This window comes from Pseudomonas sp. S60, from assembly GCF_016647865.1.
GTDB lineage: Bacteria > Pseudomonadota > Gammaproteobacteria > Pseudomonadales > Pseudomonadaceae > Aquipseudomonas > Aquipseudomonas parafulva.
Map to the genome: position 1 here is coordinate 1 of NZ_JACVVH010000012.1, position 57,671 is coordinate 57,671.

The following is a 57,671-nucleotide window of genomic DNA, read 5'->3' on the forward strand; positions in this document are numbered from 1 at the left end:
CGTACGGTGGTGTGAGAGGACGGCGGGTGTGAGCCCGCCTCCTACTCGATTATCTGGCATGTAGGCCCTGGCGGTGTCGCGAGCTCGACTCTCAGGTGCCCGCCTTGAGCCTTGCAGCGCCCTTGAGATCGAGCGCTGCAGCACCCGGCAACCCCAACCCCATCCCCCACGCAATAAAAAGCCCCTGCATTGCAGGGGCCAAAGACCTCGCTACCTACTACACCGTTGAAGGCGTACCGGCCTGTGCTGCCGTGCGACTCGCCGTGGTCGACGGCGCGGACGCCGACGGCCCGCTGGCGGCAGGGCGCTTGAGCAGGAAGCAGGACAGCGCCGGGATGAGGATCAGCGCACCAAGCATGTTCCAGATGAACATGAAGGCCAGCAGTATGCCCATGTCGGCCTGGAACTTGATCGGCGACCAGGCCCAGGTGATCACCCCGGCGGCCATGGTCAGGCCGACCAGCGCGACCACCTTGCCGGTGAACTGCAGGGACGCCTGGTAGGCTTCCTTCAGGCTGGCGCCGCCGCGCTGCACCACTAGCTGCACCGACAGCAGGTAGAGCGCGTAGTCGACCCCGACGCCGACGCCCAGGGCAATCACCGGCAGGGTCGCGACCTTGACCCCGATGCCGAGCCAGACCATCAGTGCCTCGCACAGCAAGGAGGTGATCAGCAGCGGGATGACCGCCACGATCACCGCGCGCCAGCTGCGGAAGGTGATGAAGCAGAGCAGCACGACGCCGACGTAGAGCAGGGCGTGCATCTTGTAGAACGAGGTTTTCACCACGATGTTGGTGACCGCCTCGATGCCCGCGCTGCCGGCTGCCGGCAGGAATTGCACCTCATCGCTGTCGTGCTGCGCGGCGAAGGCCTCGACCCGCTCCAGCACCGCCGACAGGGTATCGGCCTTGTGGTCTTCCAGGTAGGCGATCACCGGGAATACCGAGCAGGCGGGGTTGAGCGAGTCCGGGTTGTTGATCAGCACCCGGGAGGCGGCGAAGCCCAGGGATTGCGGCTCGCGGATGATGCTGTTCCATTTGTAGTAGCCCTCGTAGGTGCCACTGACCCCCTGGCGGGTGAGGGTGGCGAAGGACTCGGTGAACTGCACCCCCGGCACGTGGCTGAGTTCCCAGCCCAGGCGGTCCGCCTCGACCAGGTTGCTGAAGCGGTCGCAGACGTTCGGCGCGGTCTTGACGATCACCGCGAACTGGTCGGTCGACAGCCCGTAGTGGGCCGTCAGGTAGGCGACGTCGCGGTTGTAGCGCGAATCGGCGCGCAGTTCCGGGGCACCGGCGCTGAGGTCGCCGATCTGCAGGTCATGGCGCACCAGCAGCGAGACCAGGGTCAGGCCGGCAGCACAGAGCAGCGCACCCACCGCCCATTTGCGCTCGGTGAAACGGCTGAGGAACGTCCAGACCGGGGTGCTCGGCCCCGACGCGCCTTCCTGCTCGCGCAACGAGCGCTCGGCGGCCTTGGCGCTGACGCCGGTGTAGGACAGCAGGACCGGGATCAGGATGAGCTTGGTGAAGATCAGCACCGAGACGCCGATGCTGGTGGTCAGCGCCAGGTCGCGGATCACCGGGATGTCGACGATGACCAGTACCGCGAAGCCCACGACGTTGGCCAGCAGGGCGGTGAGCCCGGCCATGAACAGGCGCCGGAAGGTGTAGCGCGCGGCCACGTAGCGGTGCGTGCCGCGGCCGATGTCCTGCATGATGCCGTTCATCTTCTGCGCCCCGTGGGACAGGCCGATGGCGAAGATGAGGAAGGGCACGAGCACCGTGTAGGGGTCGAGCTCGAAGCCGGCCAGGTGCATCAGCCCGAGCAGCCAGGCCACCCCCAGGATCGACACCACCACCAGCATCAGGGTGCTGCGCAGGCAGCGCGTGTAGGCGAGGACGAACACCGTGGCGATCAGCGCCGAGATCCCGAAGAAGGCGACGATCCGCCCCAGTCCGTCGATCATGTCGCCGACCAGCTTGCCGAAGCCGACGATGTGGATGCGGATGCCTTCGCGTTCCTGGCTGCGGATCTTTTCCTCGAGGCTCTGCGACAGTGCCTTGTAGTCGATCGGCAGGCCGCTGTCGGCGTAGCGGTCGAGCAGCGGCGCGACCACCAGGCTCGACTTGTAGTCGTTGGCCACCACCCGCCCGACCGCGCCCGAGCGATTCAGGTTCATGCGCAACTCGTCGAGTTTCGCCGCGGAGCCGTCGAACTGGTCGGGCATCACCGGACCACCGCGCATGCCTTCCTCGGTGACCTCGGTCCAGCGCAGGAGCGGGGTCCACAGCGACTTCATCCACGGCCGGTCGAAGCCCGGGATGAGGAACAGCGCATCGTTGACCTCGCGCAGGGTCTGCAGGTACGCGGGGTCGAAGATATCGCCCTGGGTGTTTTCCACCACGATGCGCAGGCTGTTGCCCAGCCCGCCGAGTTCGTCGCGGTTGTCGAAGAAGTTCTGGATGTAGGGGTGCGAGCTGGGGATCATCCGGTCGAAGTTGGCGTTGACCACCAGCCGGGTCGCCTGCCAGCCCAGCAGCGCCGAGACCAGGGTGATCAGGACGATGATCAGCAGCCGGTGATTGAAGATCAGCCGTTCGACAGGGTTGCCGGTGGCTTCGTCGAAGTCCTCGCGTCGCGTGATGACGGGGTATCGGTTGTTATGTTGGTCGTGGTTCATGGCCATCGGGCGGTCTCTCGGTTTGAAGGCAGGTACGTACGCTGACAGTGGCCAGCTGCTACAGCGGCGCGTGCTCCAGCGACAGGCGCTTCACTCCGTCCGGGCCGACGGTGAGCAGGCCGCTGGGGGTCGGCGACAGCCCGTAGACCGGCGTGGCCGGCGAGCGGGGTTGCAACTGCAGCGACCCGCCTTGGAGGTCTCCCACCAGCAGTTCGCCGGCGGACGTCGCCAGGGCCAGTCGCCCATCGGCCAGCAGGGTCCCGGCGTTGATGGCGTTGGCGGTGTGGGTCTGCAGTTGGCGCCAGGTGCTGCCCTGGTCGTTGCTGGCCCAGGCATTGCCGCGCAGGCCGTAGACCACCAGGCTGGCCTGGTCGCCGGTGATGCCGAAGAAGGAGCCGGTGTAGGGCGTCTGCAGCTTGACGAAGCGCTGGCTGTCGCGCTCCAGGCGCAGCAGCAGGCCGAACTCGCCGGCCACGTAGATCTGCCCCGCGATGTTGCGGATGGCGTGCAGCGAATACTCGTCCGGGTTCTCGGTGCGCTCCATCCATGGCACCCAGTGCTGGCCGCCGTCCTCGGTGTGCAGGATCAGGTTGTAGGCGCCCACGGCCCAGCCGTGGGTCGCGTCTTCGAAATAGATGTCGAAAAGCGGCTTGGTCGGCCCGTCCGCCGCGAGCGCGGCAGCGTATTCCCTGGCGCGGTCCAGGCCGGGCGTCGTGGCGGGCAGGCGGGCGTAGTGCTCGACCGCCAGCGGGCCCAGCTGGCGGCCATCGAGCTGGCGTTTCCAGGTACTGCCGCCATCCGTGCTGTGCAGGATGACGCCGTCGTGGCCGACCGCCCAGGCCAGTGTTCCGTTCACCAGGCAGACGCTGACCAGGTCGCTGCTCAGCGGCACTTCACTTTGCAGGAAGTGGTCCCCGCCGTCGTCGGAATGGAGGATATGGCCGCGCGGGCCCACGGCCACGACGTGCGTGCTGGCGGATGCCGCCAGCCCGTAGAGAGGAGAGCGAACGGCGCGCTCGGAGAGGCGCGCCGGCTGGTCTAGCGGATCGGTGAATGCCATGGCATCGAGCGTTGCGCAGAGGGCGACGCTCAGAGCCAGCCCCCGAGTCAGTGATTTCATAACGTTCTTCCAGGGTGGCGAGGGGGCCTGCCTGGCGCAGGCCCCTGTGCATCAGCGTTGGGATTGACGCGCGAGCGATTCGGGGGTGAAGAACGAATCGGGCTGGAGCTTCTCGCTGACGCGAAGCCCCTTGGCGGCACCCACGATGGAGGAGTGGTAGTAGACGCCGGTGGCGAAGTCGTACATCCAGAACGACGAAGCATGCGGGACCTGGTGGTCATACAGCTGGTAGGACGGGGTGTAGATCGCCTTGGCCAGCTTGCCCGAGGAGTCCCAGGCGTCGGACATGCCGGCGGCGAGGATGTCTTCGTCGTAGTACAGGCGACGCTTGGGCTGGACGTGGCGCATGCCGGGCTTGAGGGTCGCCTCGACCACGTGCACGCGGTGCAGCTCCCAGCGCATCACGTCCGGGTTGGGGTGGTTGGGGGCCAGCAGCTGGTCCGGGGTCGATTTCATCCAGTCGTAGTTGTTGTACGGGATGATCATTTCCTTGGTGCCCAGGTACTTGAAGTCGTAGCGGTCCTGCTTGCCGGAGAACATGTAGATCTCGTCGTAGAGCATGGCGCCGCCGGACGTGGCGACCGGGAAGTCGTACTCGGCATCGGGGGAGCGGCGTACCCGGCGCTGGCCTGGCGAGTAGCTCCAGGAGGCGTTCGGGTTCTTCACCGGGTCGACGTAGTACTTCTGCAGGTTGCCTTCACCGACGTTGCGCGCCGGGGCGTTGTAGATGTTCAGCTGGGTCAGGTACAGGCCGTTGGCGGCGAAGGTCGCGGGGTCGAGGGCCTTGTTGTAGTACTGCGATTCACCGCGGTTCTGCACGCCGGCGGTGAGCACCTTGCTGCCCTTGGCATCCACGTACCAGCCCTGGCCGCTGGTCAGCAGGGACTCGCCCTTGTAATGCAGCTGGGCGTTCCACACCACCTCGTTGCCGTTCTTCGGCAGGGGGAAGGGGATGCCGCCGAAGCACCCTTCCACCGATACGCCGTCATTGGTGGTCTTGCAGCGGGTGGCGTTGGCGAGGCTGTTCTGGTTGACCCAGTCGGGGTAGTTGGCGCTGCGCCGGCTGGGATAGACGGTGACCTTGTAGGTGTCGGGGAAGCGCTTGAGCAGCGCCTTGGTGCCTTCGGACAACTGCTCGGCATACTGGTCGACGTTCTTGCCGGTGATGACGTACAGCGGCTTGTCGTCGGCATAGGGGTTGGCCCAGAAGCCCGAGTCCGCCTCGAAGCCGGCGGGGCGGGTCGAGGTGGGCAGGCCACCGGTGTAGGCCGGGATGGTGCCCGCGGCATTGCCGGCGACGGTCGCGCCCCAGGGCGTCAGGCTCTTGCCCAGGTCGGCGACATCGGCCGCCTGGACGGCATGAACCGCACCGACGCCGAGGACGGTGGCGGTCAACACTGCATTTCGGAAATTCATGTTCAAGCTCCCATCAGAACGCGGTTTGATAAGTGAGGATCAAGGTGTCGCGGTCGTGCAGGAAGGCCAGGCCGCTGAATTGCTCGGCGCCGCCGATCCGTCCGGTACGGCCGTCGCGGTGGGTGTAGGCCAGGTCGAACTGATGCTTCATCGCGCCGGAGAAGTATTCGAGGCGAGGCCCGAGCCTCACCAGGTAGGAGTCCTCGGGCGGGATGCCGGCGTTGCTGGCCGCCGGGTTGCCGTACAGGCCGTAGGTCAGGAACAGCGGGAAGGACACATCGACGCTGGGCAGCACCTGCTGCCAGGTCGGGGTGAAGGAGACGCTGAAGGCCGCGGCATTGCGCGTCGAGCAGCCACGCAGCAGTTCCTTGTCGGCGCAACGGCCGGCGACGGACCCGCCTTCGCTCTCGCTGGCGTTGAACATGCCCTTGTTGTCGGTGACTTTCACCAGGTGCGTGTAGTCGAGCTGCGCGGCAATCGAGCCACTGTCGAACAGCGGGTTCTTGTTGATGGTCACCGCGCCGCTGAGCAACGCATGCACGGTGTCGCCACGGGCGCCTTCGAGGTCGGGCTCGGGCTGGCCGATGGCGACGAAGGCACCGGTGGAGCTGAGCGGCATGTTGGTGCGGTAGTTGACCTCGGCGCCCAGGCCGACGGACTTGTACACGCCGTTCCAGGTCAGGCCGTACAGCTCGATGTCCTTGGCATGCACGGCGCGTGCGTAGCGGTCGGTGGCGGAGGCGACGACCACCTGGTTGGACCAGCTCGCGAACTTGTCGTCGAACTTGCGGTACCAGAGCCCGAAGCTGGAGTCGCTGGCCCATTCCGGCGACCAGCGCAGGCCCACGGCGATGTCGCCGTTGTCGCCTTCGATCGCATCGCGACGGGCCACGCCCGGCGCCAGGAAGTCGGGGCCGCGCAGCGCGCCATCGCTGACGGCGAAGTAGGTGCCCCCTTCGGAGACCCGCGACGGCTCGAACTCGTAGGTGTACTGGAACATCACCGACAGCTCGGGCAGCAGTTGCCAGGTCGCCGCGACCTGGCCGATCGGCAGGGCGGTTTCCTTGGCCGAGGCGCCCGGGCTCAGGTCGCTGAGCAGGCCGTCGTTGGGCGACATCGAGTACGACAGGCTGCTGCCGTTGCCGAACAGGAACTCGCCCGGTAGCCACGCCAGGCGACCGGCCTTGAGGTTGAGGTCGGTGGAGCCGATGTTGAAGTTGCCCCAGACGAAGTAGTCGCGGAACTCGGCGGACGGGCCGGCGTAGTAGCGCCGCACGGTGCCGGAGTACTTGTTGTTGCGGTAGTTGGCCTGGGCCTGCAGGCCCGGGGCGCTTTCGCTTTCGTCGGGGAAGTTGTGGTCGTACCAGCCGGCACCGCTGACCCGCAGGCCGTACTTGTCCTGCCAGTTCAGGTCGAATTCGGTGAACAGGTCCAGGCGCGAAAGAATGACGTCGCCTTTATCGAACAGGTAGTTGCCTTCGTCGAAGCTGACGTTGTTGGCGATCGCCTTGTCGCGCCCGGAAACCCGCCATCCCTGGTTGTAGCGCACGGTGGTGTCGAGGCTCATGCTCAGGTCGGGATTGCCGGTGTCGATGCTGAACGCGCTCGCCTGGCTGGCCCACAGGACGGAAAAGCCGAAGAGGGCGGCCGAGAGGGGCGCGGCCGTCGAGGCGAGGGCGATTGGTCTGCACTTGCGCTGCATTGGGTGTCCTCATTTCTTGTAGTTGTGATCACGCGAAGCGGTGCCCATCTGCTGTTACGGGTAGAGCAAAATCATGAACTGCGTTCAGATAGGTGTACGTCGAGTATATATAAATAAACCCGTCGCAGCACAAGCGAGCGCTGCGGATGCGCCGGCATTTATTTCATACGCGCGTTTCATACAGGCATGCGCAGGCCCTGTCGCAGAGGCCTGAACGCTGGTGGGAAGGGAGGATAAAAACCAATGAATTCAAATGGATGAGCCAGGCCTGTGGCCTGGGTCAAGCGCTGCGGGAAGGGCGGGAAGGGCGTCAATCCACGGTGGCGGATTTGTTATCAAACATGTCGCCGGGGTGCGCTCAGGTGGGCTCCGGCATGCTCTCCAGGAGGAATCGCACCGATTCGTCCAGCTGGCCCTGCTGGTCGCTGGACAGCCGATGGAACGCAGCGTAATTGCACCCGAACTGCTCCTGGCTGATGGCCTGGAACACCTCCCGCCCGCTGGCGGTCAGGCGTACCCGCACGGAGCGCCGATCACGCGCATCGACGAGCCGCTCCACCAGGCCGAGCGCTTCCAGGTGATTGAGCCGCTTGGCGATGCCGGGCAGTGAAATCAGCGACAGTTCGCCCAACTGGGTGGGGGTGCAGGCGGTCTCGCTGCCGAGTCGCTTCAAGGTCCCCAGCATCATCGCCTCGCCCACGTTCAGGCGGTGTTTCGCGGCGGTCTGGACGAACAGCCTTTGCATGCGCTCGCCGAGAATGTACACCCGTGCCACCAGCCCCACGGCCCGGGGCTCGACCTCGTCGCTGAGGGCGCCCCAGCTCACGTCATCCGCGGCTGCAGCGGCATGGCCTGGCGTTTCCGTGGCGGGTGCGGGGGGCGCGGCGTGGGTCGATGCGCTCGCCTGGTTGCCGAGGTCCAGGGCATAGCCGCTCAGTTGCAGCAGCAAGGCCCGGGCGTTGGCGCTGACAGCGTAGATGTGCTGCTGGCCCTTGCGGGTCTCCTGCACCAGCGCGGCGTCCTTGAGTACCTTCAGGTGCTGGGAAACGGCCGAGCGCGAAACCGTCGTCCGCTGCGTCAGTTCGCCCACGGAGCACGGCCCCTTGGCGAGCCATTCGAACAGGCCGCGCCGCGTTGCGTCAGCCAGGGCGCCCAGCAAACCGGCAAGCTGTCGGGATTGGTTAGTGGTTGCTGACATATCTTCGCTCGCTTGTGCAGGGTTCGATCAGTGAAAGGCTCGGGGCTCACACCGGTGCTCCCGAATGTATTACATGAGACGGCATTTCATGAAACCCTTTCCCGGGCGTTGACGTAGCAGCGCAATAGGTCTATTAATTTCTCGCGGAAAACAAAACGATGTTCACATATAAGAATAATGCGGAGAAAACTAGCAATGACCTCCCTACGCAAGCAACTGCTGGCCCAGATTCTCGACCCCGATGTCGCGTTCGACCAGCCCGCCGACCAGGTGCATGAACTTCAGGTCCGGGCCGCCCAGGAACTCTTCGAAGAACGCCTCCAGCAGATTCCCCTGCTGCGCCACCGCGCCGAGGAAGCCGGTATCAGCCGGATCGAGCGGCTCGAGGACCTGGTGCCGCTGCTGTTCGCCCACACCGTCTACAAGTCCTATCCGCAATCCTTCATCGACAACAACCGCTGGGACCGCCTGCTGCAATGGATGCAAACGCTGTCGGTCGCCGACCTCGGCAACGTCGATGTCAGCGGCGTGCGCAACATCGACGAATGGCTCGACCGGCTTTATGCCGCCGGTCATCGTCCGCTGGCCACCAGCGGCTCCAGCGGCAAATGTTCGTTTCTCAACCAGACCCTGGGCGACCAGCAGAACAAGACCCTTCACTTCAAGCACGCCACCGGTTGGCCCCATGTGCGTTCCGAGCCCAATCGGCCGCTGTTCTGGCTGGGTCCGATCAAGGGCTACAACAGCGCGATCGAGTCCGCGCAGATCGGGCGGATCAACTGGGGCAAGCCAGGCGCCATGCATGCCCTGACCGAAGAGCCCTTGCTCATCTCCGAGGTCAGTCGCGGCGCCGCGATGCGCAAGGCGATCGCCGAGGGCAGCGCCTTGCCCGAGGACATCAAGGCATTCGAGGAACACGCCAAGGCCCAGGCGCTCAAGGGCGCGGCGGACATGCGCAAGCTCGCCGAGCTCATCCTCGATCACCGCCACGAGCCGATCATGATTACCGGGCTGTGGTCCCAGCACATGATGATCATCCAGTGCGCCCGCGAACGTGGCATCGGCGACGGCGAGTTCCACCCGCAGACCATCGTCCAGGCCGGTGGCGGGATCAAGGGCGTGCCGCTGCCCGAGGACTACAAGGAGCAGGTGGCGCGTTTCTATGGCAACGTTATCCGCCCGGCGGCCTACGGCATGACCGAGCTCGCCCAGTTGATGCCGCGCTGCGAGGCGGGGCGCTATCACCGTGCGCCCGGGTTGATCTGGCTGGTCACCGACGAGGCGGGCGAGCGCCTGCTCGGGCCGGCGGATGCCGATGCCGAAGGCCAGGCCATCGGTCGCTTCGCCTTCCTCGACCTGCTCTTCGAAGGGCGTTGGGGCGGGGTGATCACCGGTGACAAGGTCACCCTCGACTTTTCCGAAACCTGCCCCTGTGGCCGCCATGGCCCGACCCTGCTGGACAACATCAGCCGTTTCGCCCAGATCGGCCAGGACGATCACATCGGCTGTGCCGGAACCCTCGACGCCTATATCCGTGGAGCGCTTGCAGAATGACCACTTCCCTTGCCAACCAGGCTGTTCCGACCCCGGTCCACCACGTCATCAAGGGCGAGGCGATCGCCGGTGGCGAATGCGAGTACGGTCCGAGCGCAGCGCGCTTCGCCACCCCTCGCCTGGAACTCGACAAGCTGGTGTGGACCCGTGACAAGCCCGGGCCTGCGTTCGATACCCCGGTCAGCGAAATCATCGACGTGCTGGAGCAGACCGGGCAATGGCTCAAGGCCGACCCCCAGGGGCTGGTGGCCGAGGCACTGGAACACTCGCTGAAGACGGGGACCTTGCCGCGCAACATCATGGAGTTCTCCTACGAAAACATCGGCGCGCCGTTCAACCGTGCCGGGCTGGAGTTCCAGTTGCGCACGGAGCTGGGCGGAGCGGACGTGATCGATGGCTGGCGCCTGGTGGATGACGCCCCCAGTGGCCGCCCGACCCGCGTCCGGGCGTTCCCGCCACGGCTGATCCATATCGTCGCCGGCAATGCGCCGGGGGTGTCCGCCCTGACCGTGGTGCGCGGCGCGCTGACCAAGGGCGTGCACCTGCTCAAGCTGCCCTCCAACGACCTGTTCACCGCACCCGCCATCCTGCGCGGGATGGCCAGCGTAGCGCCGGGCCACCCCTTGACCCGCTCGTTCTCGGCGGCGTATTGGCGCGGTGGCGACGAGCAGGTCGAGAGTGCCCTGTTCCGCCCGCAGTACTTCGACAAGGTGGTGGCCTGGGGCGGCGACAGCGCCATCCGCAGCGTCAGCAAGTACATCGGCCCGGGCTTCGAACTGGTGTCATTCGATCCGAAAACCTCGGTGTCCTTCATCGGTCGCGAAGTGTTCGCCTCCCAGCAGGTACTGGAAAGCGTCGCCGACCGTGCGGCGTTCGACGCCACCCTGATGAACCAGCAGGCCTGTGCCTCCAGTCGCTTCCAGTTCATCGAGGGCACGACCGAGCAGGTCGACCGCTACTGCGCCTTGCTGCAGCAGCGCATGAATGTCGAGCGGCCCACGGCATCGGCCATCGGCCCCAGGGTGCCCGGCGGGTTGCGCGACGAGATCGATGGCTTGCGCATGCTGGCGCCGGCTTATCGCGTGTGGGGCGGCTATGGCGGGGAAGGGCTGGTGATCCGCTCCGAGGACCCGGTGGACTTCCATCCGGACGGCAAGATCGTCAACGTGGTGCAGGTCAACGACCTGCGCGACGCCATCCGCCATGTGAACATCGCCACCCAGACCGTGGGCGTCTACCCGCCGGAGCGCAAGGCGCTGCTGCGCGATGCCCTGGCCTCGGCGGGCGTGCAGCGGGTGGTGAACATCGGTGGTTCGGCGGGCATCGAGGCCGGCCTGCCGCACGATGGCTTCAATCCGCTGCAGCGCTTCGTGCGCTGGATCAATGATGAGGGGTGAGTCGGTGACTTAGCTTGTCCAGCCTTGGTGCCTTTTTCGTTGGGATGAGGCACGAGGCTGAGTATCCTTGACATGTTGGATCAATCAAATTGAAACATTTACTAGCTGTACGTTGATCGACGCCGCGTTGCTATCCCATCCGGATAAGTACACAATTGAGGCCAGTCCCGAATCTGGGATTTATGAAAAACCTTATTTTTCAATGGGTAGGACGCCAGATACGAGTCTCGTTTCCCGCTCAGCATTCATCGCCCGCAGACGATTCTTGCCGGGCATGCGGGCATTTCGCCTAATCCGTATGCGCTAACAGCGCAGCATTTTTGCGTAGTTGATCCAAGTAATTTGCCCATTGTTGTGCCGCCTCGCGGCGCTGTGGCAGCAGTTGGGCGCGCGCGTAAACCGCGCCCAGCGCGCCCGGCATGCGGTGAGACAAAGACAACTCCAATACAATCGGATCGACGCCCAAATGCTCGTGGGCGATAGTGCGGTAGGTGGCGCGGAATCCGTGCGCGGTGATGGGGTAGTCCGGCCATATCCGCTGATAGGCTTTGGCCAAGGACGTGGCGTCAATTGGGTAGCCCGGATAGACCGGTGAGACAAAGACCCAGCCATTGCCCGCCTCATCCACCACTCGCCGTTCATGGAGCTCACGCAACAGCACAAGGGCCTGCTCCGGCAGTGGCACGATGTGTTTGCTCTTGTCCAGATGGCGGGTCTTCCCAACAATATAACGCCAATCGGCGCTGACCAGATCGACGTCTTCCCAGCGCATTTTTACCAGCTCGCCAGGGCGAACGGGCAGCATGACTAGCATGCGCATCGCTGTGCTCACACTGCTTGGGTTTAGTTGATCCAGACGCAGCAGAAAGTGACCCAAATCGGCTGGTCGTTCGATCGCTGGATTGCTGATCACCACATGGCGAACCTTAAGCTCTTCGGTGTTGCTCAGGGCCACGTTGCGCTCCACCCAGCCACGGCCCTCGGCAAAGCCGAGGACGGCGCGGATGATGGTACGCACGCGCTTTGCCATGGCCAGTGTGCGTGCGCGGCGCAGGGTAGCGATGATCTCGATGATGTGGTCCAGCTTGATCTCGCTGACGGGGATGCTGCCGATCGTGGGCAGGATGTGATTGTTCAACGCGCCGCGGAAGCCCGCGAGGGATTTGCTCACGAGGTCGTGCGATTTGAAGGCCAGCCACTGTTCGGCTACGTAACTGAAGGTGCGTTCCTCATTGAGTAACTGCTCGGCGATTTTCTTGCGTTTGGCCTTCAGCGGGGCGACGTGATGGGCTACGTTCTGGCGCGCGGCTCGGGCCAAGTCGCGGGCGTCTTTCAAGCCAATGTCGGGATAGCGGCCGATTGCGTACACGTTCTCCTTACCATGTAGGCGATACCTCATCCGCCAATATTTAGCAGCAGACTTGTTCGACTTCTGCGAGGCCTGGACATGAAGGTACAGACCGGGCACCTCGCCGTCAGCGTACTTGCCGGGCTCGGCAATGGCGCGCAGGAAAGCATCGCTGAGTTTTCGCCGCAGTCCAGGCGTAGGGAGGGAAGTCGTCATGTGCGGGTACTTTTTTTCGAAAACAGAAAAAGTACCCAAAAATATACCCGCAGAAGCGTTGGAAATGGGCGGAATACGACGGACGGCATTGGGCTTGAGTTGAAGTTAAGATGCTGAATTTATTGGAATTTCTGGATCTCAGTGGAAGTCAGTCACAAGCTATCGGGATCCCCGTTGATAGCCTGAGTCTCATGATCGATTCTGCCCTCGCAGGCATAGGTGTGGCCTGGGTTCCCGAAAGCCACGTAGAGGAGCACCTGGAATCGGGACGTTTGGTGCATCTTCTGCCTGACTGGTCACCTGCCCACACAGGGGCTTCCCTTTTTTACCCCGCAAACTGTCAACCATCACCAGCGTTGGCATTGTTCGTTGCTGCAGTGAGAGCTTGGGCCCGCAACCAGTTTTGAAAATCGATCAAGTCTTTCTCTTTCAATCCTAGGTTCAATTGCTGCGCATCTGAGCGAACATTTCCTGGCTTTGCCAGTGCGAGGCTGTTCATACAGATTCGACTTTGGCCTAAGTGCTCTGGCATAACTCACCACGCAGCAGCTGAACAGATTTACCAGATCACACCATCGAGCATCAGGCCTCAGCTTAGGTAAGAAGCCTAGGCCTGCTTATGTGTTGTTACCCTTGGTATTCTGAGTAGACTTGAATTGAGTTCGATAAGCTTTAGGCGTGATTCCTAGATGTCGCTGGAAAACCTTCCTCATGTGATCCTCTGACCCAAATCCGCACGCGCCTGCGATTCGTTTCATTGGCGTTTCCCCATCGCAAAGCATCCTCCGTGCACTCTCGAGTCTTGCACGTTCAATGAATTGAGAAGGAGAGCTATCCGTCTGGCGCTGAAAGACACGTCGGAGATTTCGAGCACTCATATTGATTTGGGTTGCGAGTACGTCAAGGCAGAGGTTTTGATTAAGATTTTGGAGTATCCATTCCTGGAGTGCCCTGATTCCAGAATGCGCGGTCATCTGACTATCTAGGTGCTGGCTGAACTGCGACTGCCCCCCTGGTCGCTTCAGAAAAACAACCAGTTCTCGGGCAATGGTCAGTGCTAAATCATGACCAAGGTCTTGCTCGACGAGCGCTAAGCTCAGATCCAGAGCAGCCGAAACGCCAGCGCATGTCCAGATATGATCATTCCGGATGAAAATCGCATCGGCATCGACCTCAATCCCAGGGTAATCGGAAGCAAGGCGCTTAGCTAAGCTCCAATGTGTAGTAGCACGCAGCCCATCCAGGATGCCAGCTTGAGCTAGGAAAAAGGCGCCCGAGCACACTCCCACCAGACGTTCTAGATTTTTCGCTGAGCGCCTGCACCATTCAACGATCTCCCCGTGCTCATCCACTGCCGTACGGATATCACGCGCGCCTACGATCAGCGCAGTGTGTGGTTTTTGTGCGCTGCTCATTGCTTCGGCGTCCAGCTTGATAAGCGTATCCGAACACACTGGGCCGGCTTCTAGCGCGACTAGATGAAGCTGGTAATAGGGGAGGGCTCCGTTCGCTTTCAGGTGAGCATTGGCGTAGTCAAATACGGTAAGGGCGCCGATGGCTTCAAAAGATTTGAATCCTGGGTAGATCACGATATGTACGGTATGCGGCGTGGGTACATCGGTGAGCCTCATGGAGCAGGTTCCTTGGTGGTGGCTATCGGACAGAGTGCAGGCGAATGTGGCCAACCTGAGGTGGGTGGCCTAGCAGAACCCTCCACATATTGTATGTTGTGCAACGTTATAACGTAACGAGTTTGACTATGAAAACACGTGCCGCAATCGCCTGGGGGCCGAACCAACCCCTCGAGTTCGAAGAGATTGATCTAGAGGGGCCAAAGGATGGGGAGGTGCTTGTCCGAATTGTGACGACGAGCCTTTGCCACACGGATGTCTTCACACTTTCTGGGCGCGATCCGGAGGGGAAGTTTCCATGCATCCTTGGCCATGAAGGTGTAGGGATTGTCGAAGATGTCGGCAGGGGCGTTACCTCTGTTAAACCTGGTGACCATGTAATCCCCCTTTACACACCCGAAGATCCTAACTGCCCGTTCATCCAATCAGGCAAAACCAACCTGTGCCAAACGATTCGTAAGACCCAGGGTGAGGGTCTAATGCCGGACGGTACAAGTCGATTCTCATACAAAGGCCAGACGATCTTCCACTACATGGGTACCTCTACGTTTAGTGAGTACACTGTGTTACCTGAGATCGCGGTGGCAAAGATCGACCAGGCTGCTCCTCTGGCTAAAGCGTCGATCATGGGGTGTGCGATTCCCACTGGGATCGGCGCTGTACGGAACACAGCAAAAGTGCGGCCTGGTGATACCGTTGCGGTCTTCGGTCTGGGTGCTGTAGGGATGGCAGTCATCCAAGGCGCGGTACTGCAAGGAGCCGGGCGGATCATCGGGATTGATGTAAACCCCAGTAAGTTTCCTCTGGCTATGTCACTCGGGGCGACTGAGTGCGTAAATCCCAGGGATTATCGAGAGCCGTTGCAAAATGTGATCATCGACATGACGAATGGAGGAGTAGATTTTTCATTCGAATGTGTCGGTAATGTTGAGCTGATGCGAGCGGCTCTCGAGTGCTGCCACAAGGGCTGGGGGGAGAGCATCATCATCGGCGTGGCAGGAGCTGGGGAGGAAATCGCCACTCGACCTTTCCAGCTCGTCACTGGACGCGTTTGGAAAGGCAGTGCGTTTGGTGGTGTGCTAGGGCGCTCAGAGCTTCCCGGCATGGTTGACGAGTGGCTCCGCGGTGAGATCAATGTCGACCCCTACATTACTCATAACATGGATCACGAGAGCTTGAATCACGCATTCGACTTGCTCAAGCGAGGAGAGTCTATTCGCTCGGTCATTCACTATCGAGAGAGCGAAACATTAAAACATGACCTTCCCGGGGTAATCCTTGATCGGAATGGTAGGGTCATTCCGAGCCCAGAGCAAAATCGGGCACCTGTATAAGCGTTAGCTGGCCTCACAACTGTGAAGGCCAGCGTTCGATCGTGAATTACAATGCGTGCGATCTAATTGTGTTTGACTTGACCCCTATAATTTTCTGTGAGCGTAAGGCCGTGAATGTTACTCATAAGCAAACAAAGACAAAACTTAGACGTATGGGAAACAACGCGTCGCTTCTGTTAGGGGTCGGTATATTTGCTCTAGGGTGGTGGCTAATACTCTCAGAGGTCGTTGATTGTTGCATTGCTTGATGTGGAGTATTGGATCGCCTGCCTCACGTGTGCTTGCTTGTGATCTGTAATTTAACTTTGCTGATGTAAAGCCATGCAAGGGTTAGCGAAATAGATGTTCCAGCAACTGCTTTGAGTCCCAGGATTAGGTCGTCACTGCCAATGGTATTCAGCATCAGCCCAAAAACTGCAACTCCTGTGACTCCGCCAGCTTGACGGGCGAAAGCAAATATAGCAGAGGCAGATCCGGCATCTTGATGACCAGCCTCAGACAAAATTAGATTTGTCATGGCTGGTGCGGCAATGGAGGTGCCTGAGCCAAGTACCATCATCGGAATGAAGAATTGCCAAACAGTCCAATTTGCATTTATGAAGAGCAGGAGTGTAAAGCCTGTAAGGCTAATGATTGAGCCTGCGATTGCTAATGTTTTACTGCTAAAGCGTTTTGCTAGCCTGGTGGAGTTAAAAACAACCAGGGTGGTGCAAATCATCATTGGCAAGAAAGAAAGTCCCGCCTCGAACGACGAAAGTCTAAGTTTTGTTTGAAAAAATATACTCATAATGAATACCGCGCCATAAAACATTAGGCTGCATATGGAGCCGATTATGAGTGCGCTAACAATGGTTCTGTTTTTCATAACCGAGGGCGCAAGCACTGGCGCGGAACTACGTTTCTCACTGGCTACGAAAATACCGAGCATGAGAATGCCGACTGCTATGGAGATAAGTGGGGTGCTGTTGCGCAGACCGTTCCCTGCTTCAGTCAGACCGAACGCGAGCAAGCCCAGCGTTGATACAATCAATGTTTGTCCAGGAATATTCAGCCGCTGCTGGATACCTTTTCCAGACGGGGCATAGCGTAGGGCAAATACAATACACATCAGCCCTAGCGGTATATTAACTAAAAAAATACTCTGCCAACCAAACAGGCCAATAAGCGCCCCCCCAATGACTGGGCCGGCAGCTAGTGCTAAACCGCCTGACGTTGCCCAAAGCCCTACAGCTAAACCTCGGCGCGCATTGTCTGAATAATATTTTCTGATGAGCGTTAAGGAGCTCGGTACTAACAGTGCTCCGCCCAACCCCTGAATACCACGTGATATGTCAAGCCAAAGAATGGAGGGCGCCAAGGCACAACCCAGGGAGGCGATGGTGAAGATGGTCACACCGCTGATGAAAATATTTCTAACGCCGAAACGCTCGCCAAGCTGGCCAGAACTGAGCAGTAGTGCAGCAAACACTAGCGAGTATGAATTAATTACCCATTCAAGGTCGGCGATACTGGCGTTGTAACTTTGCCTAAGCGCTTCGAGGCCAACATTGACAATGCTGACATCCAGCTGGACGATGACGAATCCAAGGCAGACCGCTGCGTTGAAAAGTAAATCGCGGCCACTTAGTTTAGTGCTCATAAACAATCATTTCCTCGAGCAGCTCTACTCAATTACACTATTGTGCAAGCTTGTAGACCTGATTGACAGCAGGGCTGGCCTGTACAGTGGCACCGACCAAGATGGCTGAAATGATACGTTTTTTTGGCTATTTTATAGATAAGCAGGAGTCTACACTTGTTTACTGAGAGTCTACACATGCCGATTTTTGCCCGCCAGAAGTGGCAGGGGGCGTCAGGCTGCTGATGATTTTGCTCTGGTGTTCGTCCCGATAGCTGCTAGGTGGTAGCCCGTAAATCCTTCGAAAAGCAGTGCTGAAGCTACTCTCTGAACCATAGCCCAAGCGGAAAGCCATACTCTTGATGGGTTCATTGGAAAGTCGCAATGCTTTCGACGCCATGTGCATGCGCCAAGCTGCCAAATAGCGCACTGGCGTAGTGCCCGTGGTATCACCGAAGCGTCGAGCAAATCCTGCTCGTGACATGCCTGCTACGTTCGCCAGTTCGGTCAATTGCCAGTTTCTCTCTGGTTCTGAGTGCATTGCCGACAATGCTCGAGATATGCGCGGGTCGCGCAATGCACTCAACCATCCGTCGATCCGGGACTCTTCTGAGAGTATCCAGCTGCGAATGCCCTCAATCATGACCAGTTGCATTAGATGATCCCCTGCTAAGGAAGAGCCAAGACGCATTGACTGGCTTTCTTCATGCAATCGAGACATGAGCCAGTGCAGAACGGAGGACGTTCCACTTCCGGTAGCCACAGGGATTATTTCTGGAAGCAGCTGAAAGAGGGTGTGTCCTGCCTCCTGGTCTATTTCCATTTTTCCGGCCAGAAAAAGGGTTTCTCCGCCGCCATAGTCTGCGATTCCGTGCCTTTTTATATAAGGAACAGTGCCAAGTTCAAGAGGCTTCAGAGTAATATCTGTAGTGAGGATAAAGGGGGCTTCGCGGGTGATAATGACGCCATCTCCCGGATTTAGTTTGTGCCAACTGCTGCTGTGCTCAAGGCGAAACCAAATAACACCCTTGCGTACCGCGATGAATTTCATTCCTGCGAAGCCCGGATAACGCAATGACCAGGTTTTACCCGAAGACTGCCCACTTGTCAGGTAGCTTCGGGCGGATACCAGCTGGAGCACTGACGATAGGGGATCCATACAGCTCTCTTCATAACGTTGGGACAGAATATTCTCATCATTCTATCCTAGATTTTTCAGTCTGGCTGAAAAGCATTCGCGTAATGGCCAGAATGACGACAAGGAGTCGTGTTCAAATTTTCATGGTGCACGCTGAGAAAAGTCTACTGCCGTGGAGAACTAAGTGCGGGCTAGTGTGATGAGTCCGTGCAAGGCGAGTGAGAGTTTTATGCTCGCATGCACGGAAAGGTGAGTCTTGGTCACATCGTCTATACGGCTGGGGATGCCTTAACCAGATAAACGACGACCACAGCGGTAATCGCTACCAACACCGCCCCGTGGAATACGATGAGGGTTTTGGAGAAGGTTGCTTTAAGCCAGTTTTTCGAACCTTGTCCTTTATCGATCACCATAAGGAAATCGATTTTGTCTTTATCTGTTCCCCGAACTTTGTCATACAGTTTCCGGTAGCACCTTTCGAGCGCTAAGAAGTACCCATCCAGCCCCCAGAACGCGATGCCTGGGATATAGGCCAGCAGAGCAAAGCCTTTGTCAGCATCCTTAGCGGACAAGGCGAATAGTGCCGAAATCAGGATGATCGACCAGCCTTTAAGCAGGAACGAATTGGTGGACAGGCGGTTGACTACACCCTGAACGAATTCGAGGTGTTTGAGCTTGGCATCCATGGAGAGTTTCCGTCAAAAATTACTGTATAAAAGATCGATTGCTTTTGAGCCTCTAAGAGTGGACGCCTGCTGCATCCACTTTCGAAATTCCTCTTCTGCAATAGAGGTGAGGTGGCCGGTAGGGGCATCATGTGCGACGTTAAATTCCTCGTTAGAAACTACTGCATCCATCGCACGCTTGCTCTCCATCGCCATACTGTAACGCCAACGGCGTCGTACCAGCGTACTGAAATTGAGCTCCATATGTATCCAGGGAGACAAGGTCTTTTGCTCTTCATTTACCGAGTGCTTAAGCGAGATCGACTGCTCCGTGTTCATAAAGATGATCGTATCTGTCTGATCAATCATACGCTGCAGGGCGGTAGTCAGGATCATATGCACGTGAGCCGTGGTACGATTGCGGTCATCATAGTCGTAATTGATTTGGCCTTCGCGGCGACAGTACTTATTGTCGATGGCTTTCAGCAAGTCGTAGATCGAACCCCAGATGCAGGAGTCAATAAATACATTCAGGCCGCATTTTTCCTGAAGCTCCAGTGCGATTTGGATGGCCTCGTTTGCATCTTTGGAGGAGTGAGACAGGAAGATGTCTGCTTTTACAGCAGGGAAGAGTGATTTCAGAATGAGCGATGCATCGAACGTGTCCTCATCGATCATCAACTGAGCGAGGTCGTCAACGCGTTTTTTATTTGCATCTTTATAAGCATTGACTTTCGTGAAGTCGACGAAGTATGGGGCGGTGTTAATGCTCAGGTTGAAGCCGCGATCCATTAAACTTTTCCTTAGTTACTAAAAATCCGTTCGCTATTCGTATCGATGCCCAGGATGCTGTTGAACAGCGAGAAATAGTCCCCAGACTCTTCAAGCGCCTGGATGGCGGGGTCTGATTGCGTACAGGGAAGGGTCGCCGTAGCTCCGCCGCCGGCTCGGACTGCGATCACTTTGGCGTCAGGGGACTTTTTTCTGAACATTTCATATTCATCGATAATGCCCTTCATGCCGCCTATGAAAATACCGACCTCAAATTCGTTATCCTCAAGCATCCGCCGGCGCATAGATAAGATACTGTCTTTGAGCTCTTCTTCTTTGGCGACTATCCGGATGTCAGCAAAACCCTGATTCTCGAGAGGGAACTTGTCTTGAAAAAATGCGGATTGGTAAATGGTCACGCATTCGATGGTATTGAGTCCAAAGCTCCTGCCCGCGGCATAGACCATGGGGGTGATTGAAGGATGCCCGCCAAATACCAAGCGTTGTCGGCCCAGTGCCAGGAGCAACAGTGACCTGACCGCTATTTGTGTTTGATAGGGGTGGCAAGAATCAAAAAATTCTCTGCCATAGGTTGGCACGCTGGCGGATAGAAATATTGATTTCTTCACTTTCGCCAGTCCATGAATCGCCAGCCCGAATTGTAGGGTTCGACTAACCGCACATCCTTTTCTAGGTAGTTGCTGATCCATTCCATATGTGTCTGCCACCTACGTTCTTCAATACCTGCGTTATCATATACTACGGCTACAGGCGCAGGGTGATTGTCAAGGGTGGCATCGTGCAGGGTATAGGTCGTCGGCACGCCGAGTGCTGGATAGACGTAAATTGGCTCTCCACGTTTTGGCTTGACGGTGAGGCTGCGTCGGAGTGAATAGCCCTCGATTGTCGCTTGGGCGCGCTCCAAGGAGGTACCGAATGCGTTCATCAGCAGGCGATAGCGGGTAGCGACGCCTTCTGCGCGCAGATCCTCAGCCGATCGGCAGATGCGTGCGAGGCATTGATTGGTGAGCGACACGCCATCCGACAAGAAATCGTCTTCGAACAGGCGCAAATCCAACGTAACTTGGCTTCGGTCATCGAGATTCACCTCTGGCCAGCCAGCCCTGAGAATGGGAATACCCCGGAATACGGCGCGCCCAAACTCTGCTGTTGTCCAACGGCTGTCGAAGTAGGACGGGGTATCCAGGTAGATCATGACATCGCTGTCGCACAGCTTCTGCCACAGCACCTCCTGAAAGTGCTCCCCTGGCAAGATCTCATGCGTGTCGAGGAAAACGTCAAACAACCGTTCTGAAAGCGCCGCATAGAGCTGTAGCGCTGCGGTGGTTGATTCCGTTCGTCTGTAGCTCAGGAAAACGCGTCGTTGCCGAGGCAAGAGCGAGGCGCATTCCAGCAAGCAATTTACGATGGTTGGGATGTCCGATGAGTCCAGTCCCAGCCCATTGAGGATCGATACTGACGGAGGAAACTCCGCGGCCAGATGCCCGAGTTTCGACGCGACAGGGATGACAGGGACACCATCCTTCATCAATTTCGTGATGTGAACATCTTGCCCATCAGGGAGAGGGAAGCACAGCGCGGCGGTGCATTTTCCATTGGCGACGCGGTACACGTCGGGCATACCTGTATACCAATCGACCTCAACGCCGAGGTTGAGTGACAGCACCGCGAGCTTCCCTTTCAAGGCTTCGTGAAATTCATCCACGAATCCTGCTGGAGGCGATCCAAAAATAGCCAGGTAGTAAGAGGCGTCCTGCATGGTATTTCTCATTGGCAGAGTCGTGAGGGGGCGGTTAGTAGCGCTTTCGGATCGCTATCGCTTCTTCGACCCACTTGCCAAGATTTTGGGAGATGTTTGCGTACCGGGTCGCGCTGTCATGGCCCGGAGGATCGTAAGTGCGAACGATGTTGGAAAGAGGGACATTGTTCACATCGAAGCCGTTGAACGGATTTGAACCGACTCTGGACGTCTGGTTGATGCGATCAGTTATGCCGTGAATGTAGACCCCGACCAGGCCCATGCCTTTGTTCCAGGCTTGCTCAATCTCGTAGTTGATCCATTTGCGTCCCGCAGTTTGTGCGCCGATTAGCACAATCGCGCAGGAGCAGCCGTTCACTTCGGCGGCAATCCAGTTTCTGATTGCCTGGTCGCTGCCATCTTTCACAGCTTCCCAGCCATTGTCATAGGCCTCGCGAGCGCCATGGATAGCCCCGATCGAGCGAATCTTAGCTGCTCGCCAGTTGTCGGCCTCGTAGTGAAAGCTGTAGAAGCAATGGCGCATGATTCCGTCTCCGCGCAGGTAATGCAGCACCGATTGCTTGGTGCTGCGAGGGCGTTGATATCATAGGGCCGCCACTCTCGGGGCGCTACATCGCGCTTGCAAATAGGCTGCGCACACTCAAGCACATGCGCTGGACGCGCGTGGTTGAGGGTGCGCAGTTCAAGTTACGCCGGTTGCTTGGCCTTACTGGCTTCCAAGCGCAATTGAGCCTCCCTGGAAATTACACGGCGCTCCAAAGCGTCTGGAGTTTCAACTGCTGCAAGCAGCCAAGCTATGGCTTGGGTCAGATCCATCACGCCCAGATCCTCGCCGTCTCGGCTACGAATCGCGATGGTTCCTTCTTCCTGTTCCTTAGTGCCAGCAACAAGGAGGTAGGGGATGCGTTGTAATGTCTGTTCGCGGATCTTGTAGCCGATCTTTTCGTTCCGGGTATCAGTCTCAACCCGCAGGCCGTTGCAGCGTAGTAATGTGGCGATGTCTCGAACATAATCTGCATGCTGCTGCGAAATAGAGCAGACGACCACCTGAATCGGTGAGAGCCAAGCTGGGAGTTTGCCAGAGTGATGCTCCAGCATGATTCCAGTGAAACGCTCCAGAGAGCCGAAGAGTGCACGGTGCAGCATGACAGGGCGCTTGCGAAGGCCATCTTCGTCGACGTACTCAATGCCGAACCGCTCAGGCAGGTTCATATCAACTTGAAGCGTGCCGCATTGCCAATCCCGGCCAATCGCGTCGCGCAAAACGAACTCAAGCTTGGGCCCGTAGAACGCCCCTTCACCTGGATTGACCTGGTAGTCGAGGCCCATTTCTCCTAAGGAGTGGATCAGCGCCCCCTCGAGTTGATCCCAGGTTGCGTCACTGCCGATTCGGTTGGCAGGTCGAGTAGACAGCTTGATGCGCACGTCCTCGAAGCCAAACTGGCGATAGATGTCCAGTACTAGACCCACGACGGATCGGCATTCATCGTTCATCTGTTCGGGGGTGCAGAAGATGTGCGCGTCGTCTTGGGTGAAGTGACGCACCCGAAGCAACCCATGGAGAGAACCGGAGGGCTCATACCGATGGACTTTACCGAATTCGCCCATGCGAATCGGCAAGTCGCGGTAACTCTTGAGGCCGTGTCGATAGAGGAGGGTGCCGCCTGGGCAATTCATCGGCTTGAGAGCCAGGGCGCGACCATCCTCGGTTTCGGTCGTGAACATGTGATCACGATAGTTATGCCAGTGCCCGGACGTTTCCCAAAGGCTGCGATCCATGACGTCTGGCGTGTTCACTTCGACATAGCCCGCGTCATTCTGCCGGCGTCGCATGTAGGCGATGAGAGACTGAAACACCGTCCACCCCCGTGGGTGCCAGAAAACTGATCCTGGGGCGTCATCCTCGAAATGGAAAAGGTCGAGTTCTCTTCCGATCTTGCGATGGTCACGCTTCTCGGCTTCCTCAAGTCGAACGAGGTGAGCTGACAGCTGCTTTGCATCGGCCCAAGCCGTTCCGTAGATGCGCTGCAGTTGCTCGTTTTTTGCATCACCGCGCCAATACGCGCCCGCTAGTTTGGTCAGCTTGAAGGCCTTCAAGAAGCGGGTATTGGGTACGTGAGGGCCGCGGCACATGTCCACGTATTCTTCGTGGAAGTAGAGCCCCATCTCCTGGGTATCTGGCATGTCTTCGATCAGCCGAAGTTTGTAGTCTTCGTGTCGTGACCTGAAGATCTGGATGGCCTCATCGCGCGGCGTCATGCGCTTGACGACATCGTACTCTTTGGCGATCAGCTCGCGCATGCGAGCTTCGATGGCTTCGAGGTCTGCCGGGGTGAAAGGCCTTTCAAACGCTACATCGTAGTAAAAGCCCTCATTGATCACCGGGCCAATGACCATCTTGGCAGTCGGGTACAGCTGTTTGAGTGCATGGCCAACAAGGTGGGCGCATGAGTGACGGATGATGTCCAAGCCCTCATCATCTCTAGGGGTGATTACCTGCAATTTAGCATCGCGGTCAATCACCTCGCAGGCGTCCACCAAGCGGCCATCAACCCTTCCTGCCACTGTGCTACGTGCCAAACCGGCGCCGATGGATGCTGCTACGTCATGGACAGTGACGGGATTATCGTAGGTACGAATTGATCCATCTGGCAGCGTGATGGAAACAGGTGAGGGGTATGCGTTATCTGACATCGTCACAGGCTTCTCGATCTTAAAATACTGTGGGCCGTCCGCTGGCGGAGGCCCTGGTCATAAATTGGGTGGGCAGCGAGTTCTAGCTGCGAGCACGGTTACTCGCGCAGGGCATCAGCTACACAAACCTTCCAGCTCGGTCTGGATCATGGTGGGCTTCGACTTCAGCCGTGCGTACAGCTTGGGGTCAGACCATTGGGCGGTAATCGCGGGAGAGAACTCGATGAGGTCGAGGTCAATCAAGCCCATACGGGGGTTCACAACATCCTCGCGGAAGCACTGTGCATACCCGGTTTCGGTTTCGTGCACGATCACAGAGTGGAGCTGAACGCCGGATTCACCGTTCTTCATTTCGGTATTTTCCAAGGCGGCTTCCACCAGGCGGAAGATCAATCTGGAGAACTGTTCAGCACTTGGTGACACAGGGATAAGTACCCAGCGCTCTGAATGCCTGCGAATGGACGCAATGTAATCAGGATCATCCTGTGACCAGATCGCGACGGCGTGATCGAAGGCGTCGATCAATTCACGAACGTCCCCTTTAAGCAGCCCAAAGTCGTACACCATCTGCCCGTGATCCAAGGCGTCAGCATGCAAGAGCACCTCCACTTTGTAGGAGTGCCCATGAATCGAGTGCGAGCAGCGGCGGGTGCTACAGCCTCGCACGATGTGCGCGTTTTCGAATTTGAATAGCTTACGGATCAGCATAAACCACCTTTTTCTTTGCTGCCTTTCGACGGTACAGGGTCAAATCCACCGGGATGCAGTGGGTGGCAACGTAAGAGCCGGCGCAGCGTCAACCAGCTGCCCATCAGCGCGCCATGAGTGCGCAGTGCTTCGATCGAGTACTGGGAACATGAAGGATGAAATCGGCATCGATTGCCTAAGGCTGGACTGATGAACAGTTGGTAGCCGCGCACCAATCCAATCAAGATCGCGTTCGGCCATCGCTTCATATCACGCTCCTTGCTGCCGGGCGTAGCGTGGAGCCATCTGGGCTGTCCTCGATGCTGAAGCCAGCTTCTAGCAACTCGTCACGCAGGGCGTCCGCTCTGGCGAAGTCGCGCTCACTACGTGCTTTGTTTCTTGCTTCCAGCAATGATGCAAGATGCTGTCGATGACTCAGCGGTTGTTCAAACGGCGCTACTGGGAGGTTCAAGGCAGCGAGGGCGGCGTGAGGCTCTTGCTGCAGTAGGCCGAGCAGTCCAGCAGATTTGAGCAACCGTGCTTTACTGAGCGACCGCATTTCATCTGTGCCCGCCCGATCAAGCTCCGACCTGATTACATGCAGCCGGGCCAGTGCGTCGGTCACGCCCAAGTCATTCTTCAGCGAATTCAGCACTTGGTCGTCCGGCGCCACATCAGCAGGGACGGCCAGCGAACTGACCTTCGACAGGGAGGTATAGAACCGAATCAGGGTTTGGACAGCCGACTGCAGGCGCTGCGTATTCCAGTCCATCGGACGGCGGTAGTGGGTAGACAGCAGCGCGAATCGAATCGCTTCACCCGGTGCCTGAGTAAGCAGGTCTCGGACTAGCAATACGTTGCCCAGTGACTTGGACATCTTCTGCCCATCAACGGTAACGAAGCTGTTGTGCACCCACGTGCGGCAGTAGAGTGTGCCGTTCGCACAAGCGCCCTGAGCAATCTCATTCTCGTGGTGAGGGAAAATAAGGTCTTGGCCTCCACCATGAATGTCGATGGTATGGCCCAGGTGTCGACCAATCATGGCAGAGCACTCTACATGCCATCCTGGCCTACCTCGTCCCCAAGGGCTGCTCCAGCCGGGCATTTCAGGGGTCGAAGGTTTCCAGAGAACGAAGTCCAGAGGGCTGCGCTTATAGGGTGCGACCTCGACCCTTGCACCCGCTAACATGTCTTTAGGTGAGCGTCCCGATAGGTGGCCGTATGCGGGGTACGAGGGGACATGGAAGAGCACATGCTCTTGCTCGACGTAGGCATGGCCGCGATCAATGAGTCGTTTGATCAGAGCGATGATCTCTGGAATATGATCGGTAACACGTGGTTCCAGGTCGGGTGAGGCGACTCCAAGGGCTGCCATGTCTTCGTGGTAGGCATCGATGAAGCGGCTAGTGATGTCCGCTATAGGAGAGCCTGACGCTATTGCTGCTGCATTGATCTTGTCGTCCACGTCCGTGAAATTTCGTGCGTAAACAACCTCGTTAAACTCATGGCGCAGGACTCTGGCAAGGATGTCAAAGACTACAGCAGGTCTGGCATTGCCGATGTGAGCGTAGTTGTAGACGGTTGGGCCGCATACATACATGGTCACCCGATCAGGCTGCTCTGTGCGCAACGCTTCTTTCTGACGGGTGAGGGTGTTGTGAAGGTGGATGCTCGATCTCATACGCTGATGCCTTCGATATGGCCTGCCTTGTCTTTAAAGGCTCTGAACGTCGCCTCGATCATCTCTCGTGTCACGTCTTGAGTGATGAAGACCAAACGGGAGCGCCGGTCGTCACTCGGCCAGGCGGGTAGCGGCGCGGACGGATGGAAGATGTGCTGCACGCCATGCAGGGCGATGGGCGTGTCTAGTCCCTCAATGTTGAGGATGCCTTTAACCCGGAGGATGTTGCTCCCCAGCAGGGTCATTACCACCTCGAGCCAGCATTCCAAAGCAAGCTCACTGATGGGGTTGTCGATGGTGAAGCAAAACGCACGAATTCGGTCGCAGTGGCGGTTTACGTCCTGTTGAGGTGCTTGCAAGTCCGCAGAGAAAAGTCCTCGATTCATACTGTTCGCAGGCCGAGATGCGACTTGGAATTTAGGGGCAGCGCTGGCCCTATACGCGTGCTCCTTTAACCAGCCTTCAACATCGGGCGACTTACCCTCATGGGTGAACAGGCCCAAATCGAGAATCTTCTCAGCCAGCAGCTCGCCGTTCTGGATTTCCCACCGAGGTGCTGCCGGGTTGATGTCGGCGAGCCGTTCAAGCAGATCGGCCCTGTGTTCTGGACTCACGAGGTCACCCTTGGTGAGCAGTAGCACGTCAGCCATGGCTGCTTGCTTGACTGCCTCCTGATGACCATCAAGCGTTGCCATTCCGATGGCCAGGTCTACAGTCGCGACTACACCATCAAGTCGATACTTTGGCGCAATTTGAGCATGCGTCATGAGCGTGTGGATGATCGGCGCAGGATCAGCCAAACCGGTCGTTTCGATCAGTACGCGGTCGAACTGGCGGCTTCCCTCCCGTGAGAAACGCCACGTGATGTCCCGTAACGTCTGGACAAGGTCTCCGCGAATGGTGCAGCAGACGCAGCCGCTGCCCATTTCCATGACGATGTTCTCGTTACTGTGGGTAACCAGAAGATGATCGAGAGCCATCTCACCAAATTCGTTGATGATGATCAGCGTGTTGGCAAATGCCGGCTGCCTCACCAACTGGTTGAGCAATGTCGTTTTGCCGCTGCCCAGGAAGCCGGTCAGCAATGTGACGGGGATCAACGAGCGATGCGATTCATTTCCCATAATCAGGCTCACGTCGGTGAGGAGCAGACCACGCAGCAGCGTCATGAGGATGCAGGCTTTCCAAGTGCCTGACGTGGACGCTTGGGGATCGGTAGTTCGAGAGCGCTGCACGAATCCGCCGTGCGGCATCTTCTACGAACATGAGGTTCTGTCCGTTCAGTGCTGCGAAGGCTTGTTCGTCGGCACGTTTCACCGCGGTCTGTAACGGCGTACCCAGCGCAGCCTCTACCGAGCTGATCAAGGAAAGAAGACCTAAATTGGCAGCTTGCTGGTCAATCGAGACAGAGACGCGCGCCTCGCTCCGTTGGCTATGTGGAGTTGCTAAGGATGCGTTTGCACGCAGCCACTGCGCCACGATCGCGGGTTCAACTGCGGACTGATTTGAGAACGCTTTCAGGAAGCCCTCTTCGACTAGCTGGCGCGACAATGCCGCTGAACAGGGGCACGTTGACGAGTAGCCAATCGTGGTTTCAACACGTAGGGAAAAGGCGCCCTCTACCAAAAATGCATTCACGCTCACTGGATACGATTTCCAGCCAGACAAGCCCTCGGTGATGAGTGCCGGTCGGCGCACGAGGAGATCAAAGTCCAGCTGAAGGCGAGCGCTTCGGCTATCACAATCGTGATGGCTCTCGATCATGCTGCTGAGCAACTCGCGAACATGCGTTGGTGAGATATAGCGATCCTGTCCCCAACTGTCCAGCAGGCGATAGAGCCGGGACATGTGGATGCCCTTGACTTGGGGCGCAGGTAGATCGACTTGTACGTCCGCTCTGGCATGAAGCTCGCGGTGATAGCCCGCTTCGTCAATCGTCACCGGTATGTCGATTCCTTGCATGCCAACCCATTCCAGGGGGCCAAGAGTCGGGGCAAGATCGGTGACGGAAACGTCGGGTAGTTGTTCACTCATTTGGTATGTCCGCAGGTGTCTGGCCCTCCGATGACAGGAGGGCTCTTTCAAGTCAGTTCCAGCCTGGAAGTGGGTTGGCCAGTTTCATCCAGCCCTTCGGGCCTAACGCCATTTCTTCATCAGTGAGCAAGCAGGCATCGAAGCTTGCGCGCAGTGCGGGCTCATCCATGTCCATGCCGATGAGTACGAGTTCTTGTCGTGCATCGCCCACGTCCTTGTCCCACTTGGCGCGAATGTTCTCGACGGACTCGGTATCCGTCGGCCAGCGGTCTTGTGGGATGGCTACCCACCAGTAGCCTGCTGGGCCATGTCGGGCCACTGCGCCTGCTTGCGACCAGTTGCCCGCCATTGCCGGCTCGCTGGCGAGCCAGAAGTAGCCTTTTGAACGCACGACGCCTGGCCATTCACGCTCAACCAGCTCATGGAATCGCTCGGGATGGAACGGTCGACGGGCGCGATAGACGAAGCTGCGGATCCCATACTCTTCCGTTTCAGGTGTGTGGGTGCCGCGCATTTCCTGCAGCCAACCCGGGGCTCGCGAGGCCTCGTCGAAGTCGAACAAGCCAGTGTTGAGCACACGATCCAGAGGGACTTTGCCAAATTCTGAGATTTCGATCTTGGCCCGTGGATTCAGGCTATTGAGGATCGCGATGAGTTGTTGCCGCTCGTCCTCGCTGACCAGATCAACTTTGTTGAGAACGATCACATCGCAGAATTCGATCTGCTCGATCAGCAGATCCACTACGGTGCGAACATCTTCTTCTCCAAGTGATTCGCCGCGTGCCTGCAAGCTGTCGCGCGAACTGTAGTCGCGGAGGAAGTTGAACGAATCCACGACGGTGACCATGGTGTCGAGCCGAGCTACCTCACCGAGGCTGCGACCATCTTCACCTTCAAAGGTAAAGGTCTCCGCCACGGGCAGAGGTTCAGAAATGCCAGTCGACTCGATGACTAGCTGATCGAATCGACCTTCTTTGGCGAGGCGATCTACCTCAAGCAGCAAGTCTTCGCGCAAGGTGCAACAGATGCAGCCGTTGCTCATTTCAACCAGTTTCTCATCGGTACGTGAGAGCTCTGCGCCGCCCTCACGAACCAACGCAGCATCAATGTTCACGTCACTCATGTCATTGACAATGACCGCGACCCGCCGGCCTTCACGGTTATTCAGAATGTGGTTGAGTAGCGTGGTTTTGCCGGCTCCTAGAAAGCCAGAAAGGACTGTCACAGGAAGCTTTGTCGCTTCAGTTGAATGTTGGGCTGTCATCAGAAGGCCTCACGGAAAAGGGTGACGAAAAATTGGCACTCGTCGGTGCTAACTGTCGGAGGTGGGATCGAGCTTGCTACAAGTCGCACATTTCCCATGGAGCTCTATGGTTGAGCTGCCCAGGGAAAACACGTTCTGCTTCATCCAGGTGCCGAGGTACCGGTTGAGCGATGGGACGATGAACTCATCGACATGGCCGCATGAGTCACAGATTGCAAACGCCTTTACACCCTCCTCGGTGGAGGGGGGAGCACATCTCACATAGGCATTCAAAGATTCCAGGCGATGTACCAATCCACGTTCGGCGAGGCAGGCGAGCGCTCGGTAGATCTGCGTAGGGGCGTTGAAGCCCTCGCTCTTCAAGTGTTCAAGAATCTTGTATGCGCTCAGCGGCCTGCTCGACTGCTGAAGGGTTGCCAGCACCCGTTGCTGATTAGTGGTCAATTGCATGCGACCCCCTGTCGAACGTGAAACTTGAGTCTGAACATCCATATTTGTCATGTTATAACGTAACATTGTTGGGGCGCCACAAAAAAAGTCGCGATGGCGTGTCGGGGTTCCGGGCGGTTGAAGGCGCATGAGGTGCCGAGAGTCAGTCTGGCCGGCGGAAATTTTTGAAAGTGCGGAAGGTGTATGGACAGACGTAGCTTGTTGAAATTTATCTTGGCGGGCCTAGCGCTGCCGACCTCGTTCGCTGCGCAGGCGTCTCAGGCAGTTCGGCGGGTTAGCGTCGTTCGTTCGGGGGCTGCTACAAAACTTCTGCTTGACCTGAGCGGCCCGGTGCTTGCGAACAGCTTCAGCTTGGAGTCTCCGCCGCGCTTGGTACTTGATCTTGAGCAAGCTGCACTCGATACGACGTTGGAGGGGCTCTTGCTCGACGGTACACCGATCCGCGCTATACGTAGCGGGAGAACGCCCGCGGGCGATCTGAGAATTGTCTTGGATCTGGCTAGGCAGGGTATGCAAGGAGAGCTTCGGCCTATCTCAGGCGACGGGCATAAGTTGGAGCTGCTTCTTCCTGACCTGCCTGTCAGGGGAGGCGTCGTCGCAGCTGCTACTCAGCAGTTGCCTGCACAAGCAAAGGGGAAGGGCAACCGAGACCTCCTGGTGGTCATTGATGCGGGGCATGGCGGCAAAGACCCGGGTGCAGTGGGGGCAAAAGGGGAGCAGGAGAAGATTGTTGCTCTCCAGATCGCGACGCTGCTTGCTAAACGAATTGATGCCCAGAAGGGTTACAAAGCTCGGCTCGTGCGCTCAGACGACATCTTCATTCCACTACGTAAGAGAGCTGAGGTGGCACAGCGTCTGAATGCTGACCTATTCGTTTCTGTTCATGCTGATGCAGCTCCAAGACTGACCGCTTCAGGGGCATCAGTCTTTGCGCTGTCGCAGAATGGCGCCAGTTCTTCGATGGCGCGCTGGATGGCTCAGCGAGAGAACGGGGCTGATTCTGTCGGTGGCGGCTTGGCCGTGAAGCTAAAGAAAGAAGATCCGATGGTTGCTGGTGTGCTGCTCGACATGTCGATGAATGCCACCATTTCAACCAGTTTGGATCTCGGGCACCAGGTGCTTTCGCAGTTGGGACAGGTCTCGGGACTGCATCAGTCGAAGGTTGAGCAGGCTGGGTTCGCGGTGCTCAAGTCTGCCGCCATACCATCAATTCTGGTCGAAACAGGTTTTATCTCCAACGTGGGGGACTGTCGACGGCTGCACGATACACGTCACCAGCGCAAAATTGCCGATGCAATTTTCGCGGGGGTGGATAGCTACTTCCGGCAGCAGCCACCACCAGGCAGTCTGATCGCCTCTCAGGTCAGAGCCGGAACAGCCTGAGTGATAGCGCACTCTCGCGACGCTGCAATCTGGTCAACGTCGCGAGGTCTTGGTATCAGCCGCGGGTCAATCGCTGAGCGGCCTCGATGGCAAAGTAGGTTAGAACGCCATTGCAGCCGGCTCGTTTAAACGCCATCAAGGACTCCAGGATGACCTGGTCTGGATCCAGCCATCCATGATCAATGGCGCCCTTGATCATCGAATACTCACCGCTTACCTGATACGCAAAAGTCGGAACGGCGAATGTCGATTTGACGCGCTGAATGATGTCCAGATAAGGCATGCCTGGTTTGACCATGACCATGTCCGCACCTTCTTGAAGATCCAGAGCTACCTCGCGCAAGGCCTCGTCGCTGTTCGCAGGATCCATCTGGTAAGTGCGCTTATCGCCTTTCAGCGCTCCAGAGGAGCCGAGGGCATCTCTGAATGGCCCGTAAAAGCCAGAGGCATACTTGGCCGCATAAGACATGAGTCGTACGTTCTTGAGATCTGCTGCATCTAGTGCTGATCTCAATGCGCCGATCCGGCCATCCATCATGTCCGAAGGCGCGAGCGTGTCGATACCGGCCTGCGCTTGGGCAATGGCCTGTCGCGCCAGAAGCTCAAGGGTTTCATCATTTGCGACCAAACCCTCTCGCAGCACACCGTCGTGGCCGTGGTCGGTGTAGGGATCCAAGGCTACGTCGCCAATGAGACCGAGAGTAGGGAAGGTCGACTTAAGTAATCTGGCTGCCTTGCAGGCCAGGTTGTCCGGGTTAAACGCTTCGCTGCCTTCGCTATCTTTTCGCTCTGGTGATGTGGCTGGGAACAGGGCGATAGCGGGAATGCCGAGCTCCACGGCTCGCCCAACATGGTCGACGAGTTCGTTGAGGCTCACCCGCAGTTGGCCAGGCATTGAGCTCACGGGTTCATTTTGACCTGCTCCCTCTTTCAGGAAGATGGGCCATATCAGATCGTTTACGGACAGCGTGTTTTCAGCTACCAGCCGACGTGTCCAATCGTCAGCACGGTTACGACGAAGGCGTACGGCAGGATAGTTTCCTAGTGCTGGAAAGTGATTCATGAGTCAGTCTGTATCAGCGAGCAATCAGAAGGGCAGGCTAATCCGTATAGGGATAAGCCTAAGTTGGATCAAGCCTCAATCGATGAGTGATGGCCAGTGATCAGCCACTCCTCGTTGATGCGCTCAAACGTGAAAAGGAATCGCGCTGGTACGACGCGTTGCTCGCCGCCATCACGGTAGACAAAGGTGTAGAGCCCTCCGACAACCACGGTGCCCAGCTTTTGGCTCACACGTTTTTTGAAGACCTGGATGTCACAGACAAGGCCATCGTTGGCAAGGAAGTTCTCGAAGTAATTCCGGCGACTGTCATCGCAATCACGCACTTGGTTGGACAGGGTAGGAACCAGGATGGCATCAGCGGCGTAGAGCTCAAGAATCTTATCGACATCGCGAGTTGCGACGGTTGCCGCCCACCGATAGAGGGCGGCTTTTGCTCCCGCGAGGCAGGCGAGCTCGGTGTCCGCGTACGTTTCTGTGCTGACGGAGAGGATAGGGGCTTCGCTCATAAATGCTTTCCTAATGGGCCGGAATTGGGAGGTGAAATGCTCATGCTATGGGAATTTTATGATACGTTATAACATAACTATTTTGATTTGGGTCTCGGATCATGTTTCTCAAGCTCGAACAGGCGGAGGCGGGAACCCGCTTCGCTTTAAGTGACGTGCTCAGCCAATTGCCTTGGAGCTCCCAGGGACTCGTCGCTGCGATTGCGCAACAGCATGACAGCGGTGAGGTGCTGATGCTCGCTTGGATGAATGAAGAAGCGCTTAGAGAAACCTTGGAAACCCGTCGAGCTTGTTACTGGTCGCGTTCTCGGCAATGCCTCTGGCGCAAGGGTGAGACATCTGGGCATGTACAGCACGTTAAGGAGGTTCGCTTGGATTGTGATGGAGACGCGTTGCTACTGCTGGTAGACCAGGTCGGAGCAGCATGCCACACGGGGCGTCGCAGCTGTTTCTACAACGTGATCGATGGCGATGAGGTGGTGGTGACTGGAAATCCAGGGGAGGCTCTAGTATGAGCCGCATTCTTATCAGAAATGCTCGCCTGGTGAATGAGGGTGAAGTCTTCGATGCCGACGTTCTTATCGCCTACGGTCGGATTGAGAAGATCGCCGGAAGCATCGGTGGCGAGAACGTATCCGTCGAAATCGATGCGCAAGGTTCCTGGCTTGTGCCCGGGATGATCGACGATCAAGTGCATTTTCGAGAGCCAGGCGCCCCGCATAAAGCGACCATGGCAAGTGAGTCTCGAGCCGCTGTTGCCGGTGGCATCACTAGTTTCATGGACATGCCGAACACCAATCCTGCAACACTTTCTGTCGAAGCCCTAGACAACAAAAAGGCACGGGCCGCGGCGTCTTCAGTAGCCAACTACGGCTTTCATTTTGGCGTGAGCAAAGACAATCTGGATATCGTTGCCGGTCTCGACCCTCGTCGCGTGGCTGGGGTAAAGGTGTTTATGGGGGCGTCTACGGGGGACATGCTCGTTGATGATCCTAAGGTGCTTGAGCGCCTCTTTGACTGCGTGCCCACGATCCTGCTGGCGCACTGCGAGCACACGCCTTCAATCCTGGCTAATGAGGTGCGTTATCGGGAGCAATTTGGTGATTTCATACCGCCGGAGATGCATCCGAAAATTCGTGATGCGCAGGCGTGCTTCCGTTCCTCTAGTTTGGCGGTGGAGCTGGCTAACAAATTCGGTACAAGGTTGCATGTGCTGCATCTGACTACGGCCAAAGAGCTGGGATTGTTCGAGCCTGGGCCGCTGGCAAACAAGCTGATCACCGCTGAGGTTTGCGCGCACCATCTGCTGTTCGATGATCGTGACTATGCAAGCCTTGGAAACCTCATCAAGTGCAATCCCTCCATCAAAACTCGTGAGGATCGAGATGCTCTGCGACGAGCATTGCTCTGTGACCGCATCGATGTGATCGGTACTGATCATGCACCTCACACCCTGGCGGAGAAGCAGCGGCCATATGCATCGGCACCTTCAGGTCTACCGCTGGTGCAGCATGCTTTTCCGGCTCTTTTCGAACTGGTCGAGGAGGGCGTTCTGCCGATTACTCAGCTGGTGCGCAAAACGAGCCATGCGGTCGCCGATTTGTTTGCAATTCATGAGCGTGGGTACTTGCGCGAGGGTTACTGGGCTGATGTGGCATTGATTGAACGCCTAGAAAGGCCGCGACCAGTCAGCCTTGACCCCATCCTTGCTCATTGCCAGTGGACGCCTTTCCAAAATCATCAGCTACGCCATCGTGTGAGCACCACGATCGTATCCGGACAGGTCGCATGGCACGAGGGGAAGGTGAACGATGGATGCCAAGGGTTGCCACTTGCCTTCAGTCCGCAGCGATCCTGACCAACATAAACAATGATGTGGGGTAATTGCCATGACTGAACAAGAGCTGCTTTCTCTGCCCGATGAGGCATATATGGATACTGAACAGCAGGAGTTTTTTCGCGAGCTGTTGCTGGCCCAGCGGGCGGAGCTTCAGGAACGGATCTCCGGAGAATTCCAGGTGATGCGTGAGTTTGAGCCCAGCAGCGATCCTTCCGATCTGGGAACTGTTGAAGAACAGAGGCAGTGGCAACTCCGCATTCTGGAGCGCGAGAAAAAGCTCTTGGACAAGATCGATGAAGCTTTGGAGCGAATTTCACGCGGTGAATATGGATGGTGCAAGGAGACCGGCGAGCCCATTGGCTTGAGGCGCTTGCTCTTACGGCCCACAGCGACGCTGAGCATCGAGGCAAAAGAGCGACAGGAGCGTCAAGAGCGGCATATGCGTGAAAGCTGATTCATACAGTATCCCGTGCAGCATGATCGTCAGCATGGAGAAACCTGATAGGAGAACCTCGGCGCCGCTTGTGATCGAGAATGATACTCGTTATTGTGATGTTATCACATAACTGGAGGTGCGCTATGCAGGTTCTTTCGTCGCTCAAGCAAGCTAAACATCGTCACCGGGACTGCCAAGTCGTTAAGCGCCGGGGCAGGCTTTACGTGATCTGTAAATCGAACCCCAGGTTCAAAGCCAGGCAGGGTGGTGTGAAGAAGAAGTAAGCAGTGTCCGCGCTGCAGCGATCAATACTGAGCGCGGTTTGGTAGGCTGCGGGGTGCTCCCTGGGGCTTTGGCATCAAGCCCGAGCCCTGGAGTGCTCCATCAGTGCTGGTGGGGCTCGCCGACAAAACTCAACGAGGTGAACAAGCTCCTCTCCGAGCTCGGCTCTCCGTCCACGGCAACCCTGGCTTGCGCTGCAATGATGTTGAGACCGCTGTTTCGAACAATTACGGTCGCCAGCCCGTTTGGGTCAGTCGTGACACTATTGCTCTCCGGCAAGCCTCGATAATCCTCAAACAAAGGAATGTTCGCCGCAGGTTTGCCATCAATCGTTACCTCCACTGGTAACGGCTTCCCGACACCCACTTCAAGCGGGTCTTTGAGTGGGCGAATGATCATCGCAAGCTTGAGGCGATCAGGCACGCGAGCATGGGGTTTCAGAATGGTCAGGCGGTCTTTGGCAGTGGGACCTCAAACGTCGCAGCCAGCGTACTCGGCTTCAATGGTCTCGGTTCGGGTTACTTAAAAATCACTACATACCCCACACATTGCACACATACCCGGAGAAACGCCTCGCGTCACCTACCCGGAGCAGGAGCCACACGTTCTGGTTTCTGTGCGGGGAGAGGAGGTAGCTGTCATCCCTACGGCATCCGTTTCAATCTCGCACGCTAGGGAGAATAAATAAGCCTCTCCCCCAAAGCATTGGTGAGATTGCTTGGCTACAACTCGTGTTCTCCACTGCACTCACGGCCATGCTATCTATCAGCCCCTAATCAGCAGAGTGATTCGGAGTGCTTGCATTCGGTATCGTTATTTACCAAAGACCTCAGCATATCCAAGTTGAATACGACGTTTGGCATGCATTGCGTACTCCTTGCGATCCAGCGGTGTCAGTCCTAAACCTTGCACCAGACGCTGCATCAGTGCCGCTCGGCCAGTTACGGCAATGGCATGATGAATCGCGTTATCATCCCAGCCCGCATCAACCACTTCGTCTATATCGGTTTGATTCATATGATGGGGTGTAAGGGCGAGTTTGCGAACATAGCCGAGCAACACTCTGAACGGCGCGTCAACCTTTGGGGTATTTGGATCTTCTAAGAGCCACTCAACGGTACCCTGAGGAACGCCTCAAGCATACGCCACTTCCGAATGAGCAATGCAGACAAATTCACAGCCGCATACGCCCGCGGCATACGCCAGGATGACTTCTCTCTGCCCTTGGCTCAGTGCCGACGCGCCTTTCATCAAGGCCTCACTCATCTGCGACCAAGGTTCGTAGATGTCGGGATAGCGTTTGAACCGCGTCAGGTCGCAGAGATTTTTTAAAAATGCCATGATTCACCTTTCCTCGATAAGTGCGAAAACTCTAGCAAATTGTTTACCCTGACAGGACCGGATATTCAGTGCGTGCCACAGCTTGTTAGCTGTGGAAAAAGATAGACGGTTGTCCACGCCGTGTGCGCGCTAGATACAGCTGTGCTCGGCGACTACATCAAGTGATCGCACGCAGCGATAGCAAGACAACTGCGATTCCCCGCTGAGTCTCCGCAATCAGCGCCGACACACCTGGCATCCTATTCGAAAGCGGCAGCTCCAGCACAATAGGTTCGATGCCCAAATGCTCATGAGACATCTAGCTTGACGAGCTGGGCATCAACGTTCAGTTTCACATCCTCGGCTCATTTCTTTCCTAGACCAGGATTGTTTCTAGTCTGTCTCCAAGAAGGCGCCATGCTTCAGTTTTTTCCTTGGCATAATCATGGTGGAGGTAGTGCCTGCGTACCTTGGAGCCTCCCAGCAAGTGATTCTGGCAACGATCAATGATTTCGAGTGTTACTCCTAGCTCCTGCATCATGGTCGCGCCTGTGCGACGCAAATCATGCGGAGTCCATTCGCCTTTGTTACCTTGGTTTAGAACCAGTGAGTCGTCGTGATGACGGCCAGACAAAGGTTTGCTGCGATTTTTGAAGCAGCATTGCCGATCTCCGATCAGCTTGCTGACAGTCTTAGTATCCACATGAGTGCTTTCATCTTTGCTGGGAAAGCAGAAGGGAGTGTGGCCAGTTTCTTCTCTAAGACGTTTGAACTGGTTCAGCGCGAATTTTGAAAGGAATACATGGTGATCCTGCCGTTTACCCTTATGGCCTTTAGTAGTTTCTGCCGGGACGAACCACATACCTTTCTCCAGATCGACGTGCCGCCACTCGGATTTCAGGAGTTCGCCAATGCGACAGAGTGTGCTCAGGCAGATCCAGACTGCGCATTGCACCCGGGAGTTTACAGGTCGGATGCCCGAATATTTTTGGCCAGCGGGAAGGGCGTCATAATCTTTTGCGAGGCGAGAAAAAATCTGATGCAGTTCTTTGATTTCACCACTGGATAGAAGTCGATCGCGCTGCTCCTGATAGTCATGATCGAGGAGCCTGTTGACGTCAACCAGGTCGGAGGGGTTCCCGTCGACCATCAAGGTACGCCACGGTTTACGTTTCTCGGCCCATCGCAGCATCTGACCTATATCCTTGCTGCGTATCACTACGGTACGGTTTAGCCCGCGGGCTTTGATTGAGCGCAGTAGAGTGAGCAGATCCTTTTCAGTTAGGGTCCGGAGTAGTTTATCGCCAATAGCGGGTAGCACGTCTTTGGAGAAGCTGCGGCGAAGTTCTGCGTTGCCGTCCTGGCGAGAAACCCCGTCGCGCACCCACTCTTCAAAAAGGTCGCTGACAGTCTTGTTCTCCGCAGCTTGACGTTCGGCTTCGGCAATGGTTGCTGCGATCGCAGCTTGAGCCTCAATCTTAGCGGCCTTTCGGGCAGCGGCGGGTTCTATGCCTTTAGTAACGCTTGCTCTCACCTCATCTCGCTCAGCTCGAATCTGCGCTAGCGATTTTTTTGGCCAACTGCCCAAACGCTGATCGCGTTTGGCTCCCCGCATTTTGAACTCATAGCGGAACAGCACTGTAACGCCGCGCACGCCAGCACGAACTTTAGCGGTTAGGCCACCTTCTTCTCGAAGCGTTTTGCCATCGTCGTCGGGGGTAAGTGCTTCGAGTTCCTTCACTGTGATCTTCGCCAATGTCTACCCCTAGCCAAGGTCAACCACCTTGGAATTTTGCCCCACTTTTGCCCCACCGAATCGCTTAGCTATAGGTGGATGCTGGTGGACCTTAATAGATCAAAATATAGCCTGCCTGCCTCGTATTTACTAGGCTGTAGGTTATCTTTGACGAGCTATAGCATTCCATAGAAATACAGTGAATAAGCGCATGGGGTGCAAGGGGTCGAGTGTTCGAATCACTCCGTCCCGACCATTATTGAAAACGAGAAAGCCACCTTCGGGTGGCTTTTTTTGTTGGTTGGGTTTTGAAAAAGGACGGCTTGGGGAAGATTAGCTTCGCGTGGTGGATCGTTCGGGCGGTTCCGCATCGCCGGGGTAATTTGAATTGGCTTCCTATCCTTCGAAAACCGCTAGAAAAAGTCCGGTTTGAGATTTTTGTGGGATACCATTTGGAATACCGCGTCCGTCTTTTCAGCCCAGGATGGCGCTGTGTACTAGCGATTGCGCAAATTGCCTTACTGGACTATGGGGGATTGAGGATGCCGTTCACCTCCAACGAAAGTCCACTGCAAATGGGCTCCTATGGCAAGCGTGAGATATCCTGCATGTCAGGCTGTCTGGCTAAATGCTAGTATCCGCATCGAGATGTAGCCGGAGGAACAGGGATAGTGTCGAGTAAGCAGCGGGCCTTGATTTGCTGGGTGGGCGGCAACGATCTGAAAGCAGTAGGCGGTGGCGAAGTTGGACCGATCATGTCGACGTTAACGGCAGAAAAGTTCGATCGAGTTGATCTGCTTTGTTCGTATCCACCGGATCGTGTCGAGCCGTATCTTGCGTGGCTCCGCAAGCGTGTTGATCTTCCCGTCCAGGCATACCACGAGACTCTGAGTTCTCCAGTTCATTTTGGAGACATCTATCAGTCCGCGAGCAAGCATTTGCAGCGTCTGTCTGCTGCTCGCATGGATCTGTCAATTTTGCTCAGCCCAGGCACACCTGCCATGCAGGCAGTGTGGATACTGCTGGGCAAAACCAGCTATCCCGCCACCTTTTACCAATCCTCGCTTGAGCAAGGTGTGCAGCAGGTAGATGTGCCGTTTGAAATCGCGGCCGAGTACTTGCCTGCCGCCAGCGGCATGACGAGTAATAAGCTGCTGCGACTGGCAGACCACGGTGCCCCAGGCAACGCGGCGTTCGATAGCATTGTCACGCAAAGTGCGCGAATGATGATGCTCAAGGCGCAAGCGAATGTGCTTGCGCAAAAGCAGGTCCCAGTCCTGATCTACGGTGAAACTGGAACGGGTAAGGAGTTGTTTGCCAGAGCCATCCACAATGCCGGCCCCCGTTCCGCTGCACCTTTCATCGCCGTTAACTGCGGAGCAATAGTCCCCGAACTCATCGACGCTACCTTGTTTGGTCATCGCAAAGGGGCGTTCACTGGCGCGGTCGAGAGCCGAGACGGCGTGTTCCAGCAGGCACACGGTGGCACATTGTTCTTGGACGAGTTCGGTGAGCTGAAACCAGATGTGCAAGTTCGGCTGCTACGGGTGCTGCAGAGCGGGACCTTTGTTCCGGTTGGCGCAAGCCAGGAGCAGAAGGTGGATGTGCGATTGATCACGGCGACTCATCGAAACCTCATGCAGGAAGTGGCGCATGGGCGATTCCGTGAGGATCTGTTCTACCGGATAGCCGTTGGGGTTATTCACTTGCCGCCGCTGAGAGAGCGGGAAGGAGATCTGTTCCTGTTGGCCGACACGCTGCTTGCCAGCTTGGCCGAGCAAGACTTCTCGATGGCAGGTAAGAAAATTTCCGCTGAAGCAAAGAAACTTATCTTGAGCCACCCTTGGCGTGGCAACGTTCGCGAGCTTCAATCTGTGCTGCTTCGCGCCGCCTTGTGGAGTCAGGGCGATGTCATTGATGGGGCGGATATCGACCACGCGCTGTTCCAGTTCCCCCAGGATCATGTGGACATTTGTTCCCGTGATGTTTCTCAAGGTATTGATTTGCAAGGGATAATTTCTGAACTTGCCAATGGCTACCTGCGCAAGGCGCTGGCGCTGACGGGTCGTAACAAGACGCGAGCCGCCAGTTTGCTGGGCTTGAAAAGCCAGCAGACACTCAGTAATTGGATGGAAAAGTACGACGTCGAATAAACATTGGCATGGTCTTCGCTATAAGACCGACATGGATAAGATCGCTTATATGAAATCAGTCAATTTCGAATTCCTCCGACCTGACAACGAGTTGCTGGCAAATCTCGCTGGCTTGGCGGAGGCCGTACTTCACGTCGACCCGGGCAGTGCGCTCACGCGACTTCGTAGCTTTGCCGAAGAGATGACCAAGGCTATCTATAAGCATGAAACACTGCCCCGTGTGCCGCAGGCCACCTTTTACGAGCTGGTTAAGGATCCGGTCTTTGTCGACTGTGTAAGCAAACCGTTGGTTTACCAGCTCAATTTCCTGCGTATTCAGGGGAACGACACCGCGCATGGAGGCGAAGGTGACCTGCGTAATGCGCAACAGGCCCTGAAGACGGCTTACCAACTGGCCATGTATATGGCCATGAAATATCAGGGCAACACTCAGGCAGACATTCCTGAGTTTGCTGAGGTGCAGGACCCGACGGCGACTTTGGCTACGTTGCAAAAGACCGTCGCCACCTATCAAAAAGAGCTGAATCAGCAGCAGGAAGAGCTCCAGCGCGTGATGGACAAGCTGGAGCAAGAGCGAACCCGTAACATCGACAAGCTGGAGCGCCCAGCAGATGCCGAGCTGCACGTGCGTCAGCAGCAGAGCCAGCAGGTTGCCGACAGCCTGCAATGGGACGAGGCGAAGACGCGGGCTTTGCTCATTGACGCCATGTTGCTTCAGGCTGGCTGGGACATCAGTAACCCTGAGCAGGTCGGCCGAGAGGTGGAGCTCGACTTCCCAGGTAATATCTCTGGGAAGGGACGTGCCGATTACGTGCTTTGGGGTGACGACGGTCAGCCGTTGGCGGTAATCGAAGCCAAGCGGTCTGGCAACGTCAGCCTGCAGGCAGGGCGTGAGCAAGCACGCATGTATGCCGACGGATTCGTGAACAAGGGCATGCGGCGCCCGGTAATCTTCTACAGCAACGGCTACGAGACTTTCGTCTGGGACGACAAGCAGTACAACACCTATCGCCCGGTGTATGGTTTCTACAGCAAGAGTAGCCTCGAATACTTGGCCTACCAACGCCAGTACCGTATTGCCGAGCTTGAACAGCATAACCCTGAATTGAAAATTGCCGACCGCCCCTACCAGATTGAGGCGATCAAGACCGTTGCTGCGAATTTTCAGAAGCAACGTCGCAAGGCTCTGATCATTCAAGCTACCGGTACAGGCAAGACTCGTGTTGCCATTGCCCTGGCTGAACTGCTGCTACGTACCAGTTGGGCTAAGCGTGTGCTGTTTCTCTGTGACCGCAAGGAACTGCGAGTTCAGGCTGACGACGCGTTCAAGCAGAATTTGCCCAGCGAACCGCGCTGCGTCATTGGCGAAACCAACAAAGTGGATCAGACTGCGCGCATCTACATCGCTACCTATCCGGGGATGATGAACCGCTTTTCCCAACTCGATGTAGGTTTTTTCGACCTGATCATCGCCGATGAGAGTCACCGCAGTATTTACAACAAGTACCGTGATCTATTCGATTACTTTGATGCTCTACAGGTTGGCCTCACCGCTACGCCAGTGAAGTTCATCAGCCGTAATACCTTTGACATCTTCGACTGCGAGACCACCGACCCTACCTTCGAATTCGGGCTGGACGCAGCCATCAACAACGATCCACCTTATCTGGTGCCGTTTCGCGTCAAGGATCTAACCACTGATTTTCTACGTGATGGCATCCATTACAGGGATCTGAGTGACGAGCAGAAGCGCCAGCTAGAAGAGGACCTTGGCGAAGAGGAAGCTAAGCGCACTACCGTTGCCGGTAAGGATATTGGTCGCAAGATTTTCAGTGAGGATACTGATCGAATCATTCTGGAAAACCTGATCAACAACGGCATCAAGGATGAAACTGGCTCTCTGGTCGGCAAGACCATCGTCTTCGCCCAGCGGCAGGACCACGCCGAGCACCTGGAGAAGCTCTTCTGTAAGCTCTACCCGCAATATGGTGCTAAGGTTTGCAAGGTCATCCACAATGGCATTGCCCATGTGGACACTCTGATCAAGGAATTCAAGAAACCGGACAACGACTTCCGAATTGCCATTTCGGTAGACATGCTGGACACAGGTATCGACGTGCCAGAAGTGGTAAATCTCGTTTTCGCCAAGCCGGTAAAGTCTTGGGTGAAGTTTTGGCAGATGATTGGCCGAGGCACACGACTGCGACCTGACCTGTTCGGCCGTGGTAAGGACAAGGAAGAGTTCCTGATCTTCGATCACTACGGAAACTTCGACTTCTTCGAGCAGGAGTACCAGGAGCCGGAAGACACAGGTGGAAAGTCCCTTCTGCAGACCACCTTCGAGGCTCGCCTTGAATTGGCTCAGGTCGCGCTCAGGCTCAATCATGCTGCAGCTTTCGATACCGCCATTGAGTTGCTGCGTGCGGATATCAACGATCTGCCAGAGACCAGCGTGGCAGTAAGGCGTGAGTTGCGCAATGTTCACCAATTGCAGCAGACCGACCTGCTGCAGCGTTTCGACGCTAAAACCCAGCACCTGCTCAGTGACACTATTGCGCCGTTGATGGCCGCTCGAGTGCTGAGTGACAAGCACGCCACTGCGCTGGACAAGCTTGTTGCTGGTATTCAGCGTTGCCTAGTAGAGCAGGCCAGTTGCTTCGAGGACGGAAAAATTGTGCTGCTGGCTGAGCTGGATAAGCTGGCTGTGAACATCCAAGCGGTGCGCCAGAAGGATGCGATTCTTGCGGAAGTGCGCAGTGCCAATTTTTGGCAACAGCCGAGTATCGATAAGCTGGAGCACGCCCGTAAGGAGCTGCGCGGCATTATGAAGTATCGGCAGACGGGAAGCTCTGCAAGCTACGGAACCGCGATTACCAAGGCTAAGGACGACAACGTACTGGCTGAAGAGCGTCGGGTTTACATCACTGGTGCCAATGACGCCATGCTTTATCGTCGCCGGCTCAAGGGCATTCTTGACGGCATGCTCGCAGCTAACCCTATTTTGCAGAAAATTCATAAAGGTGAGCCGATTGCCGAGGCGGACCTGAAGACCCTGACCTCGACCATTCTGACCAGTCATCCGGGTGTAAGTCTGGATTTATTGAATGAGTTCTACGGCCGTACTGCAGCACAACTGCACGTGACCGTGCGCGAGATCATAGGTCTGGATTCTCAGGCTATTGAAGAGCATTTCAAAAGCTTCCTGCACGCCCATCCAACCCTCACAGCTCAGCAGGTGCGCTTCATGAACCTGTTGAAGAATTACATCGCCCAACACGGCAGCATTGTGATCGAAACACTGTACGACGCACCGTTCAACAGCATTTCCCATGACGGAATCGACGGTGTGTTCAAGCCGACAGATGTTGATCAGTTGGTCGCGGTGCTTAAACCATTTCTTCGCGAGACAAACTCTCCGCCTGGCAATCAGGAGTGACCATGCAAGCCAGCCATTGGACGAAGGATATGATTGCTATCAGTGCAGTGCTCGCACTAGGCTCGGCGCTGCTGGGTTACTCCGCTGCGGCGTTGCGCCAGGGTAGGCAACTGCACAGCAACAACCCCGAATTATGACCAAGAGAAGTATTTGAAATGCTTACCGGCAAAATCCGCAACGATATCGACAAGCTCTGGGAAAAATTCTGGACTGGCGGTATCACCAACCCGCTGACTGTGATCGAACAGATCAGCTACCTGATGTTCGCTCGCATGCTCGACATGCAGGAAGACGTGGCCGAGCGCAAGGCTAACCGCACCGGCAAGGCCTTCGACCGTCTGTTTCCCAATACACCGGAGGGCCAACTGCTGCGCTGGAAGAACTTTCGCAACATGAGCGGGAAGGAACTGCACAGCCACCTCAAGAAAAAGGTCTATCCCTTCTTCGCCCAACTCGGAAGCGCCGAAGGCGAGGGCGGGGAGCGCGAAGGCCTGGGCCATATCAGCGAGTACATGCAGGACGCCGATCTGGAGATCAAGAACGAGTCTGTACTCACCTCTGCCGTGGAGATGGTAAACGACCTGCCGCTGACCCAGAGCGACGTGAAAGGCGATATCTACGAATATCTGCTGAGCAAACTCACCACCGCCGGCATCAACGGCCAGTTCCGCACGCCGCGCCATATCATCGACGCGATGATCGAGCTGATCGCCCCGCAGCCGACCGAGGTGATCTGCGATCCGGCCTGCGGCACCGCCGGTTTCCTCGCCCGCAGTATGGAATACCTCAACCGCGTGTACTCCAGCGCAGACGGCACCTTCAGCGATGAAGACGGCAACCTACATTACTCCGGCGATCTGCTTGAACCCTACCGCCAGCACATCAACAGCGAGATGTTCTGGGGCTTCGACTTCGACACCACCATGCTGCGTGTCTCCAGCATGAACATGATGCTCCACGGCGTGAACGGCGCGAACATTCGCTATCAGGACTCGCTGAGCAAATCCATCAAGGAGCATTACCCGCGTCAGGAGCAGAACTTTTTCGACGTAGTGCTAGCCAACCCGCCGTTCAAAGGCAGCTTGGACGAAACTAATACCAACCCCGACGTGCTCGGCTTGGTGAAAACCAAAAAGACCGAGCTGCTGTTCGTCGCCCATATTCTGCGCTCGCTCAAGCTCGGTGGTCGTGCGGCGGTGATCGTGCCGGACGGCGTGCTGTTCGGATCATCCAAGGCCCACCAGCAACTGCGCCAGGAGCTGCTCGACAACAACCAGCTGGAAGGTATCGTCAGCCTACCCAGTGGCGTGTTCAAACCCTACGCCGGGGTCAGCACCGCCATCCTGATCTTTACCAAGGGTGGCGCTACTGAGCGTGTGTGGTTCTACGACCTTGAAGCCGATGGCTACTCGCTGGACGACAAGCGCACCGAGCTGAAAGGCGAGGGCAGCAACGACCTGCCCGATGCCATTGCCCATTGGCACAAATACCGGCAGATGATCGAAGGCAATATCAGCGCAAGCACCGTCAACACTCTGTTCGGCGACAAGCGCAAAAAGGCCTTTGTTGTCTCCGCCGAGGATATCGCCGCCAACAAATACGACCTTTCCATCAACCGCTACAAGGAAGTGGAGTACCAGCAGGAGCAGTACGAAGACCCGAAGTTGATTCTGCAAAGGCTCAAAGGGTTAGAGCAGGAAATCATGGCGGATCTGGATGAGCTGGAGGAGATGCTATGAGTTGGCCACAAGTGAGGCTGGAGAGCATTTTTGACATCGCTCGCGGCGGCTCGCCTCGCCCTATTGATGATTACATCACCGATGCAGATGATGGCTTGAACTGGATTTCGATTAAAGATGCATCGAATAGTAATAAATATATCGAAACGACAAGGCTTAAAATCAAGCGGGAAGGTCTTTCAAAAACTCGGATGGTAAAACCGGGTGATTTCCTGCTGACAAACTCAATGAGCTTTGGTCGGCCATACATTATGAAAACCACTGGCTGTATTCATGACGGTTGGTTGGTGCTTTCTGGCGATCCTAAGAAGGTTGATTCTGACTATTTTTATCACTTGCTTGGTAGTGATCTTCTAAAGCGTCGCTTTTCAGCCCTGGCTGCAGGTGCTGTCGTAAAGAATTTGAATATTGATTTAGTTAAGGGGGTTGAAATCCCCCTCCCACCCCTGCCCGAACAAAAGCGCATAGCCGCCATCCTCGACAAGGCCGATGCCATCCGTAGGAAACGCCAGCGAGCCATCCAGCTCACCGACGACTTCCTCCGCGCTATGTTTTTGGACATGTTCGGCGAGCTTGTTACATCTTCTGGGTATGCACGCTCGCAAAAATACAAACTGCTGGAGTTGGTTGATTACATTGACTACAGAGGCAAGACTCCCGAAAAATCAGAGTATGGAATTCCTTTGATAACGGCGAAGAACGTCAAGAATGGGTATGTCGATGATGAGCCGAGAGAGTACATTCCCGAAGAAAACTATGGCGCATGGATGACAAGAGGCTTCCCTAGAAGGAATGATGTTCTTTTTACTACTGAAGCGCCTCTCGGGAATGTTGCCTTGCTAGGTGAGTATGAGAAGGTTGCAATTGGTCAGCGTTTGGTAGCTCTGCGATCCAAAGGGAAGGTGACACATGAATATCTCCTGTTCTTGTTGCTGCATCCTTTTGTCCGAGACTTAATTTATGCCCGCTCTTCTGGCAGTACGGTAAAAGGAATTCGCACGAAAGAGCTTTATGCTATTGAGCTTCCAGTGCCGGATATGGAAAAGCAAAGAGAGTTTTCAGCTGTTTATTGGAAAAGCAAATCGCTCACGAGCAATCAAGAGTCTGCGCATCAACTGGATATGTTGAACTTCAGTGCGCTGTCTCAAAAAGCCTTTGCTGGCCAGTTGTAGATAAGGAAATTTCCATGCGCCTCAAGTCCGTCAAACTCACTCATTTTCGCGGCTACCGCGCCACCACGGTTATTCCTATCGACGAAGCCATGACCGGCATCGTCGGCCGCAATGACTATGGCAAATCGACTATCCTCGAAGCCTTGGCGATCTTCTTCGAGAGCGGCGACGTCAAGGCCGATAGAAGCGATATCAACTGCTTCAGCCTAGCCGAAGGCGCTGAGCAGTTCGAGATTGCCTGCGAGTTTGATGATCTGCCTGGGGCTCTGGTGCTGGATGAAAATGCTGAGACTTCCTTGGCGCAGGAGTACCTGCTTAACGCCGAGGGTGCGCTGGAAATAGTCAAAACCTTCAAGGCTAACACCGGCAAGCTAGAGCGTACCGTCATCCGTTGTCAGCACCCTGCGGATGAAGCGCTGGCTGGGTTGCTGAGCCTAAAAATGGCTGAACTGAAAAAGCTCGGCGAGCAGCACGGCATCGCCGATCAAGTTGCCGACAAACGCGTGGCCTCACAGTGGCGGCAGGCGATTCGTGCGGCAGCACAGCCCATCATCTGTCAGGAGATGCTGCTCGACGTCAGCAAAGGGCTTTCGACTGACAGCAAATCCATCTGGGAGAAGATCGAGGCACAGTTGCCCACCTTCGCCCTGTTCAAGGCGGATCGTGAAAGCAGTGATGGCGATGCGGAGGCCAAAAACCCGCTGCAGCAGGCGGTCAAGGAGGCTCAGGCCGAACTGCAGGATCAGATCAGCGCGCTGGAGCAGCAGATCGAGGCCAGTGTGCTGGATGTCGCTGAGCGTACCCTCGACAAGCTGCGGGAAATGGCCCCCGAGCTGGCCAACGAGCTAAAACCACGGTTCAAGGAAAAGCCCAAATGGAGCTTCAGCTTCACCTTGGATGGTGAGAACGGCATCCCGATCAACAAGCGCGGCAGCGGCGTGCGCCGACTGATTCTGCTCAACTTTTTCCGTGCTGAGGCGGAGAAGGCGGTAGTGGGCTCCCAGCGCAATGTGATCTACGCCATCGAAGAGCCGGAGACCTCCCAGCACCCGAACTACCAGATGATGTTGATGAAGGTGCTGCTGGAGCTTTCCAACCAGCTCAATCGGCAGATCATCGTCACCACCCACGTCCCCGCCCTGGCCGGTCTTATGCCCATCGACGGCATCCGCTACGTCACCAAGGATGAGAACGGCATCCCTGTCGTCAAAATGCCCAATGACGATGTACTGAAGGAGGCGGCCGAGAGTCTGGGTGTGCTCCCTGAGACGGGGATGGAGCGGGCGAAGGGCGTTGTGCTGGTAGAAGGTAAATCAGACGTCACCTTCCTCCGCCACGCGGCCAACACCCTGAGGGCTGGCGGGCATCTCAACTCCAGTCTTGAGGATGCCGGCATCGTTCCGATTCTGATTGGTGGCTGTGGCAGCGTGAAGCACTGGGTCACCCTCAATCTCGCCGATGACCTAGGGTTACCCTGGTGCGTGTTCTTGGATTCCGACATTGGCGGCAGCCCAGAGCAGGTCGCCTCCATTGCCAAGCGCAAGCAGGAAGTAGAGGGAAGAGGTAGGTCTTTCTACTCCACCCGTAAGCGGGAAATCGAGAACTACCTGTGCCCTGACATGATTGATGCTCAAACCGGGGTAAGAGTGGCCTTCACTGATACCTGCGACGCAAAGAAAATCATCGGCCAGGCGGTGCGTGTCAAAGCGGATGATGTGATCGACAAGTTCTGGCCCCACATGACTGCTGAACAAATCCTTCAGCGCTCGATGTACCAGGAGGGTACTGAGCAGCGCTCGGAGCTGAAAGAGTTGGTCCAGAACCTGCTGGCGTTGGTCGGGTGAATTCAAAGTGGTGTGCGACCCAGCCGAAAGCGGTTTGTTCCGCCTGTGCGTCGTGCAGACGCTGCATGAGCGCACGCATCGGCTGAGCCATTGCCATCTAAAAATTACAATTAAGCCATTTGCCGGCCTCTGCCGAGCTAGAGCATAAAAACCATGCGCATTACGGAAATTGCCCTTACTAACTTTCGCTCCTTTCAGACCACCCAATCCATCGCCCTGGCGCCCGTCACGCTACTGTTCGGGCCGAACAGCGTGGGTAAAAGCTCGGTGTTGATGGCGCTGTTCTATATCCAGCAGATGCTGGAGAAGGGGCAGTGCGACCCACAGCGTATTGATGCGCTGGGTGAGAAGCATATTGGCGGGTTCAAGAGCTTGGTCAATGGCCGTGATCTCGCCAAGCGCATGGTTATCAAGCTGACCCTGGATAAGTCGGGCGCCATCGGTGCCAGCTATAACCAGATCGTGGATCTGCTGGGGGATGATTTTGGCCTACCTGTCGACAGCCCCACGGCTGACGCCAACCGCATGGCTGTGGAGTTTCATATTGCCTGGTCGAAAGCCGAGGACATGGCGTATGTGGCCTGCTACAAGGTCTGGCTGGATGACAGCCTGATCGCCGAGCTCTCCAGCGATGCGGGCCTTAGACAGCCAGTCATTACCTGGCTCAATTATCGGCACCCAGCGTTGTTGACTGAGGCGGACCACGAAGAGTACGCGGAAAGGGACTATGTCAGCCGCCTGCATGAGCTGCTCAATGCCAACCGCAAGCCCGAAACCGTGTCCAGAACAGATATTGGGCAGAACGCCGAGATTTCCTTTGAGCATACTGTTATCGGCTTCAAGGGACTTGTCGGCGCTTTACCTGTGCCGGGTAAGCGGTTGGAGACGGTCATCGAGGCAGATGAGCCAGCCCTGACTCTGCGTCTGCACGAAGTCCTCTCGGATGTGCTGGTTGCACCTCTCGACAACCTACTGGCGCTGCTCAACGAGAGCCTGTGCATTGGCCCGTTGCGCCTTATCCCAGACGCCCTGCATCGACCAAATCCCTATCCGCAGCAAAAGGACTGGTATTCCGGTGCCGCTGCGTGGGATGTCATGGGGCGATTGACCGCAGCCAATATGGTGGAGCTCAACCACTGGCTGAATGCTTCAGGCACCCTGAATCTCGGATATTCCCTTCGCTCGAAGCGCGTGATCAGCCAAGCCGCATACTCGGGAGGCGGTGATACCGCCAGTGAGTTACAGGCATTGATTGAGACTTTCGGAAATTCGCTCAGCCTGAGCCTCTCTGAAGCAGATGAAGATGGCAATCCGCTGCCGGAGCAGCATCCAATTTCGCTGGACGCAGTGAAGAAACTGCTTGAGGCAGATCAGCATTCTACTGGGGCCAAAGCGCGGCAGCTGGTGACAAAGGAGGTCTACAGCAAGTGGGTGCTTTGGGACGACCTCAACAACATCGAGGTAGCCTTTTCCGAGGTAGGCGTCGGAATATCTCAGTTGTTCCCACTGGTGGTCGCAGCGGTACAGGCCGGGCGAGGTATCATTGCCTGCGAGCAACCGGAACTGCATGTCCATCCAAGGATCCAGGTCGGCATCGGCGATTTGCTGACGCAAGCCAACAAGAACACCACCTTCTTGATAGAAACTCATAGCGAGCACCTGATCCTGCGGATCTTGCGTCGTATCCGAGAAACCTCAGAGCGCGAGTTGCCGGCGGGTCTGCGGCCCGTCTCTCCAGCTGATGTCTCCATCGTTTACATGGAACCATGTGAGGTGGGAGTGAGAACCCGACGGATTGAAATAGACCTCACGGGTGAGTTCACCAGCCGCTGGCCAAGTGGCTTCTTCGCTGAACGTGGCGAGGAGCTTTTCTGATGCACGCCATTTTTGCCATAGAGCCGGAGGCCATCAATAACTGGCCAGGTCTTCGCTATGCCGTGGAGAAATTTGGTTACAGCAAGGGGCTTTTGATCGCGCGTTACCCGGGTAAGTGGGAGCGAATGGTGATGGAGGCCAGCAAGCTTAACGGTGTCGGTGATCTCGACATGGCGCGAGTCGTGGAGCGATTACAAGCTATCAAGAGCGACCGGCTTGTGCGGATGAGGCTTCCGTACGGCGATGGTGGTTGGCTGGAAAATGTTGGTGCTGAAGACGTTTTGAATAGGTTGTCAGCCATCTTGGTACGAAACCAGGTCATCTCAGAAAAATTCCATAGCCTCGATGATGCCCATGAGAATCTGTTTGAAAATCGTCGGGATTTTCGTGTGAAGCGGACTGCGAATGCGTTGGCTCAGGTAGCTAAATATGTTCTGGTCGCCTCGGATAGCGTTGTACTGGTGGATCGCTACTTTCAGTCCAAGCCCAAGTGCACGAAAGTTCTCTGTGCCATGTTTGCTGCTTGTGAGGAAGCCGGTGCATTGCCTAATCAGGTGATTATTTTTTCCGACTACACCAAGGACCCGCGCGGCTTAGATGTGGTGCGGCAAGAGTATAGAGACTTGCTTGGCGGATGGATTGAACGCGGTATTGAAATCACCGTTTATCGGTTGGCTGGAGATCAGTTAGACCAAGATATCCATGCACGCTACTTGTTCAATCAGAAAGCAGGACTTCGCTTTGATCGGGGCTTCATTGAGCCCGAAGCTCACGATGAGCGTGAGCATGAGACGGATGTGAGCTGTATAGATTCGGCATTAGTCAACGAGCTATATGCCCGTTTCATTGATGATCGCGGGAGCTTAAGCGTTATCGATGAGGTTGTTTTGGAGTAGCTGCGTCGCTTTTAGTGGATCCTCTAGCAAGGGATATATTCATTCGCAGTGTGTAAGGGATTTGACATGAAACTCGTCGCCAACCGAGTTAACGGGTTACACCTGCGGGATCTGCTGCCTGTGCTGTGGCATATGGCAGCAGTGCGTCTGACATCACGCAGGACCTTGTCGGACATTGCGTGGTCAATAAGTTTCGCCTAGATCTGTGGATGCGCTACGACCATACCTTGCCCGTCTCGGTAGAGCTGCTCAAACGGTTGCTCAAGCATCAAAAGGACAACGTCTTCACGCGTTTCGTCCCGAATCGCTTTCACCCAGCAACAATAGGGTGCGTGCTACCATATCGCCACCCTATCCCCCAGAAGTCTTTTCTGCTTCCAGGTAATCGCCATGGACGACGTAGTCATAACGCATTTGGATGTGTACCAAAGCTGGCAAAGCCATCTCTTCAATTTCAGTCTCGACGATCCAAAGACGAACGCACCTGGGCTGCGCAAGCCTCAACTGGCTGCGCTTTATGCCACCCTGGGGCACCTGGTGGTTGATCCCTCTTCGACCGCCACAGTGGTCATGCCCACCGGTACAGGGAAGACTGACACCATGCTCGCGCTGATCCTCGCTGCGAGGATGGCAAGAACCTTGATCCTGGTTCCCTCGGACGCCCTCAGAACGCAGTTGGTGGGTAAGTGCACGGAGATGAAGACGCTCCGCACCGTGGGGGCGGTATCGGACACGGCGCGCAATCCTATTGTGGCGGCCATCGATTCGAAGTTGTCAGAGGAGCAGGTTGCTGATTTGGCCAGCGCCAACATTATTGTGGCTACTCCCCAGGCCCTGCTGCTATTCGAAGACGCCGCCTTGGGCGCGCTGGTCAATATGTGCAGCCACCTGATGATCGACGAGGCTCATCACGTCGCCGCTGCTAGCTGGAATCGAATCAAAACTGCCTTCATCGGCAAACCGTGTATTCAGTTTACAGCGACGCCATTCCGGGAAGATGGTCTGGCTCTGGCCGGTAAGATCATTTACAACTACCCGCTCCGGGATGCGCAGCTTGACGGCTATTTCAAAGGTATCGAGTTCCATCCGGTACGAGAATACAACCTCAAGCTGTCCGACCAAGCGATTGCAGACAAGGCTGTTGAGCTGCTCAGGGCTGACCTCAAGGCCGGGTATAACCATCTGATGATGGTGCGGGCCAAGTCGCACAAGCGGGCGTCAGACCTGTTTGAGATTTACAAGCAGCACCCCGATCTCACGCCGGTACTGATTCACAGCAATGTGCCGAACCAGGCCAGGGTGATGGCTGAGATTATCAAGAGGAAGCACCGGATCATCGTCTGCGTCGACATGCTTGGCGAGGGCTTCGACCTACCCGAGCTCAAAATTGCTGCCATTCATGACCAACACCAAAGCCCTGCCGTGACGCTCCAATTCATCGGCCGGCTGACACGGGTGGATGCGGCCCTTGGTGATGCCAAGTTCGTGGCGAACATCGCTAACCAGAAAACCGACCACCAGATGGCTGACCTCTATAAGGAGAGTGCTGACTGGGGGGCAGTCATTCGCAACGTAAGTGAGAAAAAGGTCAGCCGGGAAATTGAGAAGGCGGACTTCACCGAGCAATTCGCTGACGGTGACGATGCCAAGGTAATCTTTGGGCTCAACCCGAACCCCAAAATCAGCGCCGTGGCGTATCACCTCTCTGTCAAAGACTGGACACCGCAGCGGGCGCAGAGCCTGGATGGCCGCAGGGAGACACTGCAGTACTTTTCGATCAATGATCAGGCCGATACCGTCATTGCCGTGACTCGGCGAGAGACGCTGGTTGGGTGGGCTCAGACCGAAGAAATCGTCGATACCAACTGGAATCTGTACATCGCGTTCTATGACAAAGTGCAGAAAACCCTCTTCATTCACACCTCGGGTGACGACACCCAGGCAACTCGCTTCCTGAACCTGGTGGCCAAAGACTCTCGTCGCATCAATGGTGAGCCGGCGTTCCGGACGCTCCACGACATCAAGCTGATGAAGCTGCAGAACGTTGGCCTGTCCCGCGCCCGGAAAGACCTGCGGTTTACGATGCATGTGGGGCGCGACATCAACCAGGTGATCAGCGATATCGAGAAAGGCAATGCGACAAAGTCGAACATCTTCGCCACTGGTTTTGAGGATGGAGAACGAACCACCGTGGGCTGCTCGCACAAGGGCAAGATCTGGGAGATGAACTCCTCTCCGATCAACTACTGGGTCGAGTGGTGCAAGCGGATGGCGGTTAAACTCAACGACAACACCATCGACCCTGGTGACGTCCTCAAAAATGTCATGCGTGCCGACCAAATCAAGGACAGATGGCCAGAGGGGCTGTTCTACGCCGACTGGCCTGTGTCGATCGCGATCGAAAACGAGCAAAGGATCTCGCTGTATTTTCAGGGAGAGACTTTCAACCTGCTCGATGTCGAGCTTGGTAAGCCTGAGTACATTGATGCACGGACGCTGGAGATCCCCGTCATTGTTGCGGGTAACGAGGGCGAGGAGCGCCGGCTGACCACCATCGCCATCAAATTGCTGGAGGATGGGTACAAGACCTCCTGCCCAGGTGTGAAGATCCTTTACCCCCACGAAATGCCACTGGATTCTTACCTGGATGGAGAGCCGCTGGTACTGCTCAAGGTCGACGGATCCATGGTGCAGGGCAACTACCGTCAGTACTCGCTCAACAGCATGGATGTAAAACTGCCAGCTGGTTTGCTCGAAGCCTGGGATTGGGGAACGACGAAAATCCATCAGGAGTCCATGCGTGCGGAGCGACGCAAGGATTCAGTACAAGGGTTCACCTTCGACAAGATCGCTGACGATTACTCAATCGTGTTCAACGATGACGGCAAAGGCGAAATCGCTGACCTGGTGGCAATTCGGGAAAACCAGGACGCTATATATGTCGACTTGTATCACTGCAAATTTTGTCCTATGACGGATGGTGTGGCTGCGCCGGGAGCGCGCGTCGCTGATGTCTATGAAGTATGCGGACAGGCGTCCAGGTCGGTGAAATGGCTGTACACCGGCGACAAGTTCTTCAACCGATTAATGGATCGATACCAACAGGGACTGCTGAAGGACTTCGACAGAATCCTGAAGGGCACGCCCCAGCAGCTGGAGATCTTGCGCAACAAATGCCACGACCATGAGCTGATCTTCAAGTTTGTGATCGTACAACCTGCGATCTCAGCGAAGAAGGTGTCGAAAGAGCAACTGGCCGTCTTGGGAACGAGTTACTCATATATCAAGAGCATCTCGGGCTCGGACATCAGGGTTATTGTTAGCCCTTGATTGACTTGCACCAGCGGAATTGCAGCTAATTCCGCTGGTGTCATGCTGTGATCCGCGCCTCTGATACCGACTTCGCTTTTACCATCACAAGCTTGTGGCAGCCTGAAGCGTCTTAAATTTCCAAGGTGCTCGATGACTGCTTCTGGCTGAAAGGCGCCTGGTGCGATCGTCCGCTATGGCTCGATTCTGTTGAAAAAGTCGGCCATGCTTTTCGCAGCAGAAAAGTATGCGTCCGAGATTGAAATCTTTATTTTCGACAGAGGCTTCCGGGCTCAGATTTCGCGTAGCGGCGCGCAAAAAAAACGTTTTCAGCCGTCAGTATCCGGGCAGTCTGGAAGAACCGACTTTTTCAACAGAATCGCTCGATTGCAGTTGGTCACGACGGGGCTGTCTTTGCTCAAAGATCGAACACCCACGATGTCCCTAAGCGTCGAACGATCAATCTGACGGTGAGCAGATAATAGTATCGCGTACCGTCACTACGCTGTTTCAAGCGATTCTTCAAAAACCAATTCAAATGCTTTCGCTTCCAACCCCATGGCGTCTCCCGCTGCCACCGTTCAGCTATTGCCGTCTGTATAACCCTAGCCTGCCGGAAATGCCGCTGCCGCGTCGCATGCGACCCAGTCAGCACGCCGGCCAAGAACAGCTCCATATCGAATGGCATACTCATGACTGACCTCCAATGTACGCGGCAACTACGTCAATCCGACCGTGTCCCAGCTCATAGCTGATTTGCCTCCGGGCCACACGATCAAGGTGCCTATTTACCTGGCAGCATTGACCGCCGTTGATAGGCGCGCGGTGTTGGGTGATTTGCTCATAGCGCTCACATGCGTATGCTGCTCGTAGCTCATGGAAGCCTTTGAGGTTGTGTGCATGCAGGATGTCCCGCGCAGGGCGGATGATTTGCTGCAGAAGATTCAGGTAGCTTTCGTGCGGCGCAATCAGGTTGCGGCTGCCCGCAGGCAACACCTGCCGCGCAAACTCAAGTGCACCTCGAACATGGTCGTCCACCGCAATCCAACGTGGCGCCGAGGCGCCGGCGCGGCCGCCTTTGGTGCCATCCTGAATGTTAATTCTGCTTAGGTCGTAAGCCTCACGGCTTAACCGTGGCAGGTCAGCCAAGATGGCCTCACGCAAGCGCATGCCGGTGGCTCGCGCCAGCAGAACGATCGCAGCGGCCCGAAGCTGATGAGAGCTGCAAAGCGCATCGGCGATGTGCTTAACCTGTTCGCGGTCTTGGCCCTGCGGCACCGACTGTCGAACCCCGGTACGCTGCATACCTAACGCCTTGCTCGGGCTTGGTAACTTCACGCACTGATCACCGCGAAGCGCTGCCATGGTCCTGTTAACGCTGGATAGCCGATTTTGTGCGGTGCTGACGGCGAGATCACCGCGCCCAACCACGTCGCGCAGGTACGCTGCATAGTCGGCCAACACCTTCCGATCGATCTGCCGCGCATCATTGATACCGGGGCCCTGTTCGGAGCGGCACCAATTCACGAATGCCTGCCAGCGATCACAGTGCGCCTTGACTGTGCCGTAATGACCTCCACCGAACATGTCTTTCAGCGCCTGCGGCCCTGCGTAGCTCAATTGCCTGCCGTAACCGAAATTGCGGCCATCGCGTCTACCCAGCAATGCCATGTCAGTCACCTCATCATCCGATCTCCGATCCTCGCCCCACGTCATCCCGCCAAGAATGCTGAGTGTTATCAGGGATCAAGGCCCCTGCGACCTGTGGGGATGTCCTCTATCGCGGGACTGGCGGCTCCTTACGACCGGGAGCAAGGGCATCTCATGATCTGGCCTCCTGAACACCGTTACCGGTGGGCGGGTGGAGGAAGCGCTGGCTGACGAAACCAGCGCCTGTAGATCCTGAGCCGGGTGAACACAACGATGTAATGACCGGGGCGTGCCTGACTGTCAGTCAGGTGCAATCCATTCCCTGGTCTGCGGCACCATCATTTGCATCGCTGTTGCTGGTGACATCGGCGTTTGTCACGCCGATTGTCACGAGGGGAGTTGCCGCAAAGCCAACTGCGATGAGGGCTGCAGCAGCGTTAGAAGCGCCCGTCTCTTTCCAGGAGAAAGAGACGGGCGCAGGTTGGCGCAAGATTCGGCCAAGCGGATAGGTTGCTGCAGGGCAGCGAAGTAGGACGTGTCGTCTGGCGCACGAGGGCCATGATCTGAAGTAGGCATCCATCACCGGGGGAGGTGACCGGGCGAGCTGCCGGATGCGAATCGCCATTTGGGGAGAACCACCGAGAGAGCGGCGTG

The 57,671-nt window shown here is 56.7% G+C and carries 49 protein-coding genes; 18 read left to right on the plus strand and 31 right to left on the minus strand.

The genetic code is table 11. From position 1 onward, the window contains the following. Positions 1-217 precede the first annotated feature (217 nt). From IAE33_RS08035 to IAE33_RS08055, 5 genes are all read right to left on the minus strand, one after another. Positions 218-2,680 (minus strand): efflux RND transporter permease subunit, encoded by a 2,463-nt coding sequence (locus tag IAE33_RS08035; RefSeq protein ID WP_201163070.1) that lies wholly within the window; start codon positions 2,678-2,680, stop codon positions 218-220. 58 nt (positions 2,681-2,738) lie between these two features. Next, a complete protein-coding gene (locus IAE33_RS08040; RefSeq protein ID WP_201163071.1) occupies positions 2,739-3,800 on the minus strand; it encodes a WD40/YVTN/BNR-like repeat-containing protein in 1,062 nt (353 codons plus the stop codon). A 51-nt stretch (positions 3,801-3,851) separates the two neighbouring features. Continuing rightward, positions 3,852-5,216, minus strand: coding sequence for a DUF1329 domain-containing protein (locus IAE33_RS08045; protein ID WP_201163072.1), 1,365 nt, complete (start codon positions 5,214-5,216; stop codon positions 3,852-3,854). A 13-nt stretch (positions 5,217-5,229) separates the two neighbouring features. Further along, entirely contained in the window at positions 5,230-6,918 is a 1,689-nt protein-coding gene (locus IAE33_RS08050; RefSeq protein WP_201163073.1) for a DUF1302 domain-containing protein, read from the minus strand. A 358-nt stretch (positions 6,919-7,276) separates the two neighbouring features. After that, positions 7,277-8,116 carry a metalloregulator ArsR/SmtB family transcription factor gene (locus IAE33_RS08055; RefSeq protein WP_201163074.1) on the minus strand — a complete coding sequence of 280 codons (840 nt, stop codon included), beginning with the start codon at positions 8,114-8,116 and terminating at the stop codon, positions 7,277-7,279. Between the two features lie 195 nt (positions 8,117-8,311). Between IAE33_RS08055 and IAE33_RS08060 the strand changes: the two genes are divergently transcribed. Both IAE33_RS08060 and IAE33_RS08065 read left to right on the plus strand, forming a co-directional pair. Further along, a complete protein-coding gene (locus IAE33_RS08060; protein ID WP_201163075.1) occupies positions 8,312-9,670 on the plus strand; it encodes a hypothetical protein in 1,359 nt (452 codons plus the stop codon). Continuing rightward, complete coding sequence (locus tag IAE33_RS08065; RefSeq protein WP_201163076.1) at positions 9,667-11,067, plus strand: acyl-CoA reductase; 1,401 nt, start codon at positions 9,667-9,669, stop codon at positions 11,065-11,067. The genes IAE33_RS08060 and IAE33_RS08065 overlap by 4 nt, the downstream gene beginning before the upstream one ends. 289 nt (positions 11,068-11,356) lie before the next feature. Here the strand turns inward: IAE33_RS08065 and IAE33_RS08070 are convergent, their stop codons facing one another. Further along, positions 11,357-12,631 carry a tyrosine-type recombinase/integrase gene (locus IAE33_RS08070; protein WP_201163077.1) on the minus strand — a complete coding sequence of 425 codons (1,275 nt, stop codon included), beginning with the start codon at positions 12,629-12,631 and terminating at the stop codon, positions 11,357-11,359. A gap of 191 nt (positions 12,632-12,822) precedes the next feature. On the opposite strand from IAE33_RS08070, the gene IAE33_RS08075 reads away from it, so the two are divergent. Beyond that, positions 12,823-13,038: a LysR substrate-binding domain-containing protein gene (locus IAE33_RS08075; protein ID WP_236406271.1), complete on the plus strand. Its 216-nt coding sequence runs from the start codon at positions 12,823-12,825 to the stop codon at positions 13,036-13,038. On the opposite strand, the gene IAE33_RS08080 is transcribed toward IAE33_RS08075, so the two are convergent. Then, a complete protein-coding gene (locus IAE33_RS08080) occupies positions 12,972-13,130 on the minus strand; it encodes a hypothetical protein (RefSeq protein WP_201163151.1) in 159 nt (52 codons plus the stop codon). The genes IAE33_RS08075 and IAE33_RS08080 overlap by 67 nt on opposite strands. A 118-nt stretch (positions 13,131-13,248) precedes the next feature. Then, positions 13,249-14,262, minus strand: coding sequence for a GlxA family transcriptional regulator (locus IAE33_RS08085; RefSeq protein ID WP_201163079.1), 1,014 nt, complete (start codon positions 14,260-14,262; stop codon positions 13,249-13,251). A gap of 128 nt (positions 14,263-14,390) precedes the next feature. Here IAE33_RS08085 and IAE33_RS08090 point away from each other — a divergent pair, with 128 nt between their 5' ends. Further along, positions 14,391-15,596: an S-(hydroxymethyl)glutathione dehydrogenase/class III alcohol dehydrogenase gene (locus tag IAE33_RS08090; protein ID WP_201163080.1), complete on the plus strand. Its 1,206-nt coding sequence runs from the start codon at positions 14,391-14,393 to the stop codon at positions 15,594-15,596. Between the two features lie 271 nt (positions 15,597-15,867). Here the strand turns inward: IAE33_RS08090 and IAE33_RS08095 are convergent, their stop codons facing one another. From IAE33_RS08095 to IAE33_RS08165, 15 genes are all read right to left on the minus strand, one after another. Continuing rightward, on the minus strand, positions 15,868-17,235 hold the full coding sequence (locus IAE33_RS08095; protein ID WP_201163081.1) for an MFS transporter: 1,368 nt from the start codon (positions 17,233-17,235) through the stop codon (positions 15,868-15,870). A gap of 160 nt (positions 17,236-17,395) precedes the next feature. After that, positions 17,396-18,373: an AraC family transcriptional regulator gene (locus IAE33_RS08100; protein ID WP_201163082.1), complete on the minus strand. Its 978-nt coding sequence runs from the start codon at positions 18,371-18,373 to the stop codon at positions 17,396-17,398. 248 nt (positions 18,374-18,621) lie between these two features. After that, positions 18,622-19,038 (minus strand): hypothetical protein, encoded by a 417-nt coding sequence (locus IAE33_RS08105; protein ID WP_201163083.1) that lies wholly within the window; start codon positions 19,036-19,038, stop codon positions 18,622-18,624. A 12-nt stretch (positions 19,039-19,050) separates the two neighbouring features. Further along, entirely contained in the window at positions 19,051-19,809 is a 759-nt protein-coding gene (locus tag IAE33_RS08110; protein WP_201163084.1) for a hypothetical protein, read from the minus strand. An 11-nt stretch (positions 19,810-19,820) separates the two neighbouring features. Continuing rightward, on the minus strand, positions 19,821-20,417 hold the full coding sequence (locus IAE33_RS08115; protein ID WP_201163085.1) for an SLOG domain-containing protein: 597 nt from the start codon (positions 20,415-20,417) through the stop codon (positions 19,821-19,823). After that, on the minus strand, positions 20,414-21,568 hold the full coding sequence (locus IAE33_RS08120; RefSeq protein ID WP_201163086.1) for a toll/interleukin-1 receptor domain-containing protein: 1,155 nt from the start codon (positions 21,566-21,568) through the stop codon (positions 20,414-20,416). The genes IAE33_RS08115 and IAE33_RS08120 overlap by 4 nt, the downstream gene beginning before the upstream one ends. Positions 21,569-21,602: 34 nt before the next feature. Next, a complete protein-coding gene (locus tag IAE33_RS08125) occupies positions 21,603-22,091 on the minus strand; it encodes a TIR domain-containing protein (protein WP_236406251.1) in 489 nt (162 codons plus the stop codon). 164 nt (positions 22,092-22,255) lie between these two features. After that, positions 22,256-24,262: a threonine--tRNA ligase gene (gene thrS / locus IAE33_RS08130; RefSeq protein ID WP_201163088.1), complete on the minus strand. Its 2,007-nt coding sequence runs from the start codon at positions 24,260-24,262 to the stop codon at positions 22,256-22,258. A 114-nt stretch (positions 24,263-24,376) separates the two neighbouring features. Continuing rightward, positions 24,377-24,970: a 6-pyruvoyl trahydropterin synthase family protein gene (locus tag IAE33_RS08135; protein ID WP_201163089.1), complete on the minus strand. Its 594-nt coding sequence runs from the start codon at positions 24,968-24,970 to the stop codon at positions 24,377-24,379. Further along, a complete protein-coding gene (gene yidD / locus IAE33_RS08140) occupies positions 24,964-25,218 on the minus strand; it encodes a membrane protein insertion efficiency factor YidD (RefSeq protein ID WP_201163090.1) in 255 nt (84 codons plus the stop codon). Before yidD ends, IAE33_RS08135 begins: the two co-directional genes overlap by 7 nt. After that, a complete protein-coding gene (gene cysS / locus IAE33_RS08145) occupies positions 25,215-26,630 on the minus strand; it encodes a cysteine--tRNA ligase (RefSeq protein WP_201163091.1) in 1,416 nt (471 codons plus the stop codon). Before cysS ends, yidD begins: the two co-directional genes overlap by 4 nt. Next, entirely contained in the window at positions 26,627-27,799 is a 1,173-nt protein-coding gene (locus tag IAE33_RS08150) for a CobW family GTP-binding protein (protein ID WP_201163092.1), read from the minus strand. Before IAE33_RS08150 ends, cysS begins: the two co-directional genes overlap by 4 nt. Then, entirely contained in the window at positions 27,744-28,664 is a 921-nt protein-coding gene (gene folE2, locus IAE33_RS08155; RefSeq protein ID WP_201163093.1) for a GTP cyclohydrolase FolE2, read from the minus strand. Before folE2 ends, IAE33_RS08150 begins: the two co-directional genes overlap by 56 nt. A 52-nt stretch (positions 28,665-28,716) precedes the next feature. After that, complete coding sequence (gene zigA / locus IAE33_RS08160) at positions 28,717-29,928, minus strand: zinc metallochaperone GTPase ZigA (protein WP_201163094.1); 1,212 nt, start codon at positions 29,926-29,928, stop codon at positions 28,717-28,719. A gap of 48 nt (positions 29,929-29,976) precedes the next feature. After that, positions 29,977-30,378, minus strand: coding sequence for a Fur family transcriptional regulator (locus IAE33_RS08165; protein WP_201163095.1), 402 nt, complete (start codon positions 30,376-30,378; stop codon positions 29,977-29,979). A 183-nt stretch (positions 30,379-30,561) separates the two neighbouring features. On the opposite strand from IAE33_RS08165, the gene IAE33_RS08170 reads away from it, so the two are divergent. After that, complete coding sequence (locus IAE33_RS08170; protein ID WP_201163096.1) at positions 30,562-31,761, plus strand: N-acetylmuramoyl-L-alanine amidase; 1,200 nt, start codon at positions 30,562-30,564, stop codon at positions 31,759-31,761. Positions 31,762-31,816: 55 nt separating this feature from the next. Here the strand turns inward: IAE33_RS08170 and hemB are convergent, their stop codons facing one another. Both hemB and IAE33_RS08180 read right to left on the minus strand, forming a co-directional pair. After that, positions 31,817-32,824 carry a porphobilinogen synthase gene (hemB, locus tag IAE33_RS08175; RefSeq protein WP_201163097.1) on the minus strand — a complete coding sequence of 336 codons (1,008 nt, stop codon included), beginning with the start codon at positions 32,822-32,824 and terminating at the stop codon, positions 31,817-31,819. A gap of 68 nt (positions 32,825-32,892) precedes the next feature. Then, positions 32,893-33,330, minus strand: coding sequence for a DUF4440 domain-containing protein (locus IAE33_RS08180; protein ID WP_201163098.1), 438 nt, complete (start codon positions 33,328-33,330; stop codon positions 32,893-32,895). Positions 33,331-33,431: 101 nt separating this feature from the next. On the opposite strand from IAE33_RS08180, the gene hisI reads away from it, so the two are divergent. The 4 genes from hisI to ykgO all read left to right on the plus strand — a co-directional run bounded on the left by hisI (position 33,432) and on the right by ykgO (position 35,890). Then, entirely contained in the window at positions 33,432-33,845 is a 414-nt protein-coding gene (gene hisI / locus IAE33_RS08185; RefSeq protein ID WP_201163099.1) for a phosphoribosyl-AMP cyclohydrolase, read from the plus strand. Beyond that, on the plus strand, positions 33,842-35,188 hold the full coding sequence (locus IAE33_RS08190; RefSeq protein WP_201163100.1) for a dihydroorotase: 1,347 nt from the start codon (positions 33,842-33,844) through the stop codon (positions 35,186-35,188). Before hisI ends, IAE33_RS08190 begins: the two co-directional genes overlap by 4 nt. Positions 35,189-35,219: 31 nt before the next feature. Next, entirely contained in the window at positions 35,220-35,624 is a 405-nt protein-coding gene (gene dksA, locus IAE33_RS08195) for an RNA polymerase-binding protein DksA (RefSeq protein WP_201163101.1), read from the plus strand. Positions 35,625-35,749: 125 nt separating this feature from the next. Then, positions 35,750-35,890 (plus strand): type B 50S ribosomal protein L36, encoded by a 141-nt coding sequence (gene ykgO, locus IAE33_RS08200; protein WP_167057379.1) that lies wholly within the window; start codon positions 35,750-35,752, stop codon positions 35,888-35,890. Between the two features lie 100 nt (positions 35,891-35,990). Here the strand turns inward: ykgO and IAE33_RS08205 are convergent, their stop codons facing one another. The 4 genes from IAE33_RS08205 to IAE33_RS08220 all read right to left on the minus strand — a co-directional run bounded on the left by IAE33_RS08205 (position 35,991) and on the right by IAE33_RS08220 (position 38,964). Then, entirely contained in the window at positions 35,991-36,311 is a 321-nt protein-coding gene (locus tag IAE33_RS08205) for a DUF4198 domain-containing protein (RefSeq protein ID WP_442967355.1), read from the minus strand. Between the two features lie 390 nt (positions 36,312-36,701). Continuing rightward, positions 36,702-36,950 (minus strand): hypothetical protein, encoded by a 249-nt coding sequence (locus IAE33_RS08210; protein ID WP_201163102.1) that lies wholly within the window; start codon positions 36,948-36,950, stop codon positions 36,702-36,704. Between the two features lie 72 nt (positions 36,951-37,022). Next, positions 37,023-37,229, minus strand: coding sequence for a hypothetical protein (locus tag IAE33_RS08215; RefSeq protein ID WP_201163103.1), 207 nt, complete (start codon positions 37,227-37,229; stop codon positions 37,023-37,025). Positions 37,230-37,584: 355 nt separating this feature from the next. Continuing rightward, positions 37,585-38,964: a tyrosine-type recombinase/integrase gene (locus IAE33_RS08220; protein ID WP_201163104.1), complete on the minus strand. Its 1,380-nt coding sequence runs from the start codon at positions 38,962-38,964 to the stop codon at positions 37,585-37,587. A gap of 650 nt (positions 38,965-39,614) precedes the next feature. On the opposite strand from IAE33_RS08220, the gene IAE33_RS08225 reads away from it, so the two are divergent. From IAE33_RS08225 to IAE33_RS08260, 9 genes are all read left to right on the plus strand, one after another. Beyond that, a complete protein-coding gene (locus tag IAE33_RS08225) occupies positions 39,615-41,096 on the plus strand; it encodes a sigma-54 interaction domain-containing protein (protein WP_201163105.1) in 1,482 nt (493 codons plus the stop codon). 49 nt (positions 41,097-41,145) lie between these two features. After that, positions 41,146-44,532 carry a type I restriction endonuclease subunit R gene (locus IAE33_RS08230; RefSeq protein WP_201163147.1) on the plus strand — a complete coding sequence of 1,129 codons (3,387 nt, stop codon included), beginning with the start codon at positions 41,146-41,148 and terminating at the stop codon, positions 44,530-44,532. Between the two features lie 2 nt (positions 44,533-44,534). Next, the gene (locus IAE33_RS24715) at positions 44,535-44,669 is read left to right on the plus strand and encodes a hypothetical protein (protein WP_258701885.1); all 135 of its coding nucleotides are present in this window, start codon (positions 44,535-44,537) and stop codon (positions 44,667-44,669) included. Between the two features lie 18 nt (positions 44,670-44,687). Then, the gene (locus IAE33_RS08235) at positions 44,688-46,271 is read left to right on the plus strand and encodes a type I restriction-modification system subunit M (RefSeq protein WP_201163106.1); all 1,584 of its coding nucleotides are present in this window, start codon (positions 44,688-44,690) and stop codon (positions 46,269-46,271) included. Beyond that, positions 46,268-47,443 (plus strand): restriction endonuclease subunit S, encoded by a 1,176-nt coding sequence (locus IAE33_RS08240; RefSeq protein WP_201163107.1) that lies wholly within the window; start codon positions 46,268-46,270, stop codon positions 47,441-47,443. Before IAE33_RS08235 ends, IAE33_RS08240 begins: the two co-directional genes overlap by 4 nt. A 14-nt stretch (positions 47,444-47,457) precedes the next feature. Further along, positions 47,458-49,287, plus strand: a complete 1,830-nt coding sequence (locus tag IAE33_RS08245; protein ID WP_201163108.1) for an AAA family ATPase — start codon at positions 47,458-47,460, stop codon at positions 49,285-49,287. A gap of 153 nt (positions 49,288-49,440) precedes the next feature. Next, a complete protein-coding gene (locus IAE33_RS08250) occupies positions 49,441-51,162 on the plus strand; it encodes an AAA family ATPase (protein WP_201163109.1) in 1,722 nt (573 codons plus the stop codon). Then, the gene (locus tag IAE33_RS08255; RefSeq protein ID WP_201163110.1) at positions 51,162-52,058 is read left to right on the plus strand and encodes a hypothetical protein; all 897 of its coding nucleotides are present in this window, start codon (positions 51,162-51,164) and stop codon (positions 52,056-52,058) included. Before IAE33_RS08250 ends, IAE33_RS08255 begins: the two co-directional genes overlap by 1 nt. A gap of 390 nt (positions 52,059-52,448) precedes the next feature. Continuing rightward, entirely contained in the window at positions 52,449-55,388 is a 2,940-nt protein-coding gene (locus IAE33_RS08260; RefSeq protein WP_201163111.1) for a DEAD/DEAH box helicase, read from the plus strand. 397 nt (positions 55,389-55,785) lie between these two features. Here the strand turns inward: IAE33_RS08260 and IAE33_RS24530 are convergent, their stop codons facing one another. Both IAE33_RS24530 and IAE33_RS08265 read right to left on the minus strand, forming a co-directional pair. Beyond that, complete coding sequence (locus IAE33_RS24530) at positions 55,786-56,061, minus strand: hypothetical protein (protein ID WP_236406255.1); 276 nt, start codon at positions 56,059-56,061, stop codon at positions 55,786-55,788. Beyond that, positions 56,058-57,038: an integrase domain-containing protein gene (locus tag IAE33_RS08265; RefSeq protein ID WP_201163112.1), complete on the minus strand. Its 981-nt coding sequence runs from the start codon at positions 57,036-57,038 to the stop codon at positions 56,058-56,060. The genes IAE33_RS24530 and IAE33_RS08265 overlap by 4 nt, the downstream gene beginning before the upstream one ends. Between the last annotated feature and the right edge of the window lie 633 nt (positions 57,039-57,671).

What these genes read in the sequence shown, in the direction of transcription:
- IAE33_RS08035 (WP_201163070.1), bottom strand. Translation starts at nt 2,680, where the DNA reads ATGAACCACGACCAACATAACAACCGATACCCCGTCATCACGCGACGC.
- IAE33_RS08040 (WP_201163071.1), bottom strand. Translation starts at nt 3,800, where the DNA reads ATGAAATCACTGACTCGGGGGCTGGCTCTGAGCGTCGCCCTCTGCGCA.
- IAE33_RS08045 (WP_201163072.1), bottom strand. Translation starts at nt 5,216, where the DNA reads ATGAATTTCCGAAATGCAGTGTTGACCGCCACCGTCCTCGGCGTCGGT.
- IAE33_RS08050 (WP_201163073.1), bottom strand. Translation starts at nt 6,918, where the DNA reads ATGCAGCGCAAGTGCAGACCAATCGCCCTCGCCTCGACGGCCGCGCCC.
- IAE33_RS08055 (WP_201163074.1), bottom strand. Translation starts at nt 8,116, where the DNA reads ATGTCAGCAACCACTAACCAATCCCGACAGCTTGCCGGTTTGCTGGGC.
- IAE33_RS08060 (WP_201163075.1), top strand. Translation starts at nt 8,312, where the DNA reads ATGACCTCCCTACGCAAGCAACTGCTGGCCCAGATTCTCGACCCCGAT.
- IAE33_RS08065 (WP_201163076.1), top strand. Translation starts at nt 9,667, where the DNA reads ATGACCACTTCCCTTGCCAACCAGGCTGTTCCGACCCCGGTCCACCAC.
- IAE33_RS08070 (WP_201163077.1), bottom strand. Translation starts at nt 12,631, where the DNA reads ATGACGACTTCCCTCCCTACGCCTGGACTGCGGCGAAAACTCAGCGAT.
- IAE33_RS08075 (WP_236406271.1), top strand. Translation starts at nt 12,823, where the DNA reads ATGATCGATTCTGCCCTCGCAGGCATAGGTGTGGCCTGGGTTCCCGAA.
- IAE33_RS08080 (WP_201163151.1), bottom strand. Translation starts at nt 13,130, where the DNA reads ATGAACAGCCTCGCACTGGCAAAGCCAGGAAATGTTCGCTCAGATGCG.
- IAE33_RS08085 (WP_201163079.1), bottom strand. Translation starts at nt 14,262, where the DNA reads ATGAGGCTCACCGATGTACCCACGCCGCATACCGTACATATCGTGATC.
- IAE33_RS08090 (WP_201163080.1), top strand. Translation starts at nt 14,391, where the DNA reads ATGAAAACACGTGCCGCAATCGCCTGGGGGCCGAACCAACCCCTCGAG.
- IAE33_RS08095 (WP_201163081.1), bottom strand. Translation starts at nt 17,235, where the DNA reads ATGAGCACTAAACTAAGTGGCCGCGATTTACTTTTCAACGCAGCGGTC.
- IAE33_RS08100 (WP_201163082.1), bottom strand. Translation starts at nt 18,373, where the DNA reads ATGGATCCCCTATCGTCAGTGCTCCAGCTGGTATCCGCCCGAAGCTAC.
- IAE33_RS08105 (WP_201163083.1), bottom strand. Translation starts at nt 19,038, where the DNA reads ATGGATGCCAAGCTCAAACACCTCGAATTCGTTCAGGGTGTAGTCAAC.
- IAE33_RS08110 (WP_201163084.1), bottom strand. Translation starts at nt 19,809, where the DNA reads ATGGATCGCGGCTTCAACCTGAGCATTAACACCGCCCCATACTTCGTC.
- IAE33_RS08120 (WP_201163086.1), bottom strand. Translation starts at nt 21,568, where the DNA reads ATGCAGGACGCCTCTTACTACCTGGCTATTTTTGGATCGCCTCCAGCA.
- IAE33_RS08125 (WP_236406251.1), bottom strand. Translation starts at nt 22,091, where the DNA reads ATGCGCCATTGCTTCTACAGCTTTCACTACGAGGCCGACAACTGGCGA.
- thrS (WP_201163088.1), bottom strand. Translation starts at nt 24,262, where the DNA reads ATGTCAGATAACGCATACCCCTCACCTGTTTCCATCACGCTGCCAGAT.
- IAE33_RS08135 (WP_201163089.1), bottom strand. Translation starts at nt 24,970, where the DNA reads ATGCTGATCCGTAAGCTATTCAAATTCGAAAACGCGCACATCGTGCGA.
- yidD (WP_201163090.1), bottom strand. Translation starts at nt 25,218, where the DNA reads ATGAAGCGATGGCCGAACGCGATCTTGATTGGATTGGTGCGCGGCTAC.
- cysS (WP_201163091.1), bottom strand. Translation starts at nt 26,630, where the DNA reads ATGAGATCGAGCATCCACCTTCACAACACCCTCACCCGTCAGAAAGAA.
- IAE33_RS08150 (WP_201163092.1), bottom strand. Translation starts at nt 27,799, where the DNA reads ATGACGCTGCTGCGTGGTCTGCTCCTCACCGACGTGAGCCTGATTATG.
- folE2 (WP_201163093.1), bottom strand. Translation starts at nt 28,664, where the DNA reads ATGAGTGAACAACTACCCGACGTTTCCGTCACCGATCTTGCCCCGACT.
- zigA (WP_201163094.1), bottom strand. Translation starts at nt 29,928, where the DNA reads ATGACAGCCCAACATTCAACTGAAGCGACAAAGCTTCCTGTGACAGTC.
- IAE33_RS08165 (WP_201163095.1), bottom strand. Translation starts at nt 30,378, where the DNA reads ATGCAATTGACCACTAATCAGCAACGGGTGCTGGCAACCCTTCAGCAG.
- IAE33_RS08170 (WP_201163096.1), top strand. Translation starts at nt 30,562, where the DNA reads ATGGACAGACGTAGCTTGTTGAAATTTATCTTGGCGGGCCTAGCGCTG.
- hemB (WP_201163097.1), bottom strand. Translation starts at nt 32,824, where the DNA reads ATGAATCACTTTCCAGCACTAGGAAACTATCCTGCCGTACGCCTTCGT.
- IAE33_RS08180 (WP_201163098.1), bottom strand. Translation starts at nt 33,330, where the DNA reads ATGAGCGAAGCCCCTATCCTCTCCGTCAGCACAGAAACGTACGCGGAC.
- hisI (WP_201163099.1), top strand. Translation starts at nt 33,432, where the DNA reads ATGTTTCTCAAGCTCGAACAGGCGGAGGCGGGAACCCGCTTCGCTTTA.
- IAE33_RS08190 (WP_201163100.1), top strand. Translation starts at nt 33,842, where the DNA reads ATGAGCCGCATTCTTATCAGAAATGCTCGCCTGGTGAATGAGGGTGAA.
- dksA (WP_201163101.1), top strand. Translation starts at nt 35,220, where the DNA reads ATGACTGAACAAGAGCTGCTTTCTCTGCCCGATGAGGCATATATGGAT.
- ykgO (WP_167057379.1), top strand. Translation starts at nt 35,750, where the DNA reads ATGCAGGTTCTTTCGTCGCTCAAGCAAGCTAAACATCGTCACCGGGAC.
- IAE33_RS08215 (WP_201163103.1), bottom strand. Translation starts at nt 37,229, where the DNA reads ATGGCATTTTTAAAAAATCTCTGCGACCTGACGCGGTTCAAACGCTAT.
- IAE33_RS08230 (WP_201163147.1), top strand. Translation starts at nt 41,146, where the DNA reads ATGAAATCAGTCAATTTCGAATTCCTCCGACCTGACAACGAGTTGCTG.
- IAE33_RS24715 (WP_258701885.1), top strand. Translation starts at nt 44,535, where the DNA reads ATGCAAGCCAGCCATTGGACGAAGGATATGATTGCTATCAGTGCAGTG.
- IAE33_RS08235 (WP_201163106.1), top strand. Translation starts at nt 44,688, where the DNA reads ATGCTTACCGGCAAAATCCGCAACGATATCGACAAGCTCTGGGAAAAA.
- IAE33_RS08240 (WP_201163107.1), top strand. Translation starts at nt 46,268, where the DNA reads ATGAGTTGGCCACAAGTGAGGCTGGAGAGCATTTTTGACATCGCTCGC.
- IAE33_RS08245 (WP_201163108.1), top strand. Translation starts at nt 47,458, where the DNA reads ATGCGCCTCAAGTCCGTCAAACTCACTCATTTTCGCGGCTACCGCGCC.
- IAE33_RS08250 (WP_201163109.1), top strand. Translation starts at nt 49,441, where the DNA reads ATGCGCATTACGGAAATTGCCCTTACTAACTTTCGCTCCTTTCAGACC.
- IAE33_RS08255 (WP_201163110.1), top strand. Translation starts at nt 51,162, where the DNA reads ATGCACGCCATTTTTGCCATAGAGCCGGAGGCCATCAATAACTGGCCA.
- IAE33_RS08260 (WP_201163111.1), top strand. Translation starts at nt 52,449, where the DNA reads ATGGACGACGTAGTCATAACGCATTTGGATGTGTACCAAAGCTGGCAA.
- IAE33_RS24530 (WP_236406255.1), bottom strand. Translation starts at nt 56,061, where the DNA reads ATGAGTATGCCATTCGATATGGAGCTGTTCTTGGCCGGCGTGCTGACT.
- IAE33_RS08265 (WP_201163112.1), bottom strand. Translation starts at nt 57,038, where the DNA reads ATGGCATTGCTGGGTAGACGCGATGGCCGCAATTTCGGTTACGGCAGG.